A 57070-nucleotide genomic window follows, 5' to 3' on the forward strand; every position below is an offset into this window, starting at 1 on the left:
TGGATCACCTCCTTTCTAAGGAGCACAGGGGCCTTCTAGCCGAAGGCCCGAACGACACGCTTTAGCTTTCATTCAGTTTTGAGCGGGCAACTGCTATCTTGAGTAGATGGGCCTGTAGCTCAGTTGGTGAGAGCGCACGCCTGATAAGCGTGAGGTCGGTGGTTCGAGTCCACTCAGGCCCACCATCTTAACTCAAGCCTATAATTAAATATACGGGGCCTTAGCTCAGCCGGGAGAGCGCCTGCTTTGCACGCAGGAGGTCAGCGGTTCGATCCCGCTAGGCTCCACCATTTTTTAACGAACACAGACAGCATTGCTAGTCTGTTTTTTTTATGTAGAAGTTTATTAAAGTAAAAGGCATGAATGGATTTAATGAGGGCTATGCTGGTATAAGGGATGTTAATTTTGTGAAAACCTCTATGACGCATTGCTTGCAACTGAAGAGAATATATATTATATTATAGTCAAAGATAGTCAAGGTCAGGAGGTGAAAGGGTTGGGACAGAATATATCCGATGTAATCGAACGTTACTTGAAATCAATAATGACTGATCAAGAGCGGGATTTAATTGAAATTAAAAGAAGTGAACTTGCAAAGCATTTTGAATGTGTACCTTCTCAAATTAATTATGTCATTCGTACTCGGTTTACTGTTGAGAAAGGATATATTGTAGAAAGTAAAAGAGGGGGGGGTGGCTACATCCGTATTACGAAAGTGCAGCATACGGACCACCTCGATTTATATGATCAATTAATCGAGCTTATTGGGGGTTCGATTGATCAAGATACTGGAAAAAGTATTATACTGCGTTTATTAGAGGAAGGCGCGATTAGTAAACGTGAAGGTAATATTATGCTCGCAACGATTGAGCGAGAGGTCATTGCTCTACCAATGCCATCTCACCGTGATGCCATTCGTGCGAACGTACTGAAAGCCATGCTATCAAGTTTAAAATATAAAATATAAACAGAGGGGAGCGGAGCTGATGCGGTGTCAGGAATGTGATCATCGGAAAGCTACACTACATTTCACGAAAATCGTTAATGGTAAAAAAAATGAAATGCATCTTTGTGAAATGTGTGCAAAAGAAAAAGGGGATGATTTACCCGGTTCCAATAGTTATTCCATCCACGACCTTCTGTCTGGCTTACTAAATCTAGATCCGAGTATAGGAACGAATGTTGGCTATTCTCAACGGGCAAATCAAGAGGAGGCTCTTCGCTGTCAAAAGTGCGGATTATACTATAAAGATTTTGTAAAGAATAGCCGATTTGGATGTTCCCATTGTTACAAAGCATTTAGTGCTAAACTAGATCCGATCCTCAAGCGTGTCCACGGGGGGAATCATACACATACTGGTAAGATTCCAGAACGTGCAGGCGGACGGTTGAAGGTCCAACGAGAGGTAGCGAAGTTAAAAGCAGAAATGCAGGAGCACATTCATAATGAGGAATTTGAACGTGCGGCCGAAGTCCGGGATCGGATTCGGAATCTTGAAGATGCACAGGGGAAGGAGGGAGATGAATAATGTCTTTAGAGAAGTTTATCTCTGAAGCAATCAGCCCTTGGATGAAAGAAACAGGTCCTGATGATGACATTGTTATGAGCACTCGTATAAGGTTGGCTCGAAATGTTGAGGAATTTCCCTTCCCGTTTAAGTCATCTGAGGATGCGTCAAAAGCACTTTATAAACATGTGCATGAGCGCTTGCCACAACCGAGTGATGAACGGATTGGAAAACTGACGTGGATACCGATTGATGGTCTTTCAGAGATCGAAAAGACGGTCCTTGTAGAAAAACATCTTACAAGTCCCCAGCTTGCTGAAGAATCAACGCAGGCAGCCGTTGTGTTGAACAACGACGAATCGGTCAGTATGATGGTAAATGAAGAGGATCATTTAAGGATTCAATGCTTGTTTTCTGGTTTTCAACTTGGGCCAGGTTATAAGGTAGCGAGTGATCTTGATGATTGGATTGAATCCTATGTGGATTATGCTTTTGATGAGAAAAAAGGATATTTGACCAGTTGCCCTACAAATGTTGGTACAGGGCTGCGTGCCTCCGTGATGATGCATCTTCCGGCGCTGACCACTACGAAACAGTTGAATCGAATTTTACCTGCGATTAGTCAATTAGGTCTTGTTGTTAGAGGAATTTACGGCGAAGGTAGCGAAGCTAGAGGGGACCTCTTTCAAATTTCTAATCAGATGACGCTTGGAAAGTCAGAAGAAGATATCATTGAGGAACTGCGTGGTGTTGTTCTTCAACTCATCGAACGCGAACGTATGACAAGGAAAAATTTGCAAGAGCATAATCAATTACAACTGGTTGATCAAGTTCATCGTTCCTACGGAATTCTGGCAAACAGCCGAATCATCGAATCCAAGGAAGCTGGGAGACACTTATCCAACCTTCGGTTAGGGATTGATCTTGATTTAATTCAAGGTATACAGGGTAATATCCTTAATGAGTTGATGATTTTGATTCAGCCTGCTTTTCTCCAACAGTTTGCAAAGCAACAATTATCCCCGGAAGAACGTGATGAAAGGCGGGCAACGTTAATTCGTGAGAGGTTGAAATTAGAAAATCTTAATGATGGAGGTGACCGACCATGATGTTTGGCCGCTTTACAGAGAGGGCGCAGAAGGTTCTTGCGCTTGCACAGGAAGAGGCTGTTCGGCTTGGTCATACGAATATAGGAACGGAGCATATTTTGTTAGGATTGCTTCGGGAAGGCGATGGAATTGCTGCTAAAGCTCTACAAGCACTTAACTTAGCTTCGGATCAGGTCCAACAAGAGGTCGAAAATCTTATTGGCCATGAAGGAAATGGGGCTGTAAACAAACAAACTCCTCATTACACTCCACGTGCAAAGAAAGTGATTGAACTTTCCATGGATGAAGCACGTAAGCTTGGTCATTCATACGTTGGAACGGAGCATATCCTTCTTGGTCTAATTCGAGAAGGTGAAGGGGTAGCAGCACGTGTGCTAAATAATTTAGGTGTAAGTCTGAACAAAGCACGTCAACAAGTGCTGCAACTGCTCGGTAGCAATGAATCTTCCGGAAGCAATACTCAGCAAGGTGGAGGTGCAGCTGGAGGAAGCGTCAATACACCAACGCTTGATAGCTTGGCACGTGATTTAACAGCAGTAGCAAAAGAGGAAAATCTTGACCCTGTTATTGGAAGGGAAAAAGAAATTCAACGCGTCATTCAGGTTTTATCAAGAAGAACGAAAAATAACCCTGTATTAATCGGTGAGCCGGGCGTTGGGAAGACGGCTGTAGCTGAAGGTCTTGCCCAATCCATTATTTCCAACGAAGTTCCGGAGACATTACGGAATAAACGGGTCATGACCCTTGATATGGGGACGGTTGTTGCCGGTACAAAATACCGTGGGGAATTTGAAGATCGTTTGAAAAAAGTGATGGAAGAAATTCGTCAAGCCGGTAATGTAATTTTATTTATTGATGAACTCCACACATTAATCGGTGCCGGCGGTGCGGAAGGCGCAATTGATGCTTCTAACATTTTAAAGCCTTCTCTGGCACGTGGAGATCTTCAATGTATTGGGGCCACCACCCTTGATGAATATCGCCGTTATATTGAGAAGGACGCGGCTCTTGAGCGTCGTTTTCAACCCATTCAGGTTGACGAACCTACATTAGAAGAATCCGGGCAAATTCTAAGTGGGCTCCGTGATCGCTACGAAGCGCATCACCGGGTGACGATTACGGATGAGGCGATTGAGGAAGCAGTCAGAATGTCTGATCGTTATATTTCAGATCGTTATCTTCCGGACAAAGCCATTGACTTGATAGATGAAGCTGCTTCAAAGGTAAGGCTTCGTTCGTATACAGCCCCGCCAGATTTAAAAGAGATGGAACAAAAATTGGATGAAACCCGTAAGGAAAAAGATGCAGCTGTCCAAAGCCAGGAATTTGAAAAAGCAGCATCTCTTCGGGATAGCGAACAACGTCTGCGTCAAGAGCTTGATCAACTTAAGGATGAATGGAAGGAAAAACAGGGGCAAGAGAATACGGAAGTTACAATGAATGATATTGCCGAAGTTGTTGCGAGCTGGACCGGTATTCCTGTCACCAAGCTAGCTGAGGAAGAGACAGAGCGGCTGTTGCGGATGGAAGACATCCTACATGGGCGTGTTGTTGGGCAAGATGAAGCTGTCGTGGCAGTTTCTAAAGCAGTGCGTCGTGCACGTGCTGGCTTAAAAGATCCTAACCGTCCGATTGGGTCATTTATCTTCCTGGGACCTACCGGGGTCGGGAAGACAGAACTCGCACGTGCCGTTGCGGAAACGCTCTTCGGTGATGAAGAGGCCGTATTACGGATCGACATGTCGGAGTATATGGAAAAATATACAACGAGCCGACTCGTAGGCTCCCCTCCTGGATATGTCGGTTATGATGAGGGTGGTCAACTAACGGAGAAAGTTCGTCAGCGCCCCTATTCGGTTATTTTATTGGACGAAATTGAAAAAGCACACCCTGATGTATTTAATATTCTGTTACAGGTGTTAGAAGATGGCCATCTTACAGACTCTAAGGGTCGTAAGGTAGACTTTAGAAATACGGCCATTATTATGACCTCTAATGTGGGGGCTGCTTCCCTCTTGCACAACAAATCAGTAGGATTTGCGACCAATAATTCTGACCATAAATATGAAGATATGAGAAATAAGGTGCTCGAAGAACTAAAGAAAACGTTCCGTCCAGAGTTCTTAAACAGAATCGATGAAACGATTGTCTTCCACAGCCTTGAGAAGAAACACATTAAAGAAATCGTAGGCCTCATGGCAGATGAATTGAAAAAACGTTTAAATGAACAAGAAATTGACTTTGAACTAACGGATGAAGCCCAAAACAAAATTGCCGATGAAGGGTTTGACCCTGAATATGGGGCACGTCCACTTCGCCGTGCTCTGCAAAAGCAAGTGGAGGATCGTTTGTCGGATGAATTGCTAAGGGGCAATATCGAAAAGGGGCATACAGCCGTCATTGATTATAAAGATGGCCAGTTCGAGGTTGAATTAAAGTCAAAAGCTCCGACGTAAGGGTCTATGAAGCCGGGTAAGCAAGCACCCGGCTTTTCTATTCACATTCAGTTTTGTGAAGCAATGAGTCAGGCATTACCTTACATACAATGACATCAAGGAGGAGCAGGATGGCGAAAACAAAGACAAAATTTATTTGTCAGGAATGCGGCTATGAATCTCGGAAGTGGATGGGACGCTGCCCTTCATGCCAAAACTGGAATACACTCGTTGAAGAGATGGAGACCCCAACATCAAAACGGGCTGAAGGTACGGGGCGTGCCAACGTTTCAAATCGTCCACAGCCAATAAGTCAGATTAGCCGTGAAAATGAACAACGCATGACGACGAAACTTTCGGAATTAAACCGGGTGCTCGGTGGAGGCATTGTTCCGGGGTCGCTCGTCCTTGTAGGCGGGGATCCGGGGATAGGAAAATCTACGCTTCTTTTGCAACTTTCAGCGCTTTTGGCAGAGGAAAATAAAAAAGTGTTGTATATTTCAGGGGAAGAATCGGTCAAACAAACGAAAATGCGGGCTGAACGTTTGCACGCACATGCGGATGCATTATATGTGCTCACGGAAACGGACACTGTGGTGATTGAGCAAGCGGTGGATATGGTTCAACCGGACCTCGTTATCATTGATTCCATCCAGACCATGCAGACACCGGATATCACATCCGCACCTGGAAGTGTTGCTCAAGTACGAGAGTCAACATCTGCCTTTATGAATTTGGCGAAGTCACGGGGCATATCTGTTTTTGTTGTCGGGCATGTAACGAAACAGGGGGCGATTGCCGGACCGAAAATGCTTGAACATATGGTAGATGCGGTGCTCTATTTCGAAGGGGAGCGCCATCACACATTTCGAATTTTGCGTGCGGTGAAAAATCGATTTGGTTCTACAAATGAAATTGGCATTTTTGAAATGAATGAAGAAGGCTTGCGTGAAGTCCTTAACCCTTCAGAAATTTTTCTGGAGGAGCGATCAGAAGGTGTTGCGGGCGCAACTGTCACGGCATCTCTAGAAGGCACACGTCCGGTTTTGGTGGAACTACAAGCACTAGTAGCCCCAACTAGTTATGCCAACCCCCGGCGTACAGCGACAGGGGTTGATCATAATCGGGTTGCTTTATTAATGGCAGTCTTGGAAAGACGGGTAGGTATGCTCTTACAAAATCAAGACGCTTACATTAATGTTGCCGGAGGCGTTAAGCTTGATGAGCCGGCAGTTGATTTGGCTATTGCCGTAAGCATTGCTTCGAGTTTCCGCAATCAAGTGACGAGACCGACCGATGTTGCCATTGGTGAGGTTGGTTTAACAGGAGAAATACGCAGGGTTTCCCGGATTCAGGAAAGGGTAAATGAAAGTGCAAAATTAGGGTTTGAGCGGTGCATCATTCCTTCCAAAAATATGGGGGGATGGAAAACACCTGATCATATGCACTGTATCGGAGTTGGTACCCTTGAAGAAGCGTTGGACGTGATGCTTGAAGAGCGGGCAAGAACGTGGTCATAGGGAGGTGCACAAATGAAAGATCGTGATCGTGCGCACTTTATCAACAATGTCTTTCCATTTTTGGCTCCAGGTACACCGCTAAGGGAGGGTGTTGATAACGTGTTGCGTGCCCGTACAGGCGGATTAATTATCGTCGGCTTCAGTGATTCCGTAAGGAAAATTGTGGATGGAGGTTTTCAAATTGAGGCTGATTATACACCTGCCCAACTTTACGAATTAGCGAAAATGGATGGTGCGATTATTCTGAGTAAAAATGCTCAGAAAATTTTATTCGCAAATGTACAGCTTGTCCCGGATAGTAAAATTCATTCAAATGAAACTGGCATGCGGCATCGGACAGCTGAACGTGTGGCTAAAACAACGGGAGAGTTGGTGATTGCCATATCCGAACGCCGGAACGTGATTACGCTCTATCAAACAGATCACCGCTATACCCTCAAGGATATGGGGGTCATCCTTACCAAGGCAAACCAGGCTATTCAAACACTGGAAAAATACAAAGCCGTATTGGACCAGAGCATTACCAATCTAGGTGCCTTGGAATTTGAAAATCTCGTTACTTTTCAAGACGTTTCACAAGTCATTCATCGAGTGGAAATGGTTTTAAGAGTGAAAAGAGAGCTGATTACGTATGTTCATGAGCTAGGGAACGAAGGGCGATTGATTACGATGCAACTCAATGAGCTCTTAAATAATGTAGAACAAGAAGCGTTTTTACTACTGAAAGATTATGTGAATGATGAGCAAATTGATGCTTCGGAAGCCTTTCATGATTTGCAGGTTCTTTCCGAGCGAAAACCACTGAATGATGATATGATTTTACGATTGCTTGGGAAGGCACGGAAAAAAGAGGATCAGGATCGGACATTGCTTCCGCGTGGATACCGTTTGCTGCATAGAATTCCTCGCCTGCCATCATCGATTATCGATAATATCGTCGATTATTTTGGAACACTAGATGCTTTTAGTCATGCAAGTTTAGAGGAATTAGACAGGGTAGAGGGGATTGGTGAAACAAGGGCGAATATGGTGAAGGAAGGGATTCAGCGGGTACAAGAACAATTGTTTATTGATCGTCATATTTAATCCTACTGATAAGGTTTTGTAAGGTCTACACTTTATAATAGGAGGGAAACACTCTGTGTAAGCAGGGGTGTTCCTTCAACCATAAATGCTACTTGGAAAATTTTTAAATGAAACTGAGTTTCAGAGGTTAGATTAAACACCATTTGGTTATAATAATGAGGTCAGGGAGGTGAATGATCATGTTAAAAAGAATGGTGCAAGTGTTTTTTGTCGTCGTAGGCGGGGCCCTTGGTTTTATATTTATATCTGAACTTATTTCATCCTTAGATCATGTGGAGCTTCCTGCTTGGTTATTAAATGAATATGTAGGCGGCGGTATTGGCGCATTGTTATTCTTTATTCTATCAATGTGGGTGGCTGACCCCATTGTGAAGGCATTAGGCGTGATCGAGGAAGCGATCATAAAAGCGCCGATCACGAATGTATTATTTGGCACGTTAGGTTTAATGTTTGGGTTAATGGTAGCCTTTCTCATCGGTCTTCCTTTAGGGGAAGTGCAGATACCCGTGATTAGTCAGGTGGTCCCCATATTTATGACTGTTATATTTGGGTATTATGGTTTTAGAATTGGTTCGCAAAAGCGGGATGAGATTGTCGCTCTCGTAGGGAACTTAGGAAGAAACGCGAATAAAGAACGGAAAAAAGATGATGGAAGCACCGATCATTATCTGGGAGATGAAAACTCTCAAAATGCATTTCCTCTGAAGATCTTTGATACGAGCGTGATTATCGATGGACGAATAGCTGATGTATGCCGGACAGGGTTTCTTGAAGGCACAGTTGTGATCCCTAAATTCGTTCTTGATGAGCTGCAGCATATCGCGGATTCATCGGATGCACTGAAACGCAATCGAGGACGTCGCGGCCTTGATATTCTTAATCAAATCCAAAAAGAGCTTCCGGTTCAGGTGAAAATTGAAGATATTGATTTTGAAGATATTCAAGCCGTGGATAGTAAACTTGTAAAACTAGCACAAACAACTTCTGGAATTGTTGTAACGAATGATTTTAATTTAAATAAAGTGTGCGATTTGCAAGGGGTAGCTGTCTTAAATATTAACGATCTGGCTAATGCTGTTAAACCTGTTGTGCTGCCAGGGGAAGATATGTCTGTCCAAGTGATCAAGGATGGAAAAGAAGAGGATCAAGGAGTTGGCTACCTGGATGACGGAACGATGATTGTCATTGAGGATGGTCGGTCATACATCGGACATCAGATTGATGTCGTTGTTACGAGTGTGCTTCAGACAAGTGCCGGCCGGATGATCTTTGCTAAACCGAAAATGATGGAAAAAGCCCTTTAATTTTTAACGTATAGGTTAAACCTATCGCTACGTGAGCAAATCGTTAAGATATTTATCATCTTTATGGTGTGTGTTTTATAGAGGAGGACAAAAACAAACATGACGCTTCGCGGCACTCCCTACGAAGGAAAAGTGGTTTCCGTTGTTTGTCCCCGGGCGTTTTGAACATCTTCTTATCATTATCGCCGCGGAAGGCTTGGCAAAGCTGCCAGTTGCTTTCCGCGGTCTTTCGATTGTATGATAATGATTGTAATTCTAAGAACGAGTTCAAAAAGGGAAATTCAACAGCACGATTACTGATGTTTCCGGACTTTTTTGAACATCCTCTAAAAGGGGTGCACCATACCTATGACGTATACGGTCATCATACCTGCAGCTGGGCAAGGGAAGCGCATGAATGCAGGCAGAAACAAGCAGTTTTTACAAATTCGGTCCCTTCCCCTCATTATCCGTACACTGCAAGTGTTCCAAAAGGATGAAGCTTGCCACCAAATTATCGTTGTTGCAAATTTCGATGAAATCGAGGATATGAAACAATTATTTGCTCATTATGAGGTTACAAAGGTTCAGGCTGTTGTCTCTGGAGGGAGAGAACGACAAGAGAGCGTCTATGCAGGTCTACAAGAAATTAACCATGATGAGGGTGTTGTGTTAGTTCATGATGGTGCCCGTCCTTTCGTCCGGCAGGAAGAGATCCATCAATTGATCAATAAAGTCTCTGCGAATGCTGGTGCGGTGCTGGCGGCAAGGGTGAAAGATACAATTAAAAAAGGCTCCGCTGACCAGATCGTCACCGAAACGTTGATGCGTGATGAGCTTTGGTCGGTGCAAACACCACAAGCTTTTCCTGTCGAACTTCTTAAGCGGGCTCATGAGGGAGCTAGAACATCGGAGTTCCTTGGAACGGATGATGCAAGTCTTGTTGAGCATATCGGCGGTCATATCCATCTTGTTCCAGGAAGTGAAGAGAATATAAAGTTAACAACTCCTTATGATATCAGTATTGCTGAGATGATTTTAGAAGGTAGAAAGGAAGATCAGCATGAGAATAGGGCAAGGCTTTGATGTACATACCTTTGCAAAAGGTGAGTCGCTGATTGTTGGCGGCGTAAACATCCCTTATGAATGGGGGCTCAAAGGGCATTCAGATGCCGATGTTTTGCTTCACGCCATTGCTGATGCCTGTCTTGGTGCGATCGCAGAAGGGGATATTGGTCACCATTTTCCAGATACAGACCCTACGTTTTCTGGTGCTGATTCTGCCGGGTTATTAAAAGACGTGTACGCGTTGGTCGAGGGCAAAGGATATACACTTGGAAATCTGGATTGTACGATTGTAGCCGAGAAACCTAAGATGGCTCCTTACATTTCACCAATGCGGGAAAAAATTGCTGAGCTATTGCAAGCCGAAATCTCTCAGGTGAATGTGAAAGCGACCACGTCCGAGAAAATGGGATTCACAGGCCGTAAGGAAGGGATGGCAGCAATGGTTACGGTTTTACTACAAAACAAATCATGTTCATGATACAATCTTATAAGAAATGATAAGGACGTAAGAATAGGAAGGGATTAGCGATGACACAAGAAGTGCGTGTACGGTTTGCGCCAAGCCCAACAGGACATTTACATATCGGTGGCGCAAGGCAGGCTTTGTTTAATTATTTGTTTGCCCGTCATCATAACGGAAAGTTTATCGTACGGATTGAAGATACGGATCAGGCTCGTAATATTGAAGATGCAACTGATAAATTAATGCAAAGCCTGAAATGGCTCGGTTTGGATTGGGATGAAAGCATTGAAAACGGGGGGCCATACGCGCCGTACCGCAGCAGTGAACGTTTCGGCATCTACGAAAAATATCTTAAGCAATTGATCGAAGAAAAAAAGGCCTATTATTGTTATATGACAACAGAGGAGCTGGAGGCTGAACGGGAAGCGCAGGTCGCCCGCGGTGAGATGCCTATGTATAGCGGGCGGGATCGCGATTTAACGAGAGAACAACAGCAGGCCTACGAAGAACAGGGGATTCAACCTGTCGTCCGTTTCCGGGTCCCTGACGATGAGGATTCGGTTGTTATTGATGACGTGATCCGCGGGGAAGTGAGTTTTGATACGGACGGGATTGGTGACTTTGTTATCGCTCGTTCTGATGGTGTACCGACGTATAACTTTGCTGTTGTCATCGATGATTATTTGATGAAGATATCACACGTGATCCGTGGGGAAGAACACTTATCCAATGCGCCGAGACAAGCTCTTTTATATAACGCATATGGGCTTGAACAGCCGCGCTTTGCCCATGCCCCATTAATTCTTAATGAAGATCGGCAAAAAATGAGCAAGCGGGATGAAACGATCATGCAATTCGTTGAGCAATATAGGGATTCCGGATATTTACCGGAAGCTCTCTTGAACTTCCTGGCTCTCCTAGGATGGTCTCCAGGTAGTGAAGAAGAAATTTTCACGATGGATGAACTGATTGAAAAATTCAGCCTTGATCGTGTCTCAAAAGCTCCGGCTGTCTTTGACAAGGATAAGCTTGCTTGGGTGAACAATCGATACATGAAAGATGCAGACCCCGAGCGGCTGACAGACCTTGTGATTCCACATTTGCAAAAAGCAGATCAGCTGGATGAAAATTACACCAACGAAGATCGTGAATGGTTGAAAAAACTCGTTGAGATTTATCAAGAACAAATGCACTACGCAGAGGAATTTGTGGAGTTAACTTCCCTTTTCTTCCAATCAACGATTTCCTATGAGGGCGATGCGCGAACGGTGCTCTCTGATGACCACGTCCCAGAAGTGATGGCATCATTTTCTGAGCAACTGAATAACGTAGAAACATTTGAAGCCCCTGAAATCAAAAAGGCGATAAAAGCTACACAAAAAGAAACGGGGCATAAAGGGAAGCAATTGTTCATGCCTATTCGGGCAGCAGTGACCGGACAAACGCACGGCCCAGAATTACCTCAGGCGATCGCGCTTCTTGGCAAGGAGACGGTACAGGCAAGGCTCGAAGAGGCCCGTCATTTAGAAAAATAGACGAGAGTTTTAGTCACTATGTCCTTTTTGTACACGTATATAATAGTATGTATTCAAATAAGAGCCGAGAGTTTGTGAAGACGTAGCTTTTGAGAGCTAAAGCACTTTCCAGAATGTTGCCTTCATAACAGGGGAGTGAAGAAGTTAGCTGACGGAGATCGAAGGGTTATTGTTCATTCTTATATAGAAGCACGTTGATAAGGAAGAGTAAGCGGGTGCGTTTCTTTCCAGAGACAGCTGCAATGGTGGAAGCAGCTGAAGAAATACTCGCTGAATGCCCCTTAGAGTCTTTAGTTGAACAACAGTAGGCTAAAGCGGGTCACGACCGTTACCTCGTATAAGTGGAGCTGTTCAGATATTCCCTAATGGCTCTAACAGAGTGGGACCGCGTGATAAACGTCTCTGTGCGAATAAGCACAGAGTTTTTTTTATTTAACGGATTAGGTTAAACTAAATAGAAGAAATGCTAAGCTCGGGTAAATGAATAGCAGTCAAGGAGAGGAGAATGACTGCATAAGCATGAGGGGGAAGCTATGTGGCGGAGATTTAAGCGAGATTTAGATGTGGTCTTTTCCCGGGATCCAGCGGCAAGAAACCGTTTCGAGGTCGCTTTGACATATTCAGGTGTGCATGCAGTTTGGAGTCATCGCATTGCCCACTGGCTCTGGCGTAAGCGCCGTTATCTGCTGGCACGACTGCTTTCGCAAATCAGCCGTTTTTTTACCGGGATTGAAATCCATCCTGGTGCTGTAATCGGGGAGCGTTTATTTATCGATCACGGCATGGGAGTTGTCATTGGAGAAACGTGTGAAATTGGTAATGATGTCACCATCTATCAAGGCGTGACGCTTGGTGGAACGGGGAAAGAAAAAGGAAAAAGGCACCCGACAATTGAAGATCATGTATTACTCGCAACGGGTGCAAAAGTGTTGGGGTCGATGCGAATCGGGCACCATTCCAATATTGGGGGTGGAGCAGTTGTACTCAATGAAGTTCCGCCCAATTCAACGGTTGTAGGTATCCCTGGACGGGTTGTTGTCCAGGATGGGGTGAAGGTCAATCACGACCTACAGCACCACCTTTTGCCAGATCCCGAAGATGACCGTTTTACGGCGCTAGAAAAAGAAGTAGAAAGGCTACGACTAGAGCTTAAAGAGCTCAGGAAGAAAACGGAACAGGAGTGAAAACGATGGGTGTACAAATGTACAACACGTTAACGAAACAAAAAGAGACGTTTCGCCCCATTGAAGAGGGTAAGGTCAACATGTACGTGTGCGGACCCACAGTCTATAACTATATCCATATTGGCAATGCAAGACCTGCTGTCGTCTTTGATATGATTCGACGCTACCTGATTTATCGCGGGTATGACGTTCAGTATGTGACCAATTTTACGGATGTCGATGATAAGATCATAAATGCGGCGCAAGAAGCAGGAGAAGATGTGTTTGCTTTAGCGGAAAAGTTTATAGACAAATTTTTCGAGGACACCTCTGCCTTGGGAGTGAAACGAGCAGATATTCATCCGCGTGTAACGGAGACGATGGATGATATTATTGCCTTTATTGAAGCGTTAATCGAAAAAGGATACGCATACGAATCCGGTGGGGACGTTTACTTTAAAACGAAATCTTTTCCGGATTATGGGAAGCTCTCCGGACAATCCACCGATGATCTTCAGGCCGGTGCCCGTATCGAGGTGGGAGAGCAAAAGCAAGATCCGCTGGACTTTTCGCTTTGGAAGCGGGCGAAAGAGGACGAAGTCTCCTGGGACAGTCCATGGGGGTATGGACGTCCAGGTTGGCATATTGAATGCTCCGCCATGGTGAAAAAATATTTAGGGGATACCATTGATATCCATGCTGGAGGGCAGGATCTGGCCTTCCCGCACCATGAAAATGAAGTGGCCCAATCAGAAGCATTAACGGGGCAGCAAATGGCAAATTATTGGCTTCACAATGGCTATATTCAGATTGATAATGAAAAAATGTCAAAGTCCCTCGGGAATTTTGTTTTAGTCAATGAATTGATACGTGAACATGATCCTCAAGTCATTCGCTTTTTTATTTTACAAGCGCACTATCGTCATCCATTGAATTTTAATTCCGAGTTGGTAGAAGCCTCAGGAGCAGGGCTTTCCAGAATTCGTAACTTCTTAGAAAACGTCCGCCACCGTCACCGGACGAGTGCAGATTTTGCGGATGGTACGGAATGGTTGAAAAAGATTCAGACCTTTAAAGGTCGCTTCATTCATGAAATGGACGATGATTTTAACTCTGCAAATGCGATTACTGTTCTTTTTGATTTTGTGAAAGAGGGAAACCTCTATTTGCAAGAGCCCCATACTTCTAAAGAAGTATTACAGGAGGTCATGAATACATTCGAAGAGTGGGGCGAGGTTTTAGGGCTCTCATTTTTTGCAGAGGAAGAGCTATTGTCTGAAGACATCGAGGATTATATTGAACAACGGGTAAAAGCGCGAGAGCATAAAAATTTTCAAGAAGCGGACCGAATTCGCGATTTACTAAAAGAAAAGGGAATTGTACTTGAAGATACACCCCAAGGGACGCGTTGGAAGCGGGTGTCCTCATTATGAGCACGGTTGATGCCAGGCAGGTGAATGGTCTTGCGCTCGCTTATATTGGTGACGCGGTTTATGAATTATACGTACGGATGCAGTTGTTGCAGGCAGGTTATACGCGCCCGCAACAACTGCATGATAAAGTGACTTCTTTTGTCAGTGCCAAGGCACAGGCGGACCTTTTACACTATTGGTTGGACAACAAGCGGCTATCTGCGAGTGAAGAAGCCATCGTTCGCCGTGGCCGCAATGCAAAATCCGGTGGAATTCCGAAAAATACAGATGTAACAACGTACCGGCATAGTACAGGTTTTGAAGCGCTTATCGGATATCTGCATCTTACCGAAGAGGATGAACGTTTAACGGAGTTATTTTCGGATGTGCCGCGAGAATGGGAGGGAGAATAGTGAAAAATCAATCTGAATGGTTAATCGGCCGAAATCCTGTTCTTGAGGCTCTTCAATCCTCTTCTTCCGTCCAGAAAATTTGGGTGGCTGAAGGAATTAAAAAAGCATCCATTCAAGCAATCATCTCCAAGGCTAAAGAAAAAAATATCGTCATTCAATACGTTCCCCGGCAAAAAATCGACCAACTTACAGGTCAGAAAAATCATCAGGGAATTGCCGCTTCCATCTCTGCTTATGAATACGCGGAATTGGATACGCTCTTTGAACGCGCGGCTCAAAAAGAACAGGCGCCATTTTTCCTTATTTTAGATGGGATCGAAGATCCGCAAAATTTGGGGTCGATTTTAAGAAGTGCAGATGCAGCTGGTGCAGACGGTGTGATTGTTCCTAAACATGGGGCTTGTGGTCTTACCCGGACAGTAGCAAAAGCATCTACAGGAGCCATTGAACATGTACCCGTTGTTAAAGTCACAAATCTTTCGCGCACGATGGCTGAACTTAAAAAACAGGGATTGTGGATGGTGGGCAGCGATGCACGTGGACAAGCCGATTACCGCGAACTTGATGGTGATATGCCTATTGCCTTAGTGATTGGCAGTGAAGGAAAGGGAATGAGCCGCCTCGTAAGGGAATCATGTGATTTTCTATTTCGCATCCCGCTTCTTGGGGAGGTTTCTTCTTTGAATGCCGCTGTCTCTTGCAGCCTTCTCATGTATGAGGTGCAACGGAAAAGGCACCCTGTAGGAGATGTTTCGGGATGAAGGAGATTGTGCTTGTCGATGGTTATAATATCGTAGGCGACTGGCCGGAATTAAAAAAGGTTAAAGAGCATTCGCTCATCGAAGCGCGTGATTTACTCATTGAAAAGATGGCTGAATATCAAGCCGTTACGGGTAGAAGAGTGATCATTGTCTTCGATGCCCACATGGTGAAAGGAACCGGGAGCAACCATTCACAGCATCGTGTTGAAGTCGTCTATACACGGCAGCGGGAAACAGCCGATGAACGCATTGAAAAACTGGTAACTCAACTGAAAAATATTGAAACCCAAGTGTACGTAGCAACCTCCGATTATGTTGAGCAATCCGTTACATTTGGGAGTGGCGGACTGCGTACATCTGCGCGTGAATTAAGAATTCAGATGAACGATGTGGAACAGCATATTTCCAAGAGCGTTTCGCAAGTAAAAAAAGAAACTCAGCATAAAAATTTTGTTATATCGAAGGAAGTCGCTGAATTTTTTGACAAGTGGCGTCGAAATGACGGTTGAGTTATTGACGTGATGTTTAAGACTCCTATATACTAAGGTACACATCGAAAGTTGGGGGCGAGGGATTGTTGTGAATGCACACCTCATAGAGAAGAAACATCGTAACGTTGAGGAGACAGAAGACGAGAAGCTTGTAAAAAATGTGCACCGCGGAGACTCCACTGCGTTGGAACAACTGATTCACAAGTACAAAAATTTTGTACGGGGGAAAGCTCGCGCCTATTTCTTGATCGGGGCTGATCATGAAGATATTGTGCAAGAGGGCATGATTGGTCTCTATAAAGCGATTCGTGATTTTAAAGGAGACAAGCTTTCCTCATTTCGTGCTTTTGCGGAGCTATGTATTACACGACAAATTATTACCGCGATCAAAACTGCTACCCGTCAAAAGCATATCCCTATGAATTCTTATGTATCCTTAGACAAGCCCATTTATGATGAGGACTCCGATCGAACCCTTATGGACGTCGTTTGTAGCTCGGTAGTCAGTAACCCTGAGGAAGTATTAATTAACCAAGAAGAACTCGACGACATAGAATTAAAAATTTCTGAAGTATTGAGCGATCTCGAACAAGAAGTACTTCGACTTTATCTGGATGGTCGCTCTTATCAGGAAATTTCTGCAGATGTTAATCGGCATGTGAAGTCAATTGATAACGCATTGCAACGCGTGAAACGTAAACTAGAACGTTTTGCAGAAATAAAGGGGGTTGCACTTTAGCACGGTATTAAATGACAGAATCTTCGATGGTTTTTGATATTTAGTGAGATGAGGGGGACTGCAGGAATGATGGTTCGGAGGACCGTCTCCCTGTGAGTGCTCTTCTTTTATGGCTCGGAACTTTTGAAACTCAACAAATTGACAGATAAGTCTTTTTATGATAGTATTTAAAGGCATAAATATGTGAACGTAAATTTATAAAGGATGATACTTAAAACACCGGTTACGGTTGTTTTTTTATGTTTGAAAATATTTTATAAATGTTATGTGTGGACAGGCACTGGGGGTGTCTTACAATGGCCGGGATTTTTAGAAGTAGCTGGAAATTCCTGCGCGAAGTCGGAAAGGAAATGAAACGTGTGACTTGGCCGACGCCGAGGGAGTTGTTCAAGTACACGAGAATCGTGATCGTTACGGTCATTTTCATAACGATCTTTTTTGCGCTGGTAGATGCCGGATTATCTTATCTTTTCGAAACGTTTCTTGCCTAGGTGATTTGGATAGATTAGTAAGATGATACCAAGTAAAAATGAATGTGTGATTAAGGAAGGAGGAGAGGGATCAGCCGGTCCGATATGATATGGAGAAAAACTGGTATGTAGTACACACGTATTCCGGTTATGAAAATCGGGTGAAGATCAATCTTGAAAAGCGTGTGGATTCTATGGAAATGCTCGATAAAATCTTTCGGGTGCTCGTTCCTGTGGAAGAAGAGAAAGAAACGAAGGATGGCAAGACGAAGACGGTCACGAAAAAGACATTTCCGGGGTATGTTATCGTTGAGATGGTTATGACCGACGACTCTTGGTACGTCGTTCGTAATACTCCTGGAGTAACTGGGTTTGTTGGCTCTTCTGGAGCGGGTACAAAGCCGACTTCTCTTTTGCCGGATGAGGTCGATTCGATCTTAAGGCAAATGGGAGAAGATGAACCAAAAACTGAGATTGATCTTGATTTGAAAGAATCGGTGAAGGTGAAAGAAGGGCCGTTTACAGATTTCACAGGTACTGTCGAGGAAATTATTGCCGAGAAACAAAAGGTTAAAGTTCATGTAAACATGTTTGGTCGTGAAACACCTGTGGAGTTAGAGTTTCATCAAGTTGAAAAAATCAACTAGTAGTTTCATTAGGACTTGCGGTTTATCCGCTGAGATGATATGATTTTTGGTGTTTGCTTTTTCGGTCAAATGATCGAGCGAATGAGTGGGAGGGTGTCTCTGCCCGAAACACCACAATATGAACGAAGGAGGTGTGTCGCGTGGCTAGAAAGATAGAGAAGGTAGTTAAGCTACAGATTCCTGCAGGTAAAGCCAACCCGGCACCGCCAGTCGGTCCTGCCCTTGGTCAGGCTGGTGTAAATATTATGGGCTTTTGTAAAGAATTTAATGCTCGTACTCAAGAGCAAGCAGGGACGATTATTCCTGTTGAAATCACCGTTTACGAGGATCGCTCGTTTACGTTTGTTACAAAGACTCCACCAGCTCCTGTATTGCTTAAGGAAGCTGCAGGTATTAGTGGTGGTTCTGGTGAACCGCACAAGACGAAGGTTGGCAAGGTAACTGCCGATCAAGTTCGTGAAATTGCGGAAGCAAAAATGCAAGATTTAAATGCTGAGGATACAGATGCAGCAGTGCGGATGATTGAAGGCACTGCAAGAAGCATGGGAATCACGATTGAAGGTTAATCGTTAAAAGGCCATAATCTCAATCTCATTTGCTTAGGTTGCGAAATAGTTGGATTCGCAGCCTTCGTTTGAGGAGGAAGGTTATGGTCAAACGTGGGAGGTTAAACCGTTAAAACCACAAAAGAGGAGTTGAAATAAGTGCCTAAAACACAAGGTAAAAAAATTGTAGATGCGAAAAAACAAGTGGATTCGTCCTATCAGTATCCGTCTGTTGAAGCTTTAGAACTGGTGAAAAAAATCGCTCCGGCGAATTTTGATGAAACAGTTGAAGCGGCTGTTCGTTTAGGAGTAGATCCACGTAAAGCCGACCAGCAAATCCGCGGTGCCGTCGTTCTTCCTCACGGAACTGGAAAAACCCAGCGTGTTCTCGTTTTTGCTAAAGGTGAAAAAGCGAAAGAAGCTGAAGAAGCGGGTGCAGATTTTGTAGGTGAGGATGATCTTGTTAACCGTATCCAACAAGGATGGTTGGATTTTGATGTCGTCGTAGCGACACCGGATATGATGGCTCAAGTTGGTAAGCTGGGCCGTGTACTTGGTCCAAGGGGGCTTATGCCAAACCCTAAAACGGGGACAGTAACCATGGACATTACTCAAGCAGTGAATGAAATCAAAGCTGGTAAAGTTGAGTATCGTGTAGAAAAAGCAGGAAATGTTCATGTTCCGATCGGGAAAGTATCGTTCGATGTTGAGCAGTTGAACGAAAACCTGAAGATGATTGTCGATACGCTTTTGAAAGAAAAGCCTTCTGCAGCTAAAGGGACCTATTTACGCAACATTGCTGTTTCCTCTTCGATGGGGCCAGGTGTAAAAGTAACTACTGCCGGTTTGAATGCTTGACATCCTCGCAACCATTTCTTATACTAATGTTTGTTAAATAAAATATAATTTTCGAGCCGTAGACAGCAGGTGTACATGCGTGTACTTAATTTCCTGCCGAGGTATCTTACGTCATAGAGAACGTTTTTCTGAATGTGAGGACCTTTTTATGTCTGCGAGTACAGTATAAAAAGGTCCTTTTATATGTTCATGCATTGACAATATAAAAGCTTAGGAAAAGCCAGGTTTTTAGTAAGATACGATAACGGCAATAAACTTATCAGGAGGTGGAATAATGAGTACAGTCATCGAGCAAAAACAGACGGTTGTTAATGAGATTGCTGAGAAGCTTTCGAATAGTGAATCCGTTATTCTCGTTGATTATCGCGGCCTCAATGTTGCCCAGTCTACTGAATTGCGCCGTCAACTTCGTGAAGCTGATGTTGAATTTAAAGTTTACAAGAACACGATGACGCGTCGTGCGACAGAAGAGACGAACTTTACAGGGATAGATGAATTTCTCGTCGGCCCTACAGCGATTGCCACCAGTCGTACAGATGCAGTGGCGGCTGCAAAAGTCTTGCATAACTTTTCTAAGGAAAATAAAGAGCTTGAAATTAAGACAGGGATTATCCAGGGAGATGTAACAGCGGTTGAAGATATTAAGCAAATCGCCGAACTTCCTTCCTACGATGGACTTGTCGCTATGCTTCTCAGTGTGTTACAAGCGCCGTTACGAAATTTTGCTTTGGCTTCCAAAGCTGTCGCTGATCAAAAAGAAGAAAACGGAGAAGAATCCTAAACAATAGAAGGAGGAAGTAAAAATGGCAAAAGAACAAATTATTGAAGAAATCAAAGGAATGACCGTTCTTGAATTGAACGATCTTGTAAAAGCTATTGAAGAAGAATTTGGTGTTACTGCAGCAGCACCAGTCGCTGTTGGCGGCGGTGACAGTGGAGAAGCCGCCGAAGAAGAACAAACAGAATTTAACGTTGTATTGAGTGACGCAGGCTCTTCCAAGATCAACGTTATTAAAGTGGTTCGTGGTATTACAGGTCTTGGGCTTAAAGAAGCTAAAGCACTTGTTGATGGTGCACCAGAAACACTTAAAGAAGGCGTAAGCAAAGAAGATGCTGAAGACATGAAGAGCCAGCTTGAAGAAGCAGGCGCTCAAATTGAAGTGAAATAAGTGCGCAAGTAAAAGCTTCCCTGTTTGATTTAAGCGGGGAGGCTTTTTTAGCCTGTATTAGAATCTCCGTGATGGAACTGGTGACCTGGGGAGATAGAGGAGAAGTGGTGGATGCTTGAACACTATTACAACGAACAGCCTCAAGTTCAAAGCGATGAGCAAGCCTTTGAGACTTCGATCAGAAATGATAAGTTTTCTTTCACATCGGATCGGGGTGTTTTTGCAAAAGGTGGAATCGATTTCGGTAGTCGCTTATTGATTGAAGCATTTGTGGAACCGGATATTTACGGCCAGATATTAGATATGGGCTGTGGTTACGGTCCGATCGGGATTGCACTTGCGAAGATAACGGGTCGAGATGTAACCATGACCGATATAAACGAAAGAGCGGTTCAACTAGCTGAAAAGAATATTACTCAAAATAATGCACCGTGGGTAAGGGTCGTAGCAGGAGATCTTTATTCGGGGCTGGGAAATGATGAACGATTCGCTGTCATTGTGACTAACCCGCCGATTCGGGCAGGAAAAGCAGTTGTTCATCGTATGATTTCAGAAGCAGGCAATTATTTATTGGCGGATGGATCGTTATGGATGGTGATTCAAAAGAAGCAGGGAGCCCCTTCCGCGAAAAAAAAGCTTCAGGAGTTATACGAAGAAGTTAATGTAGTGGAGAAAGATAAAGGGTATTACGTATTTAAGGCGCAAGGCTTTCGAGAGCCAGGTGCAAAATGACCTTGTACAAACAAAAAAAGTGTTTGACTCTTAACCTTATTCGTGGTACTATTATTTAATGCGTATAATCGTCTGATTTTCAAGGAGATTTTTTGATTGGTAAGTATAAAGGTTATTGGATAGGGGAATACTAGTAGAATGCGAAAAATTTGGTATGACGATAATGCCATATTTTAATTGCGTGTGCAAAAAAGAGGGATAATAGAGATTCATAGTTCGGTGCCAGAGCGCTAGCGTCGATGTTGTCGCAGGAAATGTTTTCCGGACTGTTTGAGCATTCTCTTTAACTCTTTTTTTCATTCTACTATGTGTTTGCTTTCCTGTATATAACTGTCGGCATCATTCTTTTCATGAAGAATGTTCTTTTTCCCTTCCCTGTGCAGCTAGGTCTGGCCGAGGCCTTTTAGGGATCGTTAAACAATACGCGGATTTGAGGGGTGAATTCGTTGACAGGTCAACTCATTCAGTATGGACGCCATCGCCAGCGAAGAAGCTACGCTAGAATTAGTGAAGTCATGGATCTTCCTAATCTCATTGAGATTCAAACAGCTTCATACCAGTGGTTTCTTGATGAAGGGATACAAGAAATGTTCCAGGACATTTCCCCGATTGAAGATTTTACTGGCAATCTTGTGTTAGAATTCATCGATTACAGCCTTGGTGATCCGAAGTATTCCGTTGAAGAATCAAAAGAGCGGGATGTTACTTATTCCGCACCATTGCGGGTGAAAGTCCGTCTCATGAACCAGGAGACTGGTGAAGTGAAGGAACAAGAAGTATTCATGGGCGATTTTCCATTGATGACAGATACAGGTACATTTATTATCAATGGCGCCGAACGTGTCATCGTTTCCCAACTTGTCCGTTCTCCCAGCGTTTATTATAGCCGAAAAACCGACAAAAATGGAAAGAAAGGTTTTACAGCTACGGTGATTCCAAACCGGGGAGCCTGGATGGAAATGGAAACCGATGCAAAAGATATCGTCTATGTGCGTATTGATCGGACACGTAAAATTCCGGTAACCGTCTTGTTACGGGCACTGGGCTTTGGTGCTGATCAGGATATTCTTGATTTGATCGGTGAAAATGAGTATTTACGGAACTCATTAGAAAAAGATAACACAGATGATACGGAAAAGGCACTATTAGAAATTTATGAGCGGTTGCGTCCAGGTGAACCTCCTACGGTAGACAATGCCAGAAGTTTGCTGGAATCCCGCTTCTTTGATCCGAAGAGGTATGACTTAGCTAATGTCGGGCGCTATAAAATCAATAAAAAATTACACATTAAAGATCGTCTCTTTAATCAGGTGCTTGCTGAAACGCTCGCTGATCCAGAAACCGGGGAAGTGATTGCTGAGGAAGGTGCACTTATTGATCGAAGAACGCTTGACCGCTTGCTTCCTTACCTTGAAAACGGCCTCGGATTTAAGACCTATACGGTTGCTGATGGCATTGTAGAAGATGACCACGATGTTACCGTACAGTCTATAAAAGTTTATGCTCCCAATGATACTGAAGGAGAGCAAACGATTCAGGTAATCGGTAATGGTGGCATTGATAGTAATGTCAAGAACATTACTGCTGAAGATATTATCGCCTCTATCAGTTATTTTTTCAATTTGCTACACGGTGTCGGAGGAACGGACGATATTGACCATCTTGGAAACCGCCGTTTGCGCTCCGTTGGTGAATTGTTGCAAAATCAATTCCGAATTGGGTTATCACGAATGGAACGTGTCGTTCGTGAACGGATGTCGATTCAAGACCCAGGCCAAATCACACCGCAGGCGTTAATTAATATCCGTCCGGTGATTGCTTCTATCAAAGAGTTCTTCGGCAGCTCTCAACTTTCACAGTTTATGGACCAAACAAATCCACTGGCTGAACTGACACACAAACGACGTTTATCTGCGCTAGGTCCTGGCGGTTTAACAAGAGAGCGCGCGGGCATGGAAGTTCGTGACGTTCACTATTCCCACTACGGTCGGATGTGTCCAATTGAAACGCCGGAAGGTCCCAACATTGGATTGATTAACTCCTTGTCCAGTTATGCAAAAGTGAATGCATTTGGCTTTATGGAGACACCTTATCGACGTGTGGACCCGGAAACAGGGGCCGTTTCAGAGCAGGTTGATTATTTAACTGCGGATGAAGAGTTGAATTACGTCGTTGCACAGGCGAATGCGAAACTTCATGAAGACGGTACATTCGCTGATGATCATATCATTGCACGCTTTCGTGAAGAAAATACAATCGTAGCGAAAGAGCGCATTGACTATATGGACGTTTCACCGAAGCAGGTCGTTTCTGCAGCAACAGCATCGATTCCTTTCCTTGAAAATGATGACTCCAACAGGGCATTAATGGGAGCGAACATGCAGCGTCAGGCAGTACCTTTATTAGAGCCGGATGCACCATTGATAGGTACAGGTATGGAGTACGTGTCAGCGAAAGATTCAGGAGCTGCTGTAACTGCACATCATCGCGGGATCGCAAAACGTGTGACTGCTAGGGAAATTCGTATCCGCCGCCTTGAAGAAGTGAACGGAAAAGAAGTAGAAACGGATGATGATGTTTATAGATTATCTAAGTTTATCCGTTCCAACCAAGGCACTAGCTACAATCAACGCCCGATCATAAGTGAGGGAGACGTTATTGAAAAAGGAGAAGTCCTTGCCGATGGGCCATCCATGGATAAAGGGGAAATGGCCATTGGTCGAAACGTATTGACCGGGTTTATGACATGGGATGGTTACAACTTTGAAGATGCGATTATTCTCAGTGAACGACTAGTAAAAGATGATGTCTTTACATCGGTTCATATTGAGGAGTATGAATCTGAATCGCGTGATACAAAACTAGGTCCTGAAGAAATTACTCGCGATATCCCTAACATCGGTGAAGATGCCCTCCGTAACCTTGATGAACGGGGAATCATTCGCATCGGTGCTGAAATTAAGGATGGCGACATTCTTGTTGGTAAAGTTACCCCGAAAGGGATGACAGAGCTTACAGCTGAAGAACGTTTGCTTCATGCGATTTTCGGTGAGAAGGCACGTGAAGTTCGAGACACGTCACTACGTTCACCTCACGGCGGAGATGGAATTGTACTCGACGTTAAGATTTTCAATCGCGATGATGGTGACGAATTGCCGCCAGGGGTCAATCAGTTAGTTCGTGTTTATATCGTACAAAAACGGAAGATTCACGAAGGAGATAAAATGGCAGGCCGTCATGGGAATAAAGGAGTCATTTCCCGGATTTTACCTGAAGAGGATATGCCGTATATGCCAGATGGGACGCCGATTGACATGATGTTAAACCCGCTTGGTGTGCCATCCCGAATGAATATCGGACAAGTGCTGGAAATGCATTTAGGCATGGCTGCCCGTGATCTTAACCTCCATATGGCTACCCCAGTATTTGATGGAGCACGCGAGGAAGATGTGTGGGAAACACTTCAGGAAGCTGGCATGGCCAGAGACGGTAAAACGGTATTGTATGATGGACGCAGCGGTGATGCTTACGATAACCGAATTTCCGTTGGGGTCATGTACATGATTAAGCTGGCGCACATGGTCGATGATAAACTTCACGCACGTTCAACCGGTCCATATTCCCTTGTTACGCAACAACCGCTTGGCGGGAAAGCCCAATTTGGGGGTCAGCGCTTTGGAGAAATGGAAGTTTGGGCACTTGAAGCTTATGGTGCAGCTTATACCCTTCAAGAAATCTTGACGGTAAAATCAGACGATGTTGTTGGTCGTGTGAAAACGTATGAATCCATTGTTAAAGGTGAAAATGTACCGGAGCCGGGAGTTCCGGAATCGTTCAAAGTATTAATCAAAGAACTTCAAAGTCTAGGCATGGACGTAAAGATGCTCTCCAGCAATGAAGAAGAGATTGAAATGAAAGAGCTGGATGATGAAGAAGAGCAGGGAAATGACAAAATGAACCTAAAACTGGAGTCTACGGAGAACGCATAAGAAATCGTTCAAAAGAGGAGAAATAGAACCTGAGAATTCCCAGAATAGCGGCTTTGAGCAACGGACGGAAGCTGGTCGCTACGAAAGCAATACCCTGCATGAAAACAGGTTTTTCTAGAAGGGGTCTGTGGCTGACGCGGAATTCAAGCAGCTATCTTTCCCGTACGTTTTGAACACCTATAAGAAGAACGGCCCTAGAGAATTAGGGTCGCTCTTTACCTCTTATTTCGTCTCTTTAAGCCCCTTTGACAACTCGAGCGCAGGAAAGGGAGGGTCCCCCTTTGATAGATGTCAATAACTTCGAATACATGAAAGTCGGTCTTGCATCTCCAGATAAGATTCGCAGTTGGTCTAGAGGAGAAGTGAAGAAACCTGAAACCATCAACTATCGGACGCTTAAACCGGAAAAGGATGGTTTATTTTGCGAACGTATTTTTGGTCCTCAAAAGGACTGGGAATGTCACTGCGGGAAATATAAGCGTGTTCGCTATAAAGGTGTGGTCTGTGACCGTTGCGGTGTAGAAGTCACGCGCGCTAAGGTTCGCCGTGAACGTATGGGTCACATTGAGTTAGCAGCTCCTGTATCTCATATTTGGTATTTTAAAGGTATTCCAAGCCGCATGGGTCTAGTCTTGGATATGTCTCCGCGCTCCCTTGAAGAAGTGATCTATTTTGCTTCTTATGTAGTAACGGATACAGGTGATACACCACTTGAGTACAAACAACTGCTTTCTGAAAAAGAATACCGGGCCTATTATGATAAATATGGCCGTTCCTTTACCGCACAAATGGGTGCAGAAGCGATCCGCAAAATTTTATCAGACCTAAATCTAGATAAAGAAGTAAAAACTTTAAATGATGAGTTGGAAACAGCTCAAGGCCAACGTCGAACACGTGCCATTAAGCGCTTGGAGGTATTGGAGGCTTTTCGTCATTCTGGGAATCATCCATCCTGGATGATTATGGATGTTCTGCCAATCATTCCACCTGAATTACGTCCAATGGTGCAGTTAGACGGTGGACGTTTTGCTACTTCTGACCTCAATGACTTATATCGCCGTGTCATCAATCGTAATAATCGTTTGAAGCGTTTGCTTGACCTTGGTGCTCCAAGTATCATTGTGCAAAATGAAAAGCGGATGCTTCAGGAAGCTGTTGATGCACTCATTGATAACGGAAGGCGTGGCCGGCCAGTTACAGGCCCAGGGAATCGTCCTCTTAAATCACTTTCTCATATGCTTAAAGGTAAACAGGGGCGTTTCCGCCAGAACTTACTCGGTAAACGTGTAGACTACTCCGGTCGTTCTGTTATCGTGGTTGGTCCTAACCTAAAAATGTACCAGTGCGGGCTTCCGAAAGAGATGGCATTAGAACTATTTAAACCGTTTGTTATGAAAGAACTGGTAGCCAATGGTCAAGCGCACAACATTAAAAGTGCTAAACGTAAAGTTGATCGTGTGCAGCCGGAAATATGGGATGTACTTGAAGAGGTAATCAAAGAACATCCGGTATTGTTGAATCGTGCACCTACACTGCACAGGTTAGGCATCCAGGCTTTTGAACCTACGCTCGTAGAAGGTCGTGCCATTCGTTTGCACCCACTCGTCTGTGCAGCATACAATGCTGATTTCGACGGTGACCAAATGGCCGTTCACGTCCCACTGTCTGCAGAGGCACAAGCAGAAGCGCGTGTCCTTATGATGGCAGCCCAAAATATCTTGAATCCAAAAGACGGAAAACCGGTCGTTACACCTTCACAAGACATGGTTCTTGGAAACTATTATCTAACGCTAGAACAGGAGAATGCGGTAGGTGAGGGTTCCATATTTAAAGATGGAAATGAGGCCTTAACCGCATATCAAAATGGATATGTTCACTTGCATACGCGTATTGCACTTCCGGCTAATTCATTGAACAAAACAACATTCCCGGAAGGTGCGGAAAATAAGTTATTGTTAACAACGATCGGCAAACTTATTTTCAATGAGATTCTGCCAAGCTCCTTCCCATATATTAATGAGCCGACTGCGGAAAATTTGGAGCGGGAAACACCAGAGAAGTATTTAATTCCTAAGGGATCAGATGTAAAAGCAGTCCTGGCAGAAACCGACCTCGTTCTACCGTTCAAAAAGGGCTTTTTAGGAGATATCATTGCTGAAGTATTTAAGGTATTTCAAGTCATAGAAACCTCCCGTATGTTAGACAGTATGAAGGATCTTGGTTTCTATTATTCGACAAAAGCAGGCCTTACTGTAGGTGTCTCTGACGTCGTTGTTCTTTCGGAAAAGCAAGAGCTGCTGGATGAGACCGACGAGAAAGTCGAGCGTGTAATGAAGCAGTTTAGACGTGGTTTAATCACGGAAGAGGAACGTTATGACAAAGTGATCTCCCTATGGAGTGAAGCAAAAGACACCATTCAAAACCGGCTCATGAAAACACTCGACCGTTCGAACCCGATCTATATGATGAGTGATTCTGGTTCTCGTGGGAATGCTTCTAACTTCACCCAACTTGCAGGTATGCGTGGTTTGATGGCAAATCCATCGGGAAAAATTATCGAACTTCCTATCAAGTCGAGCTTTAGGGAAGGTCTTACAGTATTGGAGTACTTTATTTCCACTCATGGTGCTCGAAAAGGTCTTGCAGATACCGCGCTTAAAACCGCTGACTCAGGTTACTTGACACGTCGACTCGTTGATGTGGCGCAAGATGTTATCGTTCGCGAAGACGATTGTGGAACGGATCGCGGCCTTCTCGTTGAGGCCTTGCGTGACGGAACTGAAGTGATCGAAGGTTTATATGACCGTCTCGTCGGTCGTGTAGCATTCCAAACCGTAAAGGATCCAGAAACTGAAAACGTGATTGTGCGGAAAAATGAACTCATTAGTGAAGACACAGCAAAAGTAATTGTGGATGCAGGTGTTGAAAAGGTAGTTATTCGGTCTGCATTTGCATGTGATACTTCTCATGGGGTTTGTAAGAAATGCTATGGTCGTAATCTAGCGACGGGCAGTGACGTAGAAGTTGGAGAAGCAGTCGGAATTATCGCTGCCCAATCCATTGGTGAACCAGGGACACAACTTACAATGCGTACCTTCCACACCGGTGGTGTTGCTGGGGACGATATTACCCAGGGTCTTCCGCGTATTCAAGAACTCTTTGAAGCCCGTAACCCGAAAGGTCAGGCTTTGATCAGTGAGCTTGCAGGTACGGTGAGTGAAGTTCAGGATACAGGGGATAAAAAGGATATTGTGATCAAGGGTGAATTCGAATCAAGGTCCTATACGACAGCTTACGGTGCAAGGCTCAGTGTTGCTGAAGGTGATGAAGTCGAAGCCGGTCAAGCGCTTACGGAAGGATCTATTGATCCGAAGGAACTGTTGAAAGTTACTGGATTAAAAGAAGTCCAGGAATACTTGCTTAAGGAAGTTCAGAAAGTCTACCGTATGCAAGGTGTTGAAATTGGTGATAAGCACGTAGAAGTTATGGTTCGGCAAATGCTCCGTAAAATACGTGTGAATGACTCAGGCGATACGAAAATACTTCCGGGTACATTGGTGGAAGTTAATCAATTTAACGAGGCCAACAAAGATGTACTCAAAAAAGACAAACGTCCAGCTGTTGGAAACCCGATTATTCTCGGGATTACAAAAGCATCGCTTGAGACGGATTCCTTCTTATCAGCAGCTTCATTTCAGGAGACAACGCGTGTGCTTACAGATGCAGGGATTAAAGGGCGCACAGATGAACTTCTCGGCTTAAAAGAGAACGTCATCATCGGGAAGCTCGTACCTGCAGGAACAGGTATGCAACGCTATCGCTCCTTAGAAGCGAGCATTGCAGATGAAAGTGATGAAGAAGCAAAAGAACCGGAAAGTGCTTTATACGACTAAAAGTTTGTTGACACAATCATGCCCCTTTGTTACGATATCTTAGGTGCGCCTCATCCACCTGTATAGTGTTTATAAAGGTGGATGAGGGCAAATCGAATAAAAGGCTTGAGGCCTTTTTGTGAAAAGCGAATGGTTTTTGCCTGACGCAAGCATCAAACGCTGCGTCAGGTAAGAACTTTACTTTTACACTTTTATGAACCACCTGGAACAGTGGTCTTGAAAAAACCGGTATAAACAGGGTTTCTCAAGGCCAATATTCAGTGATAGGTTAATAAAATGCTGCTAATCTATTTGCAGTGTAATAATCAGAAAGGAGGAAAACCGATGCCAACAATGAATCAGCTCGTCCGCAAAGGTCGACAAACAAAGCCGAAGAAATCGGATGCTCCAGCGCTTAATAGAGGATATAATAGCTATAAGAAGCTACAAACGATCCAATCTTCACCTCATAAACAAGGCGTTTGTACACGTGTGGGTACGATGACACCGAAAAAGCCGAACTCAGCCCTTCGGAAGTATGCACGTGTTCGTTTGACCAATGGGATTGAAGTAACAGCTTATATTCCGGGAATTGGGCATAACTTGCAAGAACACAGTGTTGTTCTCATTCGTGGTGGTCGTGTGAAAGACCTTCCAGGTGTGCGTTATCATATTGTCCGTGGAGCGCTTGATACAGCTGGTGTTCAAAACCGTAAGCAGAGCCGTTCTAAGTACGGAACAAAACGTGCGAAGAAATAAATCCATTAATTAAGATCCATGAACATTGAAGATAATAGTGAAAGGAGGGCTGAACATGCCTCGTAAAGGTCCCGTACCTCGCCGTGAAGTGTTGCCCGATCCGATTTATAATTCAAAGTTGGTGACCCGTCTTATCAACCGTATCATGATTGACGGGAAAAAAGGAAAAGCACAAAACATTCTTTACCAATCTTTTGATCTGGTTCGTGAGCGTAGCGGCGAAGAGCCGATGGAAGTTTTTGATCAGGCATTAAAGAATATTATGCCAGTACTGGAAGTTAAAGCACGCCGTGTCGGTGGTGCTAACTACCAAGTACCGATTGAAGTAAAACCTGATCGTCGCACGACACTTGGCTTACGCTGGTTGGTAAGCTATGCACGTCTGCGAGGAGAGAAATCGATGGAAGAGCGTCTAGCGAATGAAATTATGGATGCTGCCAATAATACTGGTTCAGCGGTTAGAAAGCGTGAAGATACTCACCGCATGGCGGAAGCGAATAAAGCATTTGCCCATTACCGCTGGTAATAACCGTTTCTCTCCATTTATAGTAATGAGAAATGGATGAAAGGAGAAAGTGTAGGCCATGGCAAGAGAGTTCTCCTTGGAGAAAACCCGTAATATCGGTATTATGGCACATATTGATGCCGGTAAAACGACGGCTACAGAACGTATTTTGTTCTATACCGGCCGTACTCACAAAATCGGAGAAACACACGAAGGTGCTTCCCAGATGGACTGGATGGCACAGGAACAAGATCGTGGGATTACTATCACATCTGCTGCCACAACAGCCCAATGGAAAGAACATCGTATTAACATTATTGACACACCAGGGCACGTCGACTTTACTGTAGAAGTGGAACGTTCCCTTCGTGTACTTGATGGTTCTGTTGCTGTACTTGACGCACAGTCTGGTGTTGAACCACAAACGGAGACCGTTTGGCGTCAAGCAACCACCTATCATGTGCCAAGAATTGTATTTGTCAATAAAATGGATAAAGTGGGTGCAGACTTCCTTTATTCGGTAAGCACATTAAAGGATCGCCTTGGTGCTAACGCCCATGCTATTCAGTTGCCCATTGGTGCAGAAGATGAATTTGAAGGCATCATTGACCTTGTGGAAATGAAAGCTTATTATTATCTTGATGACTTGGGCAGAGAGACGGAAGAACGAGAAATTCCAGACGAATACCGGGAACAGGCAGATGCATATCGTGAGCAGCTCATCGAAGCCGTTGCGGAATTTGATGAAGATCTTATGATGATGTATCTGGAGGGTGAAGAGCTAAATAATGATGATGTAAAAAGAGCCATCCGTAAGGGCACACTTAATGTTGAGTTTTATCCGGTTCTTTGCGGATCAGCATTCAAAAACAAAGGTGTCCAGCTCATGCTTGATGCTGTTATTGATTATTTGCCTGCACCAACCGATGTTCCGGCTATTAAGGGAACGAAAGTAAACACGGACGAAGAAGTGCAACGTGAAGCAGATGATGAAGGCCCATTTTCTGCACTTGCATTTAAGGTTATGTCGGACCCTTACGTTGGGAAACTTACGTTTTTCCGTGTGTATTCCGGTACCTTGTCGTCAGGTTCTTATGTGAAGAACACATCAAAAGATAATCGTGAAAGAGTTGGCCGTATTTTGCAAATGCATGCCAATTCGCGTGAAGAGATTTCAACTGTCTACTCAGGTGATATTGCTGCAGGTGTTGGTTTGAAGGACACATCCACAGGTGATACACTTTGTGATGTAAAAGACGAGGTTGTTCTTGAAGCGATGGACTTTCCAGAACCTGTTATCTCCTTATCTGTAGAGCCTAAGTCTAAAGCAGACCAGGATAAGATGGGGATTGCGCTTGGTAAACTTGCTGAAGAAGACCCGACTTTCCAAACGTACACCGATGAAGAAACAGGTCAAACGGTTATTTCAGGAATGGGTGAACTTCACCTTGATATCATTGTTGATCGCTTAAAACGTGAATTTAAGGTAGAAGCCATTGTCGGTGCACCGCAAGTATCCTATCGTGAAACCATAAGGACATCTGCAAATTGTGAAGGAAAGTTTATTCGTCAATCCGGTGGTCGTGGACAATATGGCCATGTATGGATTGAGTTTAGCCCGAACGAAACAGGCGCCGGATTTGAATTTGAAAACAAGATCGTCGGCGGGGTTGTTCCTCGTGAATATATTAATTCTGTTCAACAAGGCGTTGAAGAAGCAATGCAATCAGGCTTGCTTGCAGGCTATCCGATGATTGACATGAAAGCTCGTTTGTTTGACGGTTCCTATCACGACGTCGACTCAAATGAGATGGCGTTTAAAATTGCTGCCTCCATGGCACTTAAAGAAGCAAAATCTTCATGCCAGCCCGTTCTTCTTGAACCTTTGATGAAAGTTGATATTGTTGTTCCTGAAGAGTACATGGGCGATGTGATGGGAGACGTCACTTCTCGTCGCGGCCGTGTAGAAGGAATGGATGCGCGTGGAAATGCACAAATCATCAGTGCTTACGTGCCGTTAGCTGAAATGTTCGGGTATGCAACGACTCTACGCTCTAATACGCAGGGTCGCGGCACATACACAATGTTCTTTGATCATTATGAAGAAGTGCCTAAGAGTATTTCTGAAGAAATCATTAAGAAAAACACCGGTGAGTAATCACCACTCAACTTTTAAAGCTTAGAAAGGTGATCCTCGATCATTCTTTCTTGCTTCATATTAAATCATGAATTTAAGGGAGGAAAATTCCAATGGCAAAAGAAAAATTTGACCGGTCGAAGAGCCATGCTAACATTGGTACAATTGGCCACGTTGACCATGGTAAAACTACATTAACAGCTGCAATTACAAAAGTACTCCATGAACAATCAGGTGAAGGTACCGTCATGGAATATGATGCAATTGATGGCGCTCCAGAAGAAAAAGAGCGTGGAATTACGATTGCAACTTCTCACGTAGAGTATGAAACAGAGAGTCGTCACTATGCACACGTGGATTGCCCTGGACACGCAGACTACGTGAAAAACATGATCACTGGTGCAGCGCAAATGGATGGCTCCATTCTAGTTGTATCTGCAGCGGATGGTCCTATGCCGCAAACTCGTGAGCACATTCTGCTTTCCCGTAACGTTGGTGTGCCATCAATCGTTGTTTTCCTTAACAAAGTTGACCAGGTTGACGACGAAGAGCTTCTTGAGCTTGTAGAAATGGAAGTACGTGATCTTCTTTCTGAGTACGACTTCCCAGGAGACGACATTCCGGTAGTTTCTGGTTCTGCTTTGAAAGCTCTTGAAGGCGATGAAGAGCATAAACAAAAGATTCTTGACTTGATGAGCGAAGTAGATAACTATATCCCTACTCCAGAGCGTGACACAGATAAGCCATTCATGATGCCGGTTGAAGACGTATTCTCAATCACTGGCCGTGGTACTGTTGCAACGGGTCGTGTTGAACGCGGTATGCTTAACACTGGCGATGAAATTGAGATTCTTGGAATCGATGAAGAAAAGAAAAAATCAACCGTTACAGGTGTTGAGATGTTCCATAAGATCCTTGACTATGCAGAAGCCGGAGACAACATCGGTGCATTGCTTCGTGGGATTAACCGTGAACAAATCAAGCGTGGACAAGTACTTGCGAAACCAGGTACGATCACACCACATACGGAATTTAAAGCGGAAGTATACGTTCTTTCCAAAGATGAAGGTGGACGCCATACTCCATTCTTCCAAAACTATCGCCCACAATTCTATTTCCGTACAACGGACGTAACGGGTGTTATCGAGTTGCCGGAAGGTGTAGAAATGGTTATGCCAGGAGACAACATTGAAATGTCCGTTGGCCTTATTCAGCCAATCGCGATTGAAGAGGGCACAAGATTTTCTATCCGTGAAGGCGGTCGTACAGTAGGATCTGGTGTTGTTACAGAAATCGTGAAGTAAGAATGAGTGTAAAATAGGGTACCCTTCGGGGTACTCTTTTTTGTTACAATCAGTATAAAAGCGTGGTCAAAAAAAGAGGACAAAAACAAACATGACGCTTTGCGCACCCCAATGAGTATGAGAATGAAATCACTATGTCACCATTCTTTTCACAGAAAAGAACCGAGTAGATCGAGGAGCGCAGAAGTAAGATGGCGAAGGGATACGAAGCGATTTTTTTCGGGCTTTTTGACAACCTCTATAAAGTTTTAATTAACAAGTGTTTGCAGAGAATCACTATAGGGGTGATAATATAGAGAAGTTAAACATAGCGAAAGGTGCTGGATTGAACATGGAATATCATCGTATCCCGAAAACTGATATAAAAATCTCCATATTGGGTGTCGGAACGAATGGAGTGGGCGGTCATAATCTATTTCCTAATCTAGATGAAAATAAAGGTGCTGCAATGGTGCGCTCGGCACTGGATGAAGGAATTAATCTTGTGGATACTGCAGATGCATATGGTTTTGGTAGATCTGAGGAAATCATAGGAGAGGTCATTAAATCACGTAGACAAGACGTCGTGTTGGCGACGAAAGGCGGATTGGAGTATACGAACGATGGAACGACGTTTAACAATCGTCCTGAATACTTAAAGCAAGCGGTGGAAAACAGCCTGAAACGATTGCAAACGGATTATATTGATATTTACTATTTACACTTTCCTGATTCAGATGTGCCTTTGTCTGAAGCGATAGGAGCTCTTTCGAGGTTAAAGGAAGAGGGGAAGATAAGGGCAATTGGCATTTCCAATGTATCGGCAGAGCAATTATCGGAAGCGAATCGTCACAACGATATTTCCGTTTTACAGTCTTGGTACAATATGCTGGATCGTTCAGCAGAGGATGAGCTTTTACCATATTGCAACGAGCAGGGGATTTCATTTATCCCATTCGGACCACTTGCCTATGGTTTACTTTCAGGCCATTACACTAAGGATTTTACACCATCTTACGATGATCATCGTTCGAGTCATCCATTATTTGCTCCCGGTCTTTATGAGGATACTATTGACCGTGTATCGGAGTTAAAAGAAATTGCGGATAAGAAGGGAACAACCGTCTCAAATCTTGCCCTTGCGTGGTTACTTGCTCAACAAAATGTTGCGGCGGTCATACCCGGTGGAAAAGGGCCTGATCGAGTACAAGAAAATTTACGTGCGCTTTCCGTCAAGCTTTCTAAAGAAGAGAAAGAGTTGATTGAAGAGGTTCTAGATAATTAATAACTGGCAGTGTTCAAAAAGTCCGGGAAAAATAGCGGTCGTATTTCTTCGTCGTCTTGCTTCCGCGCGCCTCACGTATGAAAACCGTATCCTCGAAAAAGAAGGCCACTTTTTCATCGTGCGAAGGAACGCTTATGAAGCAGCCAGCTGGCGCTTTGCTCCTCGGAAAAACCCCCCTTTTCCTTCGTGAGAAGTGAATGCTTTCTTGGTGCAAGTAGGGTGGCTCGCAGCTGCGTCTTCTCGAACGACTCGGCTCTTTTTGTCCTCCTTTTGGAACACGCAATTTTAGGAAAGGCAGCATTTATATTCGTTTCAAAAATCTAAACGAATATAATGAAAACAAGGATATAACGATCAATTTTAAGAACATTGCCACTTCCTATCCTAGGGAGTGGTTTTTCATGAAAAAGTAAGGAATTGCTGGTAAACTAGGATAAAATAAGCATGATAAGGTGAATGTAAATGAGCAGGCAAGAGGATGTATTAAAACAATTGCAATCGTTTTCAGAGGATCGTCCGCAAGGGGTTAGTGCAGAAGAAATTGCACATGCCTTAAATATTAACCGCTCTACCGCAAGCCGCTATTTAAACGGTCTTGTGCAAAGTAATCAAGCGGAAAAAATAGCAGGTAAACCTGTGCGTTATTACCGAAGAAGTTCCCAGCAGAATCAAGACATTGGAGAAAGTTTGCAACCTTTAGTGCAACAAGGGATGGCTGCGCTCTCTTACCCTTTCCAGACCTTACATGTGCTCTTGACTGGTGAGACCGGTACTGGGAAAACCTATCTAGCTGAACATTTGCATGAAGAGGCAGTAAAACAAGCTTATATTACGAAGGATACTCCATTTGTGACATTTAATTGTGCAGATTATGCACAGAATCCTGAATTATTGGTTGGGCAAATTTTTGGAATAAAGAAAGGAGCATTTACCGGGGCCGTTCAAGATGAACCTGGATTGGTAGAACTAGCGGATGGCGGGATTTTATTTCTAGATGAAATTCATCGTTTACCGGCTTCTGGACAAGAGATGTTATTTTACTTGATGGACAAGGGAGTCTATCGACGTTTTGGTGAAGCGACACGTGAACGACAAGCGAAAGTGACATTTATCGGAGCCACGACTGAACGTTCAGATGAGGTACTCTTGCCAACGTTATTCCGGCGATTTTCCGTCAAGCTAACGATCCCTCCGTTACGAGCACGAAGCCGTAAAGAGAGAATAGCGCTGCTTCATCTGCTTCTGCAACAGGAAGAAGGTAAAATGGATACTCACCTTTCGATAGAGGAAAAAGGAAGCGAGGCTTTTCTTCGTTACTCTTGCCCAGGAAATATCGGACAGTTAAAAAATGATGTACAGATTGCTTGTGCTCGAGCCTATTTACGTTACTTAAATCATAAAGATTCACAAGTGACGGTCCAGAAGGAAGATATCCCTATTGAGAATGATGTGATGAAGTCTTTCCGCCCTAGAGAAAACGTATATAATGATCCCGTTCAAGTCTCTGAAACATTCGAGGAACAAGGAAGATCAGAGGAACAGAATATTCCGCTTCCAAACATTTATCAACGCTTGGACGAAAAACAAGCAGAACTAAACGCAGTGGGGGATATAGCGGCTGGAGATTCGTTACAAAAGGTCGTCAACCAATATATTCAAGATTTAACAGATCACTATCCTGAAGGTGCGATTTCCTACGATGCTTGGCACGATCTTGTGGATGAAGACTTGCTTCAAGCGCTGCAACGTGCACCTACAGTACTTTCAGAATTTTTTTCTCGTGAGCTTGATAAACAAAGTTTATATGTTATTGGATTACACTTGCAAAACTTGCGCAATCATAACATGGGCGATAATCAGCTGTTACCATCCTTTTCGAGGGCTCCGCAGAGGGAACGGAAGGCGGCCTACCGGCTGGCTGAGTATTTAGAGGACACCATACATTTTAAACTTCCAAACGATGAAGTTGAATTGCTGGCTCATTTTTTAACTCCTGAACCAGAACCACCCCCTATTCCAAACTCGCAAACGGTCTATATATTATTAGTAACCCACGGTCGAGCTACTGCTTCATCGATGGCGGAAGTTACGAATACATTGCTGGGTACAGCAGTTGTTCAATCTATCGACATGCCATTGGATATATCGGCTGAAAAGACCTATGAAGAGATACAGGCGAATATTAAACGCGCCCTCTCCTTGCAAACGTATCAAGGTGTACTGCTTCTTGTAGATATGGGGTCCCTCGTTACATTGGGAGATACGTTTTATCACGAATGGGATCTACCGGTTTACACTTTACCTTGTGTGAATATGCCCATGGTGATGGAAGCAGGGAGAAAATCACTCGTTCAGGGAATGACGGTAGAAGAAGTTTATGAGTCGGCATACAAAGCGATGACGTTGTTTATGCATGAAGGTAACTCTTCTCAGGTACCGAAGAGGAAGCGCTTGATTGCAACTGTTTGTTTTACTGGAGAGGGAGCAGCGCAATTACTGGAGGAGTGGCTAGCCGCACAGCTTACGGAAGCAGATAAAGATGTAGTCATTCGCTCCGTACGAATTCATCCGGTTTCAAGGGATACTTCGATTCTCGATCAATTAAAAGACTATTACGAGATTGTAGCTATCATCGGTACGGTTCATATTTCTATGGATGAAATTCCATTTATTCCGGCGTGGGAACTTCTTAAGCAAGAAGGGAGTTCACGTTTGTTTAAATTACTAGAAGTGACTCGTCAGAACCAATCGTTACCCGTAGATAATCACCAGCATGTGCAGGAAGGCTATCAAGCGATCGCAAATGGGCTTGGTGAAATTGTAACTTATATCAATCCACGCGTTTTTTGTACCATTCTGGACGATTGTCTTTCCCAGATACAGGATTACTATGGTTGGGAAGATGACCGGGCACTCGGTATGGGTATGCACATTGGTGTTCTACTGGATCGAATGATGCACGCGCATTTACATGATGAAATGGAGGAATTGCAAAAAACGATGCCTATGCATAAGGATTTTGATCACGATCTAGCTGAAATGGCGGTATGGGAGCCGCTTGTGAACCGTTTGGAAGAAACATTTCAAGTGGAATTTAAACACACATTTTTAAAAGCAACGATGAAATTATCAAGGTAATGTGTGCAGTGAATGTGCACAGATAGAAATACGATACGGAAAAAGCCCTTTATAAAGGGCTTTTTATTTTTGGCATAAATGTTGCATTAATATAGTGTAAGGAAGAGAAAGGAGGCGTGAATTTGTTAAGGAAGATATCCTTTTGGTATACGCTGGCGTTTATCGTTTTATGGAATGGCTATGCTGTTCAGCAATACTTTACAGGACAGCCAGGTGCGGTACAGCTTTTCTTTTTCGGGATTGGATTTACTGTCATTCTTCTTGGTGCCACATGGTTTTCAAGGTGGCTGATGAAACATTACAAAGTCGTTGATGAAAAGGCAGATGAAATTCTTTCAACCAAATTTAAAAAAGATAGGAGACATCGAAATGGCAAAACAGTCTATTAAAGTGATTATTTTATGCAGCTGGGGTGCAACTTCTAGTCAATTGGCTAAAAAAGTGGAGCAAGCAGCAGAGAAAAGAGGGATTGAAGCAGATATTTATTCGGGAGGTACAGGTGATTTTAAAGACAAAGCAGCTGAATATGATGTGGCTTTGCTCGAACCACAAGTAAGACACTTACGAAAAGAAGTGACTCGTATAGCGGAACCTCACAATGTGCCTGTAGAATTAGTGGATCAAACAGCGTTTGCCCTCATGGATGGAGATAAGGTTCTTGATCAGGCATTGAAATTAGCTGAATAGGGGGAAATACTAGTGATTCAATGGCTTGAAGATCATTTAATGGAGCCACTTGGAAAAATCGCCCAAAATATATATTTGCAATCCATTCGTGATGCTTTTGTTATTTTTGCATTGCCGGTGATTATAACGGGGTCCATTTTCTTAATCATTGCTAATCCGCCAGATGAAATTAGCGGTATGCCAGTTTTCGGGCCACTCGTCGATGCTTGGGTGAATGCGGTTGAGCCCATACAGGCGCAACTGCTTTTTCCCTTTCATTTGACCTTTGGGTTGATGGCATTAACGGTTGCATTTGGGGTTGGTTACAGTCTTGCGCAGCGTAAAGATATGGATGCTGTAATGGCAGGAATCCTTTCAATGCTTGCATTCCTTATGACAGCGTTTCCTGTCGTGGATATTGAACAAATAGAGTTTGGCCAGGTACTTGAGTTACTTGGCGGAGAAGGTTTATTCGTCGCGATCATTTTAAGTATTCTCGTCACCGAGTTAATGAACTTCTTGATCAAAAAAGGTTTTACTTTTGAGATGCCGCCGAGTGTTCCTCCTTATGTAATGAGGACATTTCGCGTATTGATTCCATTTATGATTATTATACCGTTAGTATGGGCTCTACAATGGACCATATATGCGAATTTTGACATGACGTTACCGCAAGCGATCATGGCACTTTTTCAACCATTGGTTGCCGCTTCAAACACTTATTGGGCAGCACTCGGAATGATCTTGGTCATGATGGTACTGTGGGGAATGGGCATTCATGGGATGAACGTCGTATCTTCCGTGGTATACCCTTTCTGGATGAGCCAACTAGCTGCGAATGCTGATGCAGTTGCCGCTGGTGAGGAGGCAACCGGAATTGTTACCGAACCGTTCTTTCATATGTTCACTCACATTGGGGGTTCGGGTGTAACCTTAGGCCTTGCCATATTTATGCTGTTCTCAGCATCGATGCAAATTAAACAAGTGGGACGAACAGCCATTATTCCATCAATCTTCAATATTAATGAACCGCTCATTTTTGGTTTGCCGATCGTACTTAATCCTGTTTTGTTCATCCCATTTGTATTGGCGCCGGTAGTTGTAGTGACCATTAATTATATCATGTTTGCTACGGGTGTCTTGCCGCCAGTGGTTATACAACCACCATTTACAGTTCCGCTCGGCTTTGGAGGGTTCCTGGCGACAGGGGGATCGTTTATGGCTGTCTTGATTCAGATTATAAACGTGCTTGTCGCATCTGTGATCTACTATCCTTTCTTCAAACGGTATGAGAAGCAATTAATAGAACAACAGAAAGAAGACGAGAAAGCTCAAACAGCTAGTTCTTAAGAGGTGAACCATATGGATTATGAAAAAACGATGACACAATTAATATTACATGGTGGAAACGCTAGAGGAGCGGCGTACGAAGCCTTGGATGCTGCAGAGGAAAATGAATTTGAAACAGCAGAAGCTAAATTGGAAGAAGCAGAGCAAGAATTTGTCGAGGGTCATAAATGGCAAACAGAGTTAATATCTCATCAGGATGATGAGCATACACCTTCTTTTTTCATGATTCATGCTCAAGATCATTTGATGACTGCCCAGGCTGAACTATCGTTAATTAAACGTTTGATTCATCAAATTCGAAAAGCGAATGACCTAGAGCAAAGAGTATCACAGCTAGAAGAAACCTTATAATACCAATGCGGAGCCGGCCCAAAAGGGCAGCTCCTGCATTCGGCGTTTTTTCGGTGGGGGATCCTAATATTCAGCGCAATCCTTCGTTTTTCAGCGGAAACAACCGAGAATTCATCGGCTCAGGAATCGGCGAAAGTGTTTTCACCGGCGCAAATCATGAGCCATCCCCGTGTTTTGTTTTTATCTACCTCCATTTTGGAAACACTTTACTATAGAAGAAAGATAGCAGAGGTGTTACGTTCAACATTGGGCTTAAACGTGTGCTTGTTGAGAAAGATCTAAAATTCTACTTGCAATCAATATTCATAGCCTTTATAATAGTTAAGGTGTGACAAGAAGGTGGGAAATCCGCGCGGATCTCCCATTTTTAAGTTGCTTTTTGCGATGATGTGGAAGGTTGCCGATACACCCGGCCCCTTTGCCATGGCGGGTGTGGGGAAATTTCCGCGGAGTAGGTCTGAAAATCAGGCGAAAAAGGAGGGTTAAACATGGCAAATGAGAAGATTCGAATTCGATTAAAGGCGTATGAGCACCGTATTCTCGATCAATCATCCGAGAAGATTGTTGACACGGCTAAGCGTTCAGGTGCAAATGTAGCTGGACCCGTCCCGCTTCCAACAGAGCGCTCAGTGTACACTGTGATCCGAGCGACACATAAATACAAAGACTCCCGTGAACAGTTCGAGATGCGTACGCATAAACGTCTTATTGATATTGTCAGCCCAACACCGCAAACGGTAGATGCATTAATGCGTTTAGATTTACCGTCTGGTGTCGACATTGAGATTAAACTCTAATAGGGTAGGCAAAGAAATGAACAATGAAAATAAATTAGGAGGTGTGACTGATGGCCAAAGGAATCTTGGGTAGAAAGATCGGCATGACGCAGGTATTTAGTGAGAACGGCGATGTAGTTCCAGTCACTGTCGTTCAGGCAGAGCCAAATATCGTCATGCAGTTAAAATCACAAGAAAACGATGGTTACGATGCGGTTCAACTCGGCGTGGATGATAAGAAAGAACAGCGCTCGAACAAACCGGAAAAAGGCCATGCTGACAAAGCAAGCACGGCGCCCAAGCGCTACGTCCGTGAATTCCGCGATATGAACCTTGCGGATCACGAGATCGGTCAAGAGGTCAGCGTAAATACATTTGAACCTGGAGATATCATCGACGTTACCGGTGTTTCTAAAGGGAAAGGTTTCCAGGGATCAATTAAGCGTCATAATTACTCAATTGGACCGAAATCACATGGTTCCCGTTATCATCGTGGCTCTGGTGCAATGGGAGCAATTGACCTAGCGCACGTACCAAAAGGCAATAAACTTCCAGGCCAAATGGGCGGCAATCAAGTAACGGTTCAGAACCTTGAAGTTGTCCAAGTTGATTCTGAGCGTGAGCTCTTGCTCATCAAAGGGAATGTACCTGGAGCCAAGAAGAGTTACGTAAAAGTTCAAAGTACAGTTAAAACGAAATAACGTCTGAAAGAAAGGAGGAATCATCATGCCGAAAGTAACGGTGTACAATCAATCCGGCTCACAAGTTGGAGATGTAGAACTCGCAGAGGCCGTATTCGGGATTACGCCAAATGAGAATGTTGTTCATGACGCAGTAGTCATGCAGCAGGCATCTCTGCGCCAGGGAACACACAAAGCAAAAACGCGTTCTGAAGTTCGCGGTGGCGGAGCGAAGCCTTGGCGGCAAAAAGGCACGGGTCGTGCACGCCATGGTTCGAATCGGTCGCCAATCTGGACAGGTGGCGGTGTAATTTTTGCCCCGACACCAAGGAATTACGGATATAAGCTGCCGAAAAAGGTCCGTCGTCTTGCGCTTCGATCTGTACTTTCGTCTAAGGTAGAGGAAGATGCACTTATCGTTGTTGACGAGCTAAGCCTCGATGTACCGAAAACGAAAGATATGGTGAAAATTCTTTCCAGCCTTTCTGCTGACCAAAAAACACTTGTTGTAACTGCAGATCATAATGAGAACCTTGTTAAGTCAGCAAATAATCTGCCAAACGTAAAAACGCTCGTCGCAAACGGCGTGAATGTTCTTGATGTAATTAACTACGACAAGGTGGTCATTACGAAAGAAGCTGTAGAGAAGTTAGAGGAGGTGCTTGGATAATGGATGCACGCGATGTGATCAGGCGCCCCGTTATTACGGAACGTTCTACAGAAATCATGGATGACAAAAAATACACGTTTGAAGTAGACGTGAAAGCCAACAAGACCCAGATCAAACAAGCGATCGAAGAGATCTTTGAAGTGAAAGTCGATAAAGTGAATACGATGAACTACAAACCGAAGTTTCGTCGTTTTGGTCGCTATGAAGGATATAAACCTGCACGTAAAAAGGCAATCGTCTCTCTCACTGATGACAGCGAAGAGATTGAAATCTTTGGTGAAGCTTAATTTTTTTGGTAAAGGAGGGAAATTATCATGGCAGTTAAACGTTTTAAACCGAAAACAGGCGGACAGCGTTTTATGACTGGAAAGGATTTTTCTGAGATTACTACAGACCGTCCTGAACGTTCCTTGCTCGCACCACTTTCAAAAAGAGCTGGACGCAATAATCATGGACGCATTACGACTCGCCATCAAGGCGGTGGTCATAAGCGGCAGTATCGAATCATTGATTTAAAGCGTAACAAGGATGGTGTTCCAGGACGGGTAGCGACGATTGAGTATGATCCGAACCGCTCGGCAAATATTGCGCTCATCCATTACGTAGATGGTGAGAAACGCTATATCCTTGCTCCGAATGGGATTGAAGTTGGGAACACTGTAATTTCTGGTTCCGAAGCGGATATTAAAGTTGGAAATGCACTTGAGCTGAAAGATATCCCCATCGGTACAACCATTCACAATATCGAGATGAGGCCCGGAAAAGGCGGCCAATTGGCACGCGCTGCCGGAGCACATGCCCAAATCCTCGGCCGCGAAGGAAAATATACGCTCGTTCGTTTGAAATCCGGAGAAAGGCGTCTCGTTCTTTCCACTTGCCGGGCAACGGTTGGCCAGGTTGGAAATCTTGAGCATGAACTGATTAATATCGGTAAAGCTGGACGCGGCCGCTGGCTCAATAAGCGCCCTGTTGTTCGTGGTTCTGCAATGAACCCTGCAGATCACCCACATGGTGGTGGTGAAGGTCGTGCACCAATCGGACGTGTGGCACCGGTATCTCCTTGGGGTCAACCAGCGGTTGGTTACAAAACACGTAAAGGAAATAAAGACACGAACAAATACATTGTTCGTCGTCGCCCTTCCAAAAAACGAAAATAATCAAGGGTCACTGGACGGTTTAGCGCCACACTATGCAAGCGAGGTTCAGATCGCTGTTAGAAGATGGCGCTACTCACGTGTTAGTGACATCTGTGAAAGGAGGCAACATGAATGGCACGCAGCCTAAAAAAAGGACCATTTGTAGATGACCATTTAATGAAAAAAGTAGAGGCTATGGATGAGAGCAACAAGCGAGTAATTAAAACGTGGTCCCGCCGTTCTACTATATTCCCGAATTTTGTTGGTCATACGATTGCCGTTTATGATGGACGTAAGCATGTACCCGTTTATATTCAGGAAGACATGGTAGGGCATAAGCTTGGTGAATTTGCGCCAACGAGAACGTATCGCGGACACGATAAAGACGATAAAAAGACAAGACGACGCTAACGAGAGAGGAGGTTCATGTAATGCAAGAAGCTAAAGCCGTGGCAAAACAAGTTCGTGTCGCTCCTCGTAAAGCACGGATGGTTATCGATTTAGTGCGTGGCAAAGACGTTGGAGAAGCTATCTCGATTTTAAGACACACACAAAGAGGCGTATCGCCAATCGTTGAGAAAGTCTTAAACTCTGCAATTGCCAATGCGGAGCATAATTACGAGCTAGAGCCCGAAAACTTAATGGTTAGCAAAGCATATGTTGATGAAGGCGTGACTTTGAAGCGATTCCGCCCAAGAGCGATGGGGCGCGCATCTCGAATCAATAAACGAACAAGTCACATTACAATTATCGTTTCAGAGAAGGAGGAGGGATAAAGCGTGGGTCAAAAAATTAATCCTATTGGTCTTCGGATTGGCGTAATCCGTGACTGGGAATCTAAGTGGTATGCCGAGAAAGAATATGCAAACTTGCTTCATGAAGACGTAAAAATTCGTGAGTATATTGAGAATCGCCTTCAAGATGCGTCATTGTCCACAATCGAAATTGAACGTGCCGCAAATCGTGTGAACATCAATATTCATACAGCAAAACCTGGTATGGTTATTGGTAAAGGTGGTTCAGAGGTAGAAACACTTCGGAAAAACCTTAACGCCATTACCGGCAAGCGCGTACACATCAATATTTCTGAAGTAAATCAAGCAGACTTGGACGCGAAGCTTGTTGCTGAGAACATTGCACGTCAATTAGAAAACCGTGTATCGTTCCGTCGTGCCATGAAGCAATCCATTCAGCGCACCATGCGTTCTGGAGCAAAAGGAATTCGTACAGAAGTGAACGGTCGTCTTGGTGGTGCAGATATGGCACGTTCTGAAAGTTATAGTGAAGGAACAGTACCATTGCATACACTACGTGCGGATATTGACTATGGAATAGCAGAAGCAGACACCACATATGGGAAGATTGGTGTAAAAATCTGGATCTACCGTGGAGAGGTCCTTCCCACGAAAGGTGATAGTACAGAGGAAGGAGGCAACTAAGCATGTTAATGCCTAAACGAGTGAAATATCGTCGTCAAATGCGTGGCCGCATGAGAGGTCGTGCCAAAGGTGGTACAGAAGTCACTTTTGGTGAGTATGGACTTCAGGCTCTCGAGCCAGCTTGGATAACAAACCGCCAAATTGAAGCCGCGCGTATTGCGATGACCCGCTACATGAAGCGTGGTGGAAAAGTATGGATCAAGATTTTCCCTGATAAGCCATATACAGCTAAACCGCTTGAAGTACGTATGGGTTCTGGTAAAGGGGCGCCCGAAGGCTGGGTTGCAGTTGTCAAACCGGGCAGAATCATGTTTGAAATTGCAGGTGTGAACGAGGAAGTTGCTCGTGAAGCGCTACGCCTTGCATCTCACAAACTTCCAATTAAGTGCAAGTTTGTGAAGCGTGAAGAAATGGGTGGTGAGGCAAATGAAGGCTGAAGAAATTAGAGATCTTACAACAGCGGAGATTGAACAAGAAACGAAGACGTTGAAAGAAGAATTGTTTAACCTCCGTTTTCAACTGGCCACCGGTCAGTTAGATAACCCTGCCCGCATCCGTGGCGTTCGCAAGAACATTGCACGAAACAATACCGTTCTACGTGAAAGAGAACTAGGAATAAACCGGGGTTAATAAAGGAGGTAACTGACAGATGGCTGAACGCAACACTCGTAAGGAGTTTACCGGTCGTGTCGTTTCCGACAAAATGGACAAAACGATCACCGTTGTTGTTGAAACGTACAAACGAGATAAGCTTTATGGGAAACGTGTCCGTTATTCTAAGAAATTTAAGGCACACGATGAGAACAATCAAGCGAAAGTAGGCGACATCGTTAAAATCATGGAAACACGTCCACTTTCCAAAGATAAATACTTCCGCCTAGTTGAAATCGTTGAAGAATCAGTGATCATCTAACACAATCTTTGGTTGAAGGGAGGCCGTGAAAATGATCCAAGAAGAATCAATGCTCAAAATTGCTGATAACTCAGGTGCTCGTGAGGTAAAATGCATTAAAGTACTTGGGGGCACTGGACGTAAAACAGCAAATATCGGTGACATGATTGTCTGTACTGTCAAAAACGCAACACCAGGCGGCGTTGTTAAGAAAAGCGAAGTTGTGCGGGCGGTTGTCGTTCGTTCACGCAGTGGCGTAAGACGTACAGACGGCTCATATATAAGATTTGATGAAAACGCCGCTGTTGTTATCCGCGATGATAAAAGTCCAAGAGGGACGCGGATCTTTGGTCCTGTTGCGCGTGAATTGCGTGATAGCCAATATATGAAAATTGTATCGTTAGCACCAGAAGTGCTTTAACAGACGCAACGTAAAACGTCGACCAGGGAGGTGCAAGCAAATGGCGCAGCAGCCAAAACTTCATGTGAAAACAGGTGACAAAGTTAAAGTAATCACCGGTAAAGATAAAGGAAAAGAAGGCGAGATTCTGAGAGCTTTTCCAAGCCAAGAGCGCGTACTTGTTGAAGGCGTTAATTATGTGAAAAAGCATACGAAGCCGACGCAAGAAAACCCGCAAGGCGGAATTTCAAACGAGGAAGCAGCTATTCACGTATCAAACGTTATGCTTATCGATCCTAAAAGCGGAGAGCCAACCCGCGTTGGTCACCAAGTGAAAGATGACAAAAAGGTACGTGTTGCAAAAAAATCCGGTGAAGTCATCGATAAGTAATGTTTGCTGAAAGGAGGTCCTAGAGAATGAACGCTATGAAAGAACGTTATAAAGGTGAAATTGTGCCACGTCTGCATGAGCAATTCAACTATTCCACGGTCATGGCCGTTCCAAAGATCGAGAAAGTTATCATTAATACGGGCGTTGGTGAAGCTGTTTCTAACCCCAAAACACTTGATAACGCGATAGAAGAGCTATCCCTCATCACGGGTCAAAAACCAGTTGTGACAAAAGCAAAGAAATCTATCGCAGGTTTCAAATTACGTGAAGGTAATCCAATCGGAGCGAAAGTAACTTTACGCGGGACGCGTATGTATGACTTCCTTGAGAAGTTAATCCATGTATCCCTGCCGCGTGTCCGGGATTTTCGCGGGATTTCAAACAAAGCATTTGATGGACGTGGGAACTATACCCTTGGTGTTAAAGAACAATTAATTTTTCCAGAGATTGAATACGACAAAATCGATAAGGTCCGTGGTATGGACATCGTAATTGTTACGACTGCGGAAACTGATGAAGAAGCAAAAGCATTGCTTACAGAAATCGGAATGCCTTTCCAACGATAAATTTAAGTGCAAAATTTAAAGGAGGGAAAGTACTTTTGGCAAGAAAATCAATGGTTGTCAAACAGCAAAAACCACAGAAGTTCAAAGTTCGTGAATATACACGTTGTGAACGTTGTGGACGCCCAAATGCCGTTTTTCGCAAATTCAAGCTGTGCAGGATTTGTTTCCGCGATCTTGCTCATAAAGGCCAGATTCCTGGTGTCAAAAAAGCTAGCTGGTAAAGCCCGAGAGAGGGAAGGAGGTTCATTAATATGGTTATGACAGATCCGATTGCAGATATGCTAACGAGAATTCGCAACGCCAATACTGTGCAGCATGACAAGCTGGAACTTCCAGCATCCAACGTAAAGAAAGAAGTTGCACAGATCCTTAAACGAGAAGGTTATGTTCGCGATGTCGAATTCGTAGACGATAAGAAACAAGGGGTTATCCGTATTTTCCTTAAGTACGGTCATGGGAATGAACGTGTAATCTCAGGGTTGAAAAGAATTAGCAAGCCAGGATTGCGCGTTTATGCAAAAGCAGATGAAATTCCTCGTGTATTAAACGGATTGGGAATTGCTGTGATTTCAACATCAACAGGTGTAATTACTGATAAAGAAGCACGTCAAAGAAAAGTTGGCGGCGAAGTACTCGCTTACGTATGGTAAAGAGGGAGGTGCGATAGAAATGTCACGAGTCGGTGTGAATCCATTAACGGTACCAGACGATGTAACGATTACATTGGATGGTCAACAAGTGACAGTCAAAGGTCCTAAAGGGGAATTGTCTCGTCAGTTTAATTCAGATATCTCCATTAGCCTTGAAGATGGTGTGCTTACGACAACTCGCCCATCTGACCACAAGGATCATCGATCCATGCACGGTACGGTAAGAAGCTTGATTGGAAACATGGTCGAAGGGGTTACGAAAGGTTTCGAAAAAAGCCTTGACCTTGTTGGGGTCGGATACCGCGCTACGAAATCTGGAGATAAGCTCATACTCAATATTGGGTACTCTCATCCGGTTGAAATCAAAGAAGTTGAGGGCATTGAGTTTGAAGTCCCATCAAATAATAAGGTGCTTGTGAAAGGAATCGATAAGCAGCTCGTAGGAGCGGTTGCTTCTGATATTCGTTCACGTCGTACACCTGAACCTTATAATGGCAAAGGTGTTCGCTACACAGGCGAACAGGTTCGAAGCAAAGAAGGTAAAACTGGTAAGTAAAAGCATCATTTTCTTCCTAGTGGTTGATAAATGGAAGAAAGGAGGAGGTCACTTATGGCAAAAAAGGTCAGTAAACAAGCAGCTCGCAAGCGTCGTCACAATAGCATGCGTCTCAAGATTAAAGGTACACCTGATTGCCCGCGATTGAATGTTTATCGTTCGACAAAGCATGTCTATGCACAGCTGATTGATGATACCAAAGGCGAGACATTAGCAGCTGCTTCAACCATGGATAATGAACTTAATTCAAAAAACGGTGGTAACGTCGAGGCTGCAAAGGAAGTTGGCGCACTCGTTGCTAAGCGTGCAAAAGAAAAAGGTTATGAAACAGTCGTTTTTGACCGCGGTGGTTTTGTCTATCATGGCCGCGTTTCAGCGCTTGCCGATGCTGCTCGTGAGGAAGGCTTGAAATTTTAAAGCAAGAAGGAGGGACAATCGATGAACATTGATCCAAATAAGCTGGACCTTGAAGAAAACGTTGTAGCCATCAATCGTGTTGCTAAGGTGGTTAAAGGTGGCCGCAGCTTCCGATTCGCAGCTATTGTTGTAGTCGGAGATCGTAATGGCCATGTCGGTTTTGGTATGGGTAAAGCAAATGAAGTACCAGAAGCGATCCGCAAAGCGGTTGAAAATGGGAAGAAAAGCCTTATTGAGGTGCCACGTGTTGGAACAACGATCCCGCACGAACTTGTTGGACACTATGGTGCAGGAAAGGTTTTGCTCAAACCAGCTAGTGAAGGTACTGGAATCATTGCTGGGGGGCCTGTACGTGCCGTACTGGAGCTCGGCGGTGTAAATGATATCCTTTCAAAATCACACGGATCTAACAATCCAATCAATATGGTAAGAGCTACATTAGAAGGTCTAAGCTCATTGAAAACCGCAGAAAACGTCGCTAGACTTCGTGGAAAAAGCGTCGAAGAATTGCGAGGATAGGAGGGAATACAGGTGGCTAATAAACTGGAGATCACCCTCAAACGTAGCCTCATTGGTCGTCCGGAAGACCAATGTGTAACTGTTCGAACACTCGGGCTTCGTAAATTGCACCACTCGGTGATTCAAAACGACGATCCCGCTATCCGCGGTATGGTTAATAAGGTATCTCACCTTGTAAATGTCAAAGAAATCAACGGTTAATACAATAGGCAGGCAGGAGGTGTGAAAGAAATGAAACTACACGATTTGAAACCAGCAGCCGGCTCACGCCAAAGACGCATCCGCGTCGGTCGTGGAAACGGCGCTAAACGTGGGTTAACTTCTGGTAGAGGTGAACACGGTCAGAAATCTCGTTCCGGAGGAAACGTACGCCCAGGGTTTGAAGGTGGCCAGAACCCGATTTATAAACGTTTGCCAAAACGAGGATTTACAAACCCAACTGAGAAAACGTACGCTGTTGTGAACGTAGAGACCCTCAATCGTTTTGAAGGGGGTACAGAAGTAACACCGGAGCTTTTGATTGAAACAGGCATTGTGAAAAAAGTAAATGACGGAGTTAAGATCCTTGGTGATGGCAATTTAGACACAAAATTGACGGTTAAAGCCAACAAATTTTCTGCCTCTGCAGTAAAAGCCATTGAAGCAGCCGGCGGTCAAACAGAGGTGGTCTAATGTTTAAGGCACTCGCCAATATATTTCGAGTAACGGATCTGCGCCGGAAGATTTTCTTCACCCTGCTCATGCTTATCGTCTACCGCATAGGAACGTTTATCCCTATCCCTGGCTCTGATAGCGAGGTATTGCAGTTTCAAGGTGAAGCAAGTGCTTTCGGTTTCCTTGATACGTTTGGTGGTGGTGCGTTGGGGAACTTCTCTATTTTCGCGATGGGTGTTTTCCCCTACATTACTGCATCAATCGTCGTTCAGCTTTTGAGAATGGATGTTGTTCCAAAGTTTACGGAGTGGTCGAAGCAAGGGGAGGCAGGACGAAGGAAGCTGGCACAGTTTACCCGTTACTTTACTGTTGTGTTGGCGTTTGTCCAGGCCTTGGCCATGTCCATTGGTTTTAACGCACAATTTGAAGGACTTATTCCTGATCCCGGTATCGACACTTACCTACTTATTGCTCTTATCATGACTGCAGGAACGACTTTTTTAATGTGGTTAGGGGAGCAAATTACAGCAAAGGGTGTAGGCAACGGGATTTCGATTATGATCTTTGCTGGTATTGCGGCAGGTATTCCAAATGGCATTAACCAGATCTATGCCACTCAAATCGAAGGGGCAGGCGAAGAATTGTTTATGGGAATCATAACGGTTCTGCTGCTGGCACTTGCTGTATTGCTTATCGTTACCGGTGTGGTATTTGTACAGCAAGCGATTCGTAAAGTCGCGATTCAGTACGCAAAGAGAGTGGTTGGCAGGGAGTCTACTGCGGGTGCTCAATCCACCCACTTGCCATTGAAAGTTAACTCCGCAGGGGTTATTCCAGTCATCTTCGCCATGGCTTTGTTCATCTTTCCGCCAACGGTTGCGAGCTTTCTCGGTGAAGATAATGCTATTGCTCAATGGGTTATTCAAAACTTCGATTATACGCAGCCGGTAGGGGCATTTGTCTATGTTGGCCTCATTATTGCCTTCACGTATTTTTATACGTTCGTACAAGTTAATCCAGAACAAATGGCTGAGAACTTGAAGAAGCAAGGCGGCTATGTCCCTGGAATTAGACCTGGAAAAACAACGGAAACGTATATCCGTCATATCCTTTATCGCCTTACCTTCGTCGGCTCATTGTTTTTGGCTACTGTTGCCATCATTCCGGTTTTCTTCACCACTCAACTTGGATTACCGGAAACAATTCAAATTGGTGGTACCGGTCTACTCATCGTGGTAGGTGTAGCTCTTGATACAATGAAACAAATTGAAGGCCAGTTAATCAAACGAAGTTACAAAGGCTTCATTAAGTAAGAGTCGAGGCCGATGTTCATGAAAGAATTACCAGGATTGTGATGATAGGAGAGGTAAGATGGATTTGATTTTAATGGGACTGCCAGGGGCTGGGAAAGGTACACAGGCTGTAACCATTAGTGAAGAGTACCAGATTCCGCACATTTCCACTGGCGATATGTTCAGAGCCGCCATCAAAGATGAGACGGAACTAGGGAAACAAGCGAAAAGTTATACAGACGCCGGCGAACTTGTACCGGATGAAGTTACGATTGGCATTGTTCGTGAACGTTTAGCCCAAGACGATTGTGCGGAAGGCTTTCTTCTTGATGGTTTCCCGAGAACGATAGCACAGGCACAAGCTTTAGAGGAGATTCTTAGCGACCTCAATCGTTCGATTGACTTTGTCATTAACATCGACGTCTCTAAGGAGAAGTTGATTGAGCGATTGGCTGGACGTCGAGTTTCCCCAACTTCCGGTCAAACGTATCACGTAGAGTATAACCCGCCTAAAGTGGACGGAGTTTGCGATGTTGATGGGAGCACATTAATTCAACGTGAAGACGATAAACCGGAAAAGGTAAAAAAGCGTTTAGAAGTGAATATTGAGCAGACACAGCCGCTTGTTGATTTTTATAGCGAGAAGGGCTATCTTCGAAATATAGATGGAAATCAAACGATTGAGCAGGTGCAAGATGACATTGTAAGGTTGTTAGAAGGTTTGCGTGCATGATCATTTGTAAAACTGAACGTGAATTAGAGATTATGCGACGTGCCGGTCAAATTGTAGCTGAAACCCATCATGAGCTTAAAAGTCACATTAAACCAGGGATAACTACAGGAGATCTTGATCGAATCGCGGATGATCTGATAAGATCATATGATGCCATTCCTTCATTCAAAGGCTATCATGGATTTTCCGGGAGCGTCTGCACATCCGTAAATGAAGAACTCGTTCACGGAATACCGGGAAATCGAGTGTTAAAGGACGGAGATATCATATCGATTGATATCGGCGCAAAAATTCAAGGTTATCATGGTGATTCTGCTTGGACGTACCCGGTAGGGACAATTACCGCTGAAAATGAGAAACTCTTGGATGTTACCCGGAATGCCTTGTACAAAGGTCTTGCGGAAGCAAAACCTAAAGTTAGGCTCTCTAATATCTCTCATGCGATACAAACGTTCGTGGAAGATCATGGGTTCTCCGTTGTAAGGGAGTATGTCGGACATGGGGTTGGTCAAGACTTACATGAAGATCCGCAAATCCCGCACTTTGGTCCGCCAGGCAAAGGTCCTCGCCTTAAACCTGGAATGGTGCTTGCCATTGAGCCCATGGTTAATATGAAGGAGCGTTATGTTCACACCCTGGATGACAATTGGACAGTGGTTACAACAGATGGCAAAAACTGCGCACATTTTGAACACACGATCGCGATTACAGAGTCAGGATATGAGATATTGACTCAAGCTTAATCAAGAGGGTCATGGTGATGAAAAGAGCCCCTGAACTTGGAGAGATCGTGCAGGCCTGGTGGCCGGGATTATTCATCGTGATTCGTCTGATTGACGCTCGTTTTGTGTTACTGGCAGATGGCGACGACGAACGTTCAGCCGCGCAAAGAAGAAAAACATCAACCATGTACGGTCTCTAAAGTATATTTCACAGTTCAGTGAAATATAGCCTGGAGGGAACCGGTCGTGTAATCAATGCCAAGTTGCCACGGGTTGATGCAGTTTCGTAGAGAGCAACCTGATATAATGAAGGGAGGAGAGCAATCCATGGCCAAAGATGATGCGATTGAAGTTGAAGGCACAGTTATTGAGCCTTTACCAAACGCCATGTTCAGGGTAGAACTGGAGAATGGTCATCGAATACTCGCGCACGTTTCTGGTAAAATTCGTATGCATTTTATTCGTATTTTACCTGGTGATAAGGTTACAGTGGAACTTTCTCCATATGACCTATCTCGAGGAAGAATCACTTATCGATATAAATAAATGAACGCAGAACGAGGTTCTGATTTGCATGATAAGCCTCCCTTAGGATGCCGATCATGAAGGAGGGAAAGAGAATGAAGGTCAGACCGTCCGTAAAACCCATATGTGAACGATGCAAAATTATTCGCCGTAGAGGCACGGTTATGGTGATTTGTTCAAACCCTAAGCATAAACAAAAACAAGGTTAACATTAAAGGAGGTGCACGTTTTTGGCACGTATTTCAGGAGTAGACGTTCCCCGTGACAAGCGAGCTGTTATTTCACTTACCTATGTATATGGAATCGGGAAAAGCAGTGCGAAGCAGATTCTTGAAGAAGCAAATGTCCCAGCGGAAACGCGCGTTCGTGATCTGACTGATGAAGAACTTGGCCGCATTCGTACAGCTGTAGGAAACTACACTGTTGAAGGGGATCTTCGGAGAGAACGGTCTCTTAATGTCAAGCGCTTGATTGAAATCGGATCTTATCGCGGAATCCGTCATCGCCGTAACCTTCCTGCACGCGGACAGAGCACAAAAAACAATTCCAGGACGGCAAAAGGTCCTCGGAAGACCATCGCGAACAAGAAAAAGTAAAGGAGGTTTGTAAACCATGGCTAAACCGAAGACAACAACTCGTAAGCGTCGCCAGCGTAAACAGGTGGATTCGGGTATTGCTCATATTCGTTCCACATTTAACAATACGATTGTTACGATTACTGATATGCAAGGCAATGCACTATCTTGGGCTAGTGCTGGTAACTTGGGATTCAAAGGTTCACGTAAATCAACGCCTTTTGCCGCGCAGATGGCTGCAGAAAACGCTGCTAAAACTGCGATGGATCACGGCATGAAGAGTGTAGAAGTAGCTGTCAAAGGCCCTGGCGCAGGCCGTGAAGCCGCTATTCGTTCATTACAGGCAACAGGTCTTGAAGTGAATGTCATCCGTGATGTCACACCTGTACCTCATAACGGCTGCCGCCCCCCAAAACGTCGTAGAGTGTAACACCATAGAGGTTTAAAAAACCGCTCCCTGTCAATAATGGTTAGACGAGGTAAGCACCGGATGGTGTAGTCAAACACTGCCTAAAGGCACATGCGGGGCACATGTCCCGGATGCTGACGTTTTAAGGAGGGTACCAATAGAATGATTGAAATCGAAAAGCCGAGCATTGAAACGATTGAAGTCAGCGAGGACGCCAAGTACGGAAAGTTTGTTGTCGAGCCGCTTGAACGTGGTTATGGTACGACATTGGGGAACTCCTTGCGTCGAATCCTGTTATCCTCCCTACCGGGGTCAGCAGTTACAAATATTCAAATTGATAGTGTTCTTCACGAGTTCTCTACGATCGAGGGTGTTGTTGAAGACGTTACGACGATCATTTTAAATTTGAAAAAGCTGGCCCTCAATATCCATTCCGATGATGAAAAGGTGCTCGAGATTGATGCAAATGGTGAAGGTGTCGTGACCGCACGTGATATCAATCACGATAGCGATGTGGATATTCTTAACCCTGATCTGCACATTGCAACGTTAACAAGCAATTCGCAGTTTCATATGAGAATGACTGCCCAGCGCGGCCGCGGTTATGTACCTGCTGAAGGGAATAATCATGATGATCTGCCGATAGGTGTACTCCCGATCGATTCGATCTTTACACCTGTAGAACGAGTGAATTTCCAAGTAGAAAACACCCGTGTCGGTCAAATCACCAATTATGATAAACTTACGCTTGATGTTTGGACCGATGGCAGCATCCGTCCTGAAGAAGCAGTTTCCCTTGGTGCTAAAATCATGAATGAACACCTGAACATCTTTATTGGTTTGACAGATCAAGCGCAAAATGCGGAGATCATGGTGGAAAAAGAGGAAGACCAAAAAGGAAAAGTGCTTGAAATGACAATTGAAGAACTGGATCTATCTGTACGTTCTTACAATTGTTTAAAACGAGCTGGAATTAATACCGTGCAAGAGCTCACTCAGAAATCAGAAGAAGATATGATGAAGGTGCGCAATCTTGGACGTAAATCGTTAGAAGAAGTACAAGAAAAGCTTGGAGAACTGGGGCTGGGACTTCGCAACGAAGAGTAAGCCTCTCCGAAGCTTTTGATCAAAGGAGGGGAATGGCAATGGCTTACAGAAAACTGGGAAGAGATAGTTCTGCACGTAAAGCATTATTTCGTGATCTTGCAACCGACTTGTTGATCAACGAAAAAATTGTAACGACGGAGGCAAAAGCAAAAGAACTCCGCCCACTGGTTGAAAAAACAATCACCCTTGGCAAACGTGGAAATCTCCACTCCCGTCGTCAGGCGGCATCTTTTATTCGCGATGAAGTTGCGAATGAAGAAGAAGGTCAAAATGCGATTCAGAAGTTGTTTGACGATATCGGGCCACGTTATGAAGATCGTCAAGGTGGCTATACACGCATCATCAAAATGGAACCGCGTAAAGGCGATGGCGCTCCGATGGCTGTCATCGAACTCGTGTAAAACGGTTAGAGGGGCAGGACGACGATTTCGTCACTGTCCTTTTTTAATATGGGCATGAGCTGACAGGGCAGCTCACATTTTATATACTTATAATACAATCTTAATATTACATAGGTAGAGAAGGAGGATCAGCATTGCAGCCAATCATTATTTGTGATCAACTGTTCTTTCGTTATCAGGAAGAGCAGGAATGGATCTTACATAATTTCAGCTTGCAAGTCAATAAAGGTGATTGGATAGCAGTGCTGGGCACCAATGGTTCAGGAAAATCGACCTTTGCGCGTATGCTAAACGGATTATTACAGCCTGAGTCTGGAACCGTAACGGTCGCGGGGTATGAAGTCGCTGATGAGGAAAAAATTTGGAACGTTCGGCAAAAAGCGGGGATGGTTTTTCAAAATCCAGATCATCAGTTTGTTGCGGCCACGGTTCAGGATGATATTGCTTTTGGACTTGAAAATGCTGGGATTGAACGCCGGGAGATGTTGCAACGCATTGATGAAGTATCGAAAAGGGTAGGAATCGAAGATTTGCTTACAGCCGAGCCACATCGTCTTTCAGGCGGGCAGAAGCAAAGAGCTGCGATTGCCGGGATTATCGCTTTACGGCCAGATATTATGATTTTTGATGAAGTTACTTCTATGCTTGATCCTAAGGGACGGGCAGAAGTGATGGAGACGATGAAAGATTTAAATCGTGCTGGTATTTCGATGATCATGATTACACACGATCTGGAAGAGGCGCTTATGGCAGATCGGGTGATTTTTATGGAAAAAGGGAAAACGATAAGGGATCGCACTGTTCATGATTTTTTCCAA

Annotated in this window: 67 protein-coding genes, 2 tRNA genes and 2 other annotated features (1 of these 71 cut by a window edge); all 69 genes read left to right on the forward strand. The window is 44.2% G+C overall.

The window, feature by feature from the left end; genetic code table 11:
* The first annotated feature begins 108 nt into the window (after positions 1–108).
* Positions 109–185 (forward strand) — tRNA-Ile (locus HNR44_RS16695).
* 29 nt (positions 186–214) lie between these two features.
* Positions 215–290 (forward strand) — tRNA-Ala (locus HNR44_RS16700).
* Positions 291–496: 206 nt separating this feature from the next.
* Positions 497–967: a CtsR family transcriptional regulator gene (locus HNR44_RS16705; protein ID WP_184405572.1), complete on the forward strand. Its 471-nt coding sequence runs from the start codon at positions 497–499 to the stop codon at positions 965–967.
* Positions 968–986: 19 nt separating this feature from the next.
* The gene (mcsA, locus tag HNR44_RS16710) at positions 987–1529 is read left to right on the forward strand and encodes a protein-arginine kinase activator protein McsA (protein ID WP_184405575.1); all 543 of its coding nucleotides are present in this window, start codon (positions 987–989) and stop codon (positions 1527–1529) included.
* Positions 1529–2617: a protein-arginine kinase McsB gene (mcsB, locus tag HNR44_RS16715; protein WP_184405578.1), complete on the forward strand. Its 1089-nt coding sequence runs from the start codon at positions 1529–1531 to the stop codon at positions 2615–2617. The genes mcsA and mcsB overlap by 1 nt, the downstream gene beginning before the upstream one ends.
* Entirely contained in the window at positions 2614–5073 is a 2460-nt protein-coding gene (locus HNR44_RS16720; protein WP_221434340.1) for an ATP-dependent Clp protease ATP-binding subunit, read from the forward strand. Before mcsB ends, HNR44_RS16720 begins: the two co-directional genes overlap by 4 nt.
* Positions 5074–5183: 110 nt before the next feature.
* Positions 5184–6572, forward strand: coding sequence for a DNA repair protein RadA (gene radA / locus HNR44_RS16725; protein ID WP_184405580.1), 1389 nt, complete (start codon positions 5184–5186; stop codon positions 6570–6572).
* 12 nt (positions 6573–6584) lie between these two features.
* Positions 6585–7658, forward strand: a complete 1074-nt coding sequence (disA, locus tag HNR44_RS16730; RefSeq protein WP_184405583.1) for a DNA integrity scanning diadenylate cyclase DisA — start codon at positions 6585–6587, stop codon at positions 7656–7658.
* A 179-nt stretch (positions 7659–7837) separates the two neighbouring features.
* A complete protein-coding gene (locus HNR44_RS16735) occupies positions 7838–8962 on the forward strand; it encodes a PIN/TRAM domain-containing protein (protein WP_184405585.1) in 1125 nt (374 codons plus the stop codon).
* Positions 8963–9310: 348 nt separating this feature from the next.
* Positions 9311–10027, forward strand: a complete 717-nt coding sequence (gene ispD / locus HNR44_RS16740) for a 2-C-methyl-D-erythritol 4-phosphate cytidylyltransferase (RefSeq protein WP_184405587.1) — start codon at positions 9311–9313, stop codon at positions 10025–10027.
* Complete coding sequence (gene ispF / locus HNR44_RS16745; RefSeq protein ID WP_184405590.1) at positions 10005–10487, forward strand: 2-C-methyl-D-erythritol 2,4-cyclodiphosphate synthase; 483 nt, start codon at positions 10005–10007, stop codon at positions 10485–10487. The genes ispD and ispF overlap by 23 nt, the downstream gene beginning before the upstream one ends.
* 50 nt (positions 10488–10537) lie before the next feature.
* Positions 10538–12007 carry a glutamate--tRNA ligase gene (gene gltX / locus HNR44_RS16750; RefSeq protein ID WP_184405593.1) on the forward strand — a complete coding sequence of 490 codons (1470 nt, stop codon included), beginning with the start codon at positions 10538–10540 and terminating at the stop codon, positions 12005–12007.
* Positions 12008–12192: 185 nt separating this feature from the next.
* Positions 12193–12414, forward strand: a binding site (T-box leader).
* A 126-nt stretch (positions 12415–12540) separates the two neighbouring features.
* Complete coding sequence (gene cysE / locus HNR44_RS16755) at positions 12541–13191, forward strand: serine O-acetyltransferase (protein WP_184405596.1); 651 nt, start codon at positions 12541–12543, stop codon at positions 13189–13191.
* 5 nt (positions 13192–13196) lie between these two features.
* Complete coding sequence (gene cysS / locus HNR44_RS16760; RefSeq protein ID WP_184405598.1) at positions 13197–14603, forward strand: cysteine--tRNA ligase; 1407 nt, start codon at positions 13197–13199, stop codon at positions 14601–14603.
* Positions 14600–14995, forward strand: a complete 396-nt coding sequence (locus tag HNR44_RS16765; RefSeq protein ID WP_184405601.1) for a Mini-ribonuclease 3 — start codon at positions 14600–14602, stop codon at positions 14993–14995. Before cysS ends, HNR44_RS16765 begins: the two co-directional genes overlap by 4 nt.
* The gene (rlmB, locus tag HNR44_RS16770) at positions 14995–15756 is read left to right on the forward strand and encodes a 23S rRNA (guanosine(2251)-2'-O)-methyltransferase RlmB (RefSeq protein ID WP_343069571.1); all 762 of its coding nucleotides are present in this window, start codon (positions 14995–14997) and stop codon (positions 15754–15756) included. The genes HNR44_RS16765 and rlmB overlap by 1 nt, the downstream gene beginning before the upstream one ends.
* Positions 15753–16265, forward strand: coding sequence for an NYN domain-containing protein (locus tag HNR44_RS16775; RefSeq protein WP_184405606.1), 513 nt, complete (start codon positions 15753–15755; stop codon positions 16263–16265). Before rlmB ends, HNR44_RS16775 begins: the two co-directional genes overlap by 4 nt.
* A 70-nt stretch (positions 16266–16335) precedes the next feature.
* The gene (gene sigH / locus HNR44_RS16780) at positions 16336–16986 is read left to right on the forward strand and encodes an RNA polymerase sporulation sigma factor SigH (protein ID WP_184405609.1); all 651 of its coding nucleotides are present in this window, start codon (positions 16336–16338) and stop codon (positions 16984–16986) included.
* A gap of 296 nt (positions 16987–17282) precedes the next feature.
* Positions 17283–17477, forward strand: a complete 195-nt coding sequence (gene secE, locus HNR44_RS16785) for a preprotein translocase subunit SecE (RefSeq protein WP_184405612.1) — start codon at positions 17283–17285, stop codon at positions 17475–17477.
* Between the two features lie 89 nt (positions 17478–17566).
* On the forward strand, positions 17567–18103 hold the full coding sequence (gene nusG / locus HNR44_RS16790) for a transcription termination/antitermination protein NusG (RefSeq protein WP_184405615.1): 537 nt from the start codon (positions 17567–17569) through the stop codon (positions 18101–18103).
* A gap of 140 nt (positions 18104–18243) precedes the next feature.
* The gene (gene rplK / locus HNR44_RS16795; protein ID WP_184405618.1) at positions 18244–18669 is read left to right on the forward strand and encodes a 50S ribosomal protein L11; all 426 of its coding nucleotides are present in this window, start codon (positions 18244–18246) and stop codon (positions 18667–18669) included.
* A 138-nt stretch (positions 18670–18807) separates the two neighbouring features.
* A complete protein-coding gene (gene rplA, locus HNR44_RS16800; protein ID WP_184405620.1) occupies positions 18808–19506 on the forward strand; it encodes a 50S ribosomal protein L1 in 699 nt (232 codons plus the stop codon).
* 38 nt (positions 19507–19544) lie between these two features.
* Positions 19545–19697 (forward strand) — a sequence feature (ribosomal protein L10 leader region).
* Positions 19698–19780: 83 nt separating this feature from the next.
* Positions 19781–20287 carry a 50S ribosomal protein L10 gene (gene rplJ / locus HNR44_RS16805; RefSeq protein WP_184405623.1) on the forward strand — a complete coding sequence of 169 codons (507 nt, stop codon included), beginning with the start codon at positions 19781–19783 and terminating at the stop codon, positions 20285–20287.
* A gap of 22 nt (positions 20288–20309) precedes the next feature.
* Positions 20310–20675 (forward strand): 50S ribosomal protein L7/L12, encoded by a 366-nt coding sequence (gene rplL, locus HNR44_RS16810; RefSeq protein WP_184405625.1) that lies wholly within the window; start codon positions 20310–20312, stop codon positions 20673–20675.
* A 111-nt stretch (positions 20676–20786) separates the two neighbouring features.
* Complete coding sequence (locus HNR44_RS16815) at positions 20787–21407, forward strand: class I SAM-dependent methyltransferase (protein WP_184405627.1); 621 nt, start codon at positions 20787–20789, stop codon at positions 21405–21407.
* 446 nt (positions 21408–21853) lie between these two features.
* Complete coding sequence (rpoB, locus tag HNR44_RS16820; RefSeq protein ID WP_184405629.1) at positions 21854–25396, forward strand: DNA-directed RNA polymerase subunit beta; 3543 nt, start codon at positions 21854–21856, stop codon at positions 25394–25396.
* 281 nt (positions 25397–25677) lie between these two features.
* The gene (rpoC, locus tag HNR44_RS16825) at positions 25678–29289 is read left to right on the forward strand and encodes a DNA-directed RNA polymerase subunit beta' (protein WP_184405632.1); all 3612 of its coding nucleotides are present in this window, start codon (positions 25678–25680) and stop codon (positions 29287–29289) included.
* A gap of 324 nt (positions 29290–29613) precedes the next feature.
* A complete protein-coding gene (rpsL, locus tag HNR44_RS16830) occupies positions 29614–30027 on the forward strand; it encodes a 30S ribosomal protein S12 (protein ID WP_184405634.1) in 414 nt (137 codons plus the stop codon).
* Positions 30028–30082: 55 nt separating this feature from the next.
* A complete protein-coding gene (rpsG, locus tag HNR44_RS16835) occupies positions 30083–30553 on the forward strand; it encodes a 30S ribosomal protein S7 (protein ID WP_184405637.1) in 471 nt (156 codons plus the stop codon).
* A gap of 58 nt (positions 30554–30611) precedes the next feature.
* On the forward strand, positions 30612–32690 hold the full coding sequence (gene fusA / locus HNR44_RS16840) for an elongation factor G (protein ID WP_184405639.1): 2079 nt from the start codon (positions 30612–30614) through the stop codon (positions 32688–32690).
* 92 nt (positions 32691–32782) lie between these two features.
* Complete coding sequence (gene tuf, locus HNR44_RS16845) at positions 32783–33973, forward strand: elongation factor Tu (RefSeq protein WP_184405642.1); 1191 nt, start codon at positions 32783–32785, stop codon at positions 33971–33973.
* A 331-nt stretch (positions 33974–34304) separates the two neighbouring features.
* Complete coding sequence (locus HNR44_RS16850; protein WP_184405644.1) at positions 34305–35237, forward strand: aldo/keto reductase; 933 nt, start codon at positions 34305–34307, stop codon at positions 35235–35237.
* Positions 35238–35699: 462 nt separating this feature from the next.
* Positions 35700–38375: a sigma 54-interacting transcriptional regulator gene (locus tag HNR44_RS16855; RefSeq protein ID WP_184405647.1), complete on the forward strand. Its 2676-nt coding sequence runs from the start codon at positions 35700–35702 to the stop codon at positions 38373–38375.
* 122 nt (positions 38376–38497) lie between these two features.
* Positions 38498–38764: a hypothetical protein gene (locus tag HNR44_RS16860; RefSeq protein WP_184405649.1), complete on the forward strand. Its 267-nt coding sequence runs from the start codon at positions 38498–38500 to the stop codon at positions 38762–38764.
* The gene (locus tag HNR44_RS16865; protein ID WP_184405651.1) at positions 38745–39062 is read left to right on the forward strand and encodes a PTS sugar transporter subunit IIB; all 318 of its coding nucleotides are present in this window, start codon (positions 38745–38747) and stop codon (positions 39060–39062) included. Before HNR44_RS16860 ends, HNR44_RS16865 begins: the two co-directional genes overlap by 20 nt.
* A gap of 12 nt (positions 39063–39074) precedes the next feature.
* A complete protein-coding gene (locus HNR44_RS16870) occupies positions 39075–40391 on the forward strand; it encodes a PTS sugar transporter subunit IIC (protein ID WP_343069572.1) in 1317 nt (438 codons plus the stop codon).
* Positions 40392–40403: 12 nt separating this feature from the next.
* Positions 40404–40742: a PTS sugar transporter subunit IIA gene (locus HNR44_RS16875; RefSeq protein ID WP_184405653.1), complete on the forward strand. Its 339-nt coding sequence runs from the start codon at positions 40404–40406 to the stop codon at positions 40740–40742.
* A gap of 488 nt (positions 40743–41230) precedes the next feature.
* Complete coding sequence (gene rpsJ / locus HNR44_RS16880) at positions 41231–41539, forward strand: 30S ribosomal protein S10 (RefSeq protein ID WP_184405655.1); 309 nt, start codon at positions 41231–41233, stop codon at positions 41537–41539.
* A gap of 50 nt (positions 41540–41589) precedes the next feature.
* Positions 41590–42219, forward strand: a complete 630-nt coding sequence (gene rplC, locus HNR44_RS16885; protein ID WP_184405657.1) for a 50S ribosomal protein L3 — start codon at positions 41590–41592, stop codon at positions 42217–42219.
* A gap of 25 nt (positions 42220–42244) precedes the next feature.
* The gene (gene rplD, locus HNR44_RS16890) at positions 42245–42868 is read left to right on the forward strand and encodes a 50S ribosomal protein L4 (RefSeq protein WP_184405659.1); all 624 of its coding nucleotides are present in this window, start codon (positions 42245–42247) and stop codon (positions 42866–42868) included.
* Positions 42868–43155, forward strand: coding sequence for a 50S ribosomal protein L23 (rplW, locus tag HNR44_RS16895; protein WP_221434341.1), 288 nt, complete (start codon positions 42868–42870; stop codon positions 43153–43155). Before rplD ends, rplW begins: the two co-directional genes overlap by 1 nt.
* 27 nt (positions 43156–43182) lie before the next feature.
* Entirely contained in the window at positions 43183–44025 is an 843-nt protein-coding gene (gene rplB / locus HNR44_RS16900; RefSeq protein ID WP_184405661.1) for a 50S ribosomal protein L2, read from the forward strand.
* Between the two features lie 111 nt (positions 44026–44136).
* Positions 44137–44415, forward strand: a complete 279-nt coding sequence (rpsS, locus tag HNR44_RS16905; RefSeq protein WP_184405663.1) for a 30S ribosomal protein S19 — start codon at positions 44137–44139, stop codon at positions 44413–44415.
* A 20-nt stretch (positions 44416–44435) separates the two neighbouring features.
* Positions 44436–44780, forward strand: a complete 345-nt coding sequence (gene rplV, locus HNR44_RS16910) for a 50S ribosomal protein L22 (RefSeq protein WP_184405666.1) — start codon at positions 44436–44438, stop codon at positions 44778–44780.
* A 3-nt stretch (positions 44781–44783) separates the two neighbouring features.
* Positions 44784–45443 (forward strand): 30S ribosomal protein S3, encoded by a 660-nt coding sequence (rpsC, locus tag HNR44_RS16915; RefSeq protein WP_184405669.1) that lies wholly within the window; start codon positions 44784–44786, stop codon positions 45441–45443.
* A 2-nt stretch (positions 45444–45445) separates the two neighbouring features.
* On the forward strand, positions 45446–45880 hold the full coding sequence (gene rplP, locus HNR44_RS16920; RefSeq protein WP_184405672.1) for a 50S ribosomal protein L16: 435 nt from the start codon (positions 45446–45448) through the stop codon (positions 45878–45880).
* Positions 45870–46073: a 50S ribosomal protein L29 gene (rpmC, locus tag HNR44_RS16925; protein WP_184405674.1), complete on the forward strand. Its 204-nt coding sequence runs from the start codon at positions 45870–45872 to the stop codon at positions 46071–46073. Before rplP ends, rpmC begins: the two co-directional genes overlap by 11 nt.
* Positions 46074–46092: 19 nt before the next feature.
* On the forward strand, positions 46093–46356 hold the full coding sequence (gene rpsQ / locus HNR44_RS16930) for a 30S ribosomal protein S17 (RefSeq protein WP_184405676.1): 264 nt from the start codon (positions 46093–46095) through the stop codon (positions 46354–46356).
* 31 nt (positions 46357–46387) lie between these two features.
* A complete protein-coding gene (rplN, locus tag HNR44_RS16935; RefSeq protein WP_184405678.1) occupies positions 46388–46756 on the forward strand; it encodes a 50S ribosomal protein L14 in 369 nt (122 codons plus the stop codon).
* A 40-nt stretch (positions 46757–46796) separates the two neighbouring features.
* Complete coding sequence (gene rplX / locus HNR44_RS16940; protein ID WP_184405680.1) at positions 46797–47126, forward strand: 50S ribosomal protein L24; 330 nt, start codon at positions 46797–46799, stop codon at positions 47124–47126.
* A gap of 26 nt (positions 47127–47152) precedes the next feature.
* Positions 47153–47692 (forward strand): 50S ribosomal protein L5, encoded by a 540-nt coding sequence (rplE, locus tag HNR44_RS16945; RefSeq protein WP_184405683.1) that lies wholly within the window; start codon positions 47153–47155, stop codon positions 47690–47692.
* Between the two features lie 35 nt (positions 47693–47727).
* Positions 47728–47913, forward strand: coding sequence for a type Z 30S ribosomal protein S14 (locus HNR44_RS16950; RefSeq protein ID WP_184405686.1), 186 nt, complete (start codon positions 47728–47730; stop codon positions 47911–47913).
* Between the two features lie 30 nt (positions 47914–47943).
* Positions 47944–48342, forward strand: a complete 399-nt coding sequence (gene rpsH / locus HNR44_RS16955) for a 30S ribosomal protein S8 (RefSeq protein ID WP_184405689.1) — start codon at positions 47944–47946, stop codon at positions 48340–48342.
* Positions 48343–48361: 19 nt separating this feature from the next.
* Positions 48362–48898, forward strand: coding sequence for a 50S ribosomal protein L6 (rplF, locus tag HNR44_RS16960; RefSeq protein ID WP_184405692.1), 537 nt, complete (start codon positions 48362–48364; stop codon positions 48896–48898).
* Positions 48899–48952: 54 nt separating this feature from the next.
* Positions 48953–49315, forward strand: coding sequence for a 50S ribosomal protein L18 (gene rplR, locus HNR44_RS16965; RefSeq protein ID WP_184405696.1), 363 nt, complete (start codon positions 48953–48955; stop codon positions 49313–49315).
* A 21-nt stretch (positions 49316–49336) separates the two neighbouring features.
* Positions 49337–49834 carry a 30S ribosomal protein S5 gene (gene rpsE / locus HNR44_RS16970; protein WP_184405699.1) on the forward strand — a complete coding sequence of 166 codons (498 nt, stop codon included), beginning with the start codon at positions 49337–49339 and terminating at the stop codon, positions 49832–49834.
* A gap of 12 nt (positions 49835–49846) precedes the next feature.
* The gene (gene rpmD, locus HNR44_RS16975; RefSeq protein ID WP_184405701.1) at positions 49847–50035 is read left to right on the forward strand and encodes a 50S ribosomal protein L30; all 189 of its coding nucleotides are present in this window, start codon (positions 49847–49849) and stop codon (positions 50033–50035) included.
* Positions 50036–50065: 30 nt separating this feature from the next.
* Positions 50066–50506 carry a 50S ribosomal protein L15 gene (gene rplO / locus HNR44_RS16980; protein ID WP_184405705.1) on the forward strand — a complete coding sequence of 147 codons (441 nt, stop codon included), beginning with the start codon at positions 50066–50068 and terminating at the stop codon, positions 50504–50506.
* Entirely contained in the window at positions 50506–51801 is a 1296-nt protein-coding gene (gene secY, locus HNR44_RS16985; RefSeq protein WP_184405708.1) for a preprotein translocase subunit SecY, read from the forward strand. Before rplO ends, secY begins: the two co-directional genes overlap by 1 nt.
* A gap of 58 nt (positions 51802–51859) precedes the next feature.
* The gene (locus HNR44_RS16990) at positions 51860–52513 is read left to right on the forward strand and encodes an adenylate kinase (RefSeq protein ID WP_184405711.1); all 654 of its coding nucleotides are present in this window, start codon (positions 51860–51862) and stop codon (positions 52511–52513) included.
* Positions 52510–53256 (forward strand): type I methionyl aminopeptidase, encoded by a 747-nt coding sequence (gene map, locus HNR44_RS16995; RefSeq protein ID WP_184405714.1) that lies wholly within the window; start codon positions 52510–52512, stop codon positions 53254–53256. Before HNR44_RS16990 ends, map begins: the two co-directional genes overlap by 4 nt.
* A gap of 17 nt (positions 53257–53273) precedes the next feature.
* A complete protein-coding gene (locus tag HNR44_RS17000) occupies positions 53274–53435 on the forward strand; it encodes a hypothetical protein (protein ID WP_184405717.1) in 162 nt (53 codons plus the stop codon).
* A 127-nt stretch (positions 53436–53562) separates the two neighbouring features.
* Positions 53563–53781: a translation initiation factor IF-1 gene (gene infA, locus HNR44_RS17005; RefSeq protein WP_114373692.1), complete on the forward strand. Its 219-nt coding sequence runs from the start codon at positions 53563–53565 to the stop codon at positions 53779–53781.
* Positions 53782–53855: 74 nt separating this feature from the next.
* Positions 53856–53969: a 50S ribosomal protein L36 gene (gene rpmJ, locus HNR44_RS17010; protein WP_184405720.1), complete on the forward strand. Its 114-nt coding sequence runs from the start codon at positions 53856–53858 to the stop codon at positions 53967–53969.
* A gap of 21 nt (positions 53970–53990) precedes the next feature.
* Complete coding sequence (rpsM, locus tag HNR44_RS17015) at positions 53991–54356, forward strand: 30S ribosomal protein S13 (protein WP_184405722.1); 366 nt, start codon at positions 53991–53993, stop codon at positions 54354–54356.
* Positions 54357–54372: 16 nt separating this feature from the next.
* Complete coding sequence (rpsK, locus tag HNR44_RS17020) at positions 54373–54765, forward strand: 30S ribosomal protein S11 (protein WP_184405727.1); 393 nt, start codon at positions 54373–54375, stop codon at positions 54763–54765.
* A gap of 141 nt (positions 54766–54906) precedes the next feature.
* On the forward strand, positions 54907–55851 hold the full coding sequence (locus tag HNR44_RS17025; protein ID WP_184405732.1) for a DNA-directed RNA polymerase subunit alpha: 945 nt from the start codon (positions 54907–54909) through the stop codon (positions 55849–55851).
* A 38-nt stretch (positions 55852–55889) separates the two neighbouring features.
* On the forward strand, positions 55890–56252 hold the full coding sequence (gene rplQ / locus HNR44_RS17030) for a 50S ribosomal protein L17 (protein WP_184405735.1): 363 nt from the start codon (positions 55890–55892) through the stop codon (positions 56250–56252).
* 134 nt (positions 56253–56386) lie between these two features.
* On the forward strand, positions 56387–57070 hold the 5' portion of the coding sequence (locus HNR44_RS17035; RefSeq protein ID WP_184405738.1) for an energy-coupling factor transporter ATPase. The gene runs 153 nt beyond the window's last position; only the first 684 of its 837 coding nucleotides appear in the window; it begins with the start codon at positions 56387–56389; its stop codon lies off the right edge, out of view.

The sequence above is a fragment of the Geomicrobium halophilum genome (genome assembly GCF_014207655.1).
Lineage (GTDB): Bacteria > Bacillota > Bacilli > Bacillales > Marinococcaceae > Geomicrobium > Geomicrobium halophilum.

Excerpts from the sequence above, each read along its gene's own strand:
- mcsA (WP_184405575.1), top strand. The coding sequence starts at position 987 with ATGCGGTGTCAGGAATGTGATCATCGGAAAGCTACACTACATTTCACG.
- mcsB (WP_184405578.1), top strand. The coding sequence starts at position 1,529 with ATGTCTTTAGAGAAGTTTATCTCTGAAGCAATCAGCCCTTGGATGAAA.
- HNR44_RS16720 (WP_221434340.1), top strand. The coding sequence starts at position 2,614 with ATGATGTTTGGCCGCTTTACAGAGAGGGCGCAGAAGGTTCTTGCGCTT.
- radA (WP_184405580.1), top strand. The coding sequence starts at position 5,184 with ATGGCGAAAACAAAGACAAAATTTATTTGTCAGGAATGCGGCTATGAA.
- disA (WP_184405583.1), top strand. The coding sequence starts at position 6,585 with ATGAAAGATCGTGATCGTGCGCACTTTATCAACAATGTCTTTCCATTT.
- HNR44_RS16735 (WP_184405585.1), top strand. The coding sequence starts at position 7,838 with ATGTTAAAAAGAATGGTGCAAGTGTTTTTTGTCGTCGTAGGCGGGGCC.
- ispD (WP_184405587.1), top strand. The coding sequence starts at position 9,311 with ATGACGTATACGGTCATCATACCTGCAGCTGGGCAAGGGAAGCGCATG.
- ispF (WP_184405590.1), top strand. The coding sequence starts at position 10,005 with ATGAGAATAGGGCAAGGCTTTGATGTACATACCTTTGCAAAAGGTGAG.
- gltX (WP_184405593.1), top strand. The coding sequence starts at position 10,538 with ATGACACAAGAAGTGCGTGTACGGTTTGCGCCAAGCCCAACAGGACAT.
- cysE (WP_184405596.1), top strand. The coding sequence starts at position 12,541 with ATGTGGCGGAGATTTAAGCGAGATTTAGATGTGGTCTTTTCCCGGGAT.
- cysS (WP_184405598.1), top strand. The coding sequence starts at position 13,197 with ATGGGTGTACAAATGTACAACACGTTAACGAAACAAAAAGAGACGTTT.
- HNR44_RS16765 (WP_184405601.1), top strand. The coding sequence starts at position 14,600 with ATGAGCACGGTTGATGCCAGGCAGGTGAATGGTCTTGCGCTCGCTTAT.
- HNR44_RS16775 (WP_184405606.1), top strand. The coding sequence starts at position 15,753 with ATGAAGGAGATTGTGCTTGTCGATGGTTATAATATCGTAGGCGACTGG.
- secE (WP_184405612.1), top strand. The coding sequence starts at position 17,283 with ATGGCCGGGATTTTTAGAAGTAGCTGGAAATTCCTGCGCGAAGTCGGA.
- nusG (WP_184405615.1), top strand. The coding sequence starts at position 17,567 with ATGGAGAAAAACTGGTATGTAGTACACACGTATTCCGGTTATGAAAAT.
- rplJ (WP_184405623.1), top strand. The coding sequence starts at position 19,781 with ATGAGTACAGTCATCGAGCAAAAACAGACGGTTGTTAATGAGATTGCT.
- rplL (WP_184405625.1), top strand. The coding sequence starts at position 20,310 with ATGGCAAAAGAACAAATTATTGAAGAAATCAAAGGAATGACCGTTCTT.
- HNR44_RS16815 (WP_184405627.1), top strand. The coding sequence starts at position 20,787 with ATGCTTGAACACTATTACAACGAACAGCCTCAAGTTCAAAGCGATGAG.
- rpsL (WP_184405634.1), top strand. The coding sequence starts at position 29,614 with ATGCCAACAATGAATCAGCTCGTCCGCAAAGGTCGACAAACAAAGCCG.
- rpsG (WP_184405637.1), top strand. The coding sequence starts at position 30,083 with ATGCCTCGTAAAGGTCCCGTACCTCGCCGTGAAGTGTTGCCCGATCCG.
- fusA (WP_184405639.1), top strand. The coding sequence starts at position 30,612 with ATGGCAAGAGAGTTCTCCTTGGAGAAAACCCGTAATATCGGTATTATG.
- tuf (WP_184405642.1), top strand. The coding sequence starts at position 32,783 with ATGGCAAAAGAAAAATTTGACCGGTCGAAGAGCCATGCTAACATTGGT.
- HNR44_RS16850 (WP_184405644.1), top strand. The coding sequence starts at position 34,305 with ATGGAATATCATCGTATCCCGAAAACTGATATAAAAATCTCCATATTG.
- HNR44_RS16855 (WP_184405647.1), top strand. The coding sequence starts at position 35,700 with ATGAGCAGGCAAGAGGATGTATTAAAACAATTGCAATCGTTTTCAGAG.
- HNR44_RS16865 (WP_184405651.1), top strand. The coding sequence starts at position 38,745 with ATGGCAAAACAGTCTATTAAAGTGATTATTTTATGCAGCTGGGGTGCA.
- HNR44_RS16875 (WP_184405653.1), top strand. The coding sequence starts at position 40,404 with ATGGATTATGAAAAAACGATGACACAATTAATATTACATGGTGGAAAC.
- rpsJ (WP_184405655.1), top strand. The coding sequence starts at position 41,231 with ATGGCAAATGAGAAGATTCGAATTCGATTAAAGGCGTATGAGCACCGT.
- rplC (WP_184405657.1), top strand. The coding sequence starts at position 41,590 with ATGGCCAAAGGAATCTTGGGTAGAAAGATCGGCATGACGCAGGTATTT.
- rplD (WP_184405659.1), top strand. The coding sequence starts at position 42,245 with ATGCCGAAAGTAACGGTGTACAATCAATCCGGCTCACAAGTTGGAGAT.
- rplW (WP_221434341.1), top strand. The coding sequence starts at position 42,868 with ATGGATGCACGCGATGTGATCAGGCGCCCCGTTATTACGGAACGTTCT.
- rplB (WP_184405661.1), top strand. The coding sequence starts at position 43,183 with ATGGCAGTTAAACGTTTTAAACCGAAAACAGGCGGACAGCGTTTTATG.
- rpsS (WP_184405663.1), top strand. The coding sequence starts at position 44,137 with ATGGCACGCAGCCTAAAAAAAGGACCATTTGTAGATGACCATTTAATG.
- rplV (WP_184405666.1), top strand. The coding sequence starts at position 44,436 with ATGCAAGAAGCTAAAGCCGTGGCAAAACAAGTTCGTGTCGCTCCTCGT.
- rplP (WP_184405672.1), top strand. The coding sequence starts at position 45,446 with ATGTTAATGCCTAAACGAGTGAAATATCGTCGTCAAATGCGTGGCCGC.
- rpmC (WP_184405674.1), top strand. The coding sequence starts at position 45,870 with ATGAAGGCTGAAGAAATTAGAGATCTTACAACAGCGGAGATTGAACAA.
- rpsQ (WP_184405676.1), top strand. The coding sequence starts at position 46,093 with ATGGCTGAACGCAACACTCGTAAGGAGTTTACCGGTCGTGTCGTTTCC.
- rplN (WP_184405678.1), top strand. The coding sequence starts at position 46,388 with ATGATCCAAGAAGAATCAATGCTCAAAATTGCTGATAACTCAGGTGCT.
- rplX (WP_184405680.1), top strand. The coding sequence starts at position 46,797 with ATGGCGCAGCAGCCAAAACTTCATGTGAAAACAGGTGACAAAGTTAAA.
- rplE (WP_184405683.1), top strand. The coding sequence starts at position 47,153 with ATGAACGCTATGAAAGAACGTTATAAAGGTGAAATTGTGCCACGTCTG.
- rpsH (WP_184405689.1), top strand. The coding sequence starts at position 47,944 with ATGGTTATGACAGATCCGATTGCAGATATGCTAACGAGAATTCGCAAC.
- rplF (WP_184405692.1), top strand. The coding sequence starts at position 48,362 with ATGTCACGAGTCGGTGTGAATCCATTAACGGTACCAGACGATGTAACG.
- rplR (WP_184405696.1), top strand. The coding sequence starts at position 48,953 with ATGGCAAAAAAGGTCAGTAAACAAGCAGCTCGCAAGCGTCGTCACAAT.
- rpsE (WP_184405699.1), top strand. The coding sequence starts at position 49,337 with ATGAACATTGATCCAAATAAGCTGGACCTTGAAGAAAACGTTGTAGCC.
- rplO (WP_184405705.1), top strand. The coding sequence starts at position 50,066 with ATGAAACTACACGATTTGAAACCAGCAGCCGGCTCACGCCAAAGACGC.
- secY (WP_184405708.1), top strand. The coding sequence starts at position 50,506 with ATGTTTAAGGCACTCGCCAATATATTTCGAGTAACGGATCTGCGCCGG.
- HNR44_RS16990 (WP_184405711.1), top strand. The coding sequence starts at position 51,860 with ATGGATTTGATTTTAATGGGACTGCCAGGGGCTGGGAAAGGTACACAG.
- map (WP_184405714.1), top strand. The coding sequence starts at position 52,510 with ATGATCATTTGTAAAACTGAACGTGAATTAGAGATTATGCGACGTGCC.
- HNR44_RS17000 (WP_184405717.1), top strand. The coding sequence starts at position 53,274 with ATGAAAAGAGCCCCTGAACTTGGAGAGATCGTGCAGGCCTGGTGGCCG.
- infA (WP_114373692.1), top strand. The coding sequence starts at position 53,563 with ATGGCCAAAGATGATGCGATTGAAGTTGAAGGCACAGTTATTGAGCCT.
- rpmJ (WP_184405720.1), top strand. The coding sequence starts at position 53,856 with ATGAAGGTCAGACCGTCCGTAAAACCCATATGTGAACGATGCAAAATT.
- rpsK (WP_184405727.1), top strand. The coding sequence starts at position 54,373 with ATGGCTAAACCGAAGACAACAACTCGTAAGCGTCGCCAGCGTAAACAG.
- HNR44_RS17025 (WP_184405732.1), top strand. The coding sequence starts at position 54,907 with ATGATTGAAATCGAAAAGCCGAGCATTGAAACGATTGAAGTCAGCGAG.
- rplQ (WP_184405735.1), top strand. The coding sequence starts at position 55,890 with ATGGCTTACAGAAAACTGGGAAGAGATAGTTCTGCACGTAAAGCATTA.